Source organism: Solibacillus isronensis, from assembly GCF_900168685.1.
Lineage (GTDB): Bacteria > Bacillota > Bacilli > Bacillales_A > Planococcaceae > Solibacillus > Solibacillus isronensis_A.
Window position 1 is genome coordinate 115,343 of sequence record NZ_FVZN01000010.1, and the last position, 57,671, is coordinate 173,013.

At 38.4% G+C, this 57,671-nt stretch carries 51 protein-coding genes (2 of these 51 running past the window's edge); 21 read left to right on the forward strand and 30 right to left on the reverse strand.

The features are described from left to right. Positions 1 to 1,059, forward strand: partial view of a CotH kinase family protein gene (locus B5473_RS03645; RefSeq protein WP_079523711.1) — the 3' portion only. Its footprint begins 33 nt before the window's first position; the window shows 1,059 of its 1,092 coding nt (coding positions 34-1,092); its start codon lies off the left edge, out of view; it ends in the stop codon at positions 1,057 to 1,059. 243 nt (positions 1,060 to 1,302) lie between these two features. Here B5473_RS03645 and B5473_RS03650 read toward each other — a convergent pair whose 3' ends face one another. The 3 genes from B5473_RS03650 to B5473_RS03660 form a co-directional block, all read right to left on the reverse strand. Beyond that, positions 1,303 to 2,112: a CsxC family protein gene (locus B5473_RS03650; RefSeq protein ID WP_079523783.1), complete on the reverse strand. Its 810-nt coding sequence runs from the start codon at positions 2,110 to 2,112 to the stop codon at positions 1,303 to 1,305. Positions 2,113 to 2,365: 253 nt separating this feature from the next. Beyond that, complete coding sequence (locus B5473_RS03655; protein ID WP_079523712.1) at positions 2,366 to 4,219, reverse strand: hypothetical protein; 1,854 nt, start codon at positions 4,217 to 4,219, stop codon at positions 2,366 to 2,368. 123 nt (positions 4,220 to 4,342) lie between these two features. Then, positions 4,343 to 5,101, reverse strand: a complete 759-nt coding sequence (locus B5473_RS03660) for a CsxC family protein (RefSeq protein ID WP_079523713.1) — start codon at positions 5,099 to 5,101, stop codon at positions 4,343 to 4,345. A 156-nt stretch (positions 5,102 to 5,257) separates the two neighbouring features. On the opposite strand from B5473_RS03660, the gene B5473_RS03665 reads away from it, so the two are divergent. Further along, positions 5,258 to 6,445 carry a ParM/StbA family protein gene (locus B5473_RS03665; protein ID WP_079523714.1) on the forward strand — a complete coding sequence of 396 codons (1,188 nt, stop codon included), beginning with the start codon at positions 5,258 to 5,260 and terminating at the stop codon, positions 6,443 to 6,445. 12 nt (positions 6,446 to 6,457) lie between these two features. Continuing rightward, the gene (locus tag B5473_RS03670) at positions 6,458 to 6,823 is read left to right on the forward strand and encodes a dehydrogenase (RefSeq protein ID WP_079523784.1); all 366 of its coding nucleotides are present in this window, start codon (positions 6,458 to 6,460) and stop codon (positions 6,821 to 6,823) included. Positions 6,824 to 6,878: 55 nt separating this feature from the next. Here B5473_RS03670 and B5473_RS03675 read toward each other — a convergent pair whose 3' ends face one another. Next, on the reverse strand, positions 6,879 to 7,445 hold the full coding sequence (locus B5473_RS03675) for a CotY/CotZ family spore coat protein (RefSeq protein ID WP_079523715.1): 567 nt from the start codon (positions 7,443 to 7,445) through the stop codon (positions 6,879 to 6,881). A 268-nt stretch (positions 7,446 to 7,713) separates the two neighbouring features. On the opposite strand from B5473_RS03675, the gene B5473_RS03680 reads away from it, so the two are divergent. The 3 genes from B5473_RS03680 (at position 7,714) to B5473_RS03690 (ending at position 9,842) form a co-directional block, all read left to right on the forward strand. Continuing rightward, a complete protein-coding gene (locus tag B5473_RS03680) occupies positions 7,714 to 8,343 on the forward strand; it encodes a nitroreductase family protein (RefSeq protein ID WP_079523716.1) in 630 nt (209 codons plus the stop codon). A gap of 144 nt (positions 8,344 to 8,487) precedes the next feature. Then, a complete protein-coding gene (locus B5473_RS03685; RefSeq protein WP_079523717.1) occupies positions 8,488 to 8,916 on the forward strand; it encodes a MarR family winged helix-turn-helix transcriptional regulator in 429 nt (142 codons plus the stop codon). A gap of 209 nt (positions 8,917 to 9,125) precedes the next feature. Next, positions 9,126 to 9,842, forward strand: coding sequence for an FAD-dependent oxidoreductase (locus B5473_RS03690; protein ID WP_079523718.1), 717 nt, complete (start codon positions 9,126 to 9,128; stop codon positions 9,840 to 9,842). Positions 9,843 to 9,913: 71 nt separating this feature from the next. On the opposite strand, the gene rlmD is transcribed toward B5473_RS03690, so the two are convergent. Then, on the reverse strand, positions 9,914 to 11,278 hold the full coding sequence (rlmD, locus tag B5473_RS03695; RefSeq protein ID WP_079523719.1) for a 23S rRNA (uracil(1939)-C(5))-methyltransferase RlmD: 1,365 nt from the start codon (positions 11,276 to 11,278) through the stop codon (positions 9,914 to 9,916). Positions 11,279 to 11,467: 189 nt separating this feature from the next. Between rlmD and B5473_RS03700 the strand changes: the two genes are divergently transcribed. After that, positions 11,468 to 13,153 (forward strand): methyl-accepting chemotaxis protein, encoded by a 1,686-nt coding sequence (locus tag B5473_RS03700; RefSeq protein WP_079523720.1) that lies wholly within the window; start codon positions 11,468 to 11,470, stop codon positions 13,151 to 13,153. A gap of 140 nt (positions 13,154 to 13,293) precedes the next feature. Then, positions 13,294 to 13,437: a hypothetical protein gene (locus tag B5473_RS20585; RefSeq protein ID WP_176142010.1), complete on the forward strand. Its 144-nt coding sequence runs from the start codon at positions 13,294 to 13,296 to the stop codon at positions 13,435 to 13,437. Between the two features lie 126 nt (positions 13,438 to 13,563). On the opposite strand, the gene B5473_RS03705 is transcribed toward B5473_RS20585, so the two are convergent. Both B5473_RS03705 and B5473_RS03710 read right to left on the reverse strand, forming a co-directional pair. After that, positions 13,564 to 14,490, reverse strand: a complete 927-nt coding sequence (locus B5473_RS03705) for a diacylglycerol kinase (protein ID WP_079523721.1) — start codon at positions 14,488 to 14,490, stop codon at positions 13,564 to 13,566. 176 nt (positions 14,491 to 14,666) lie between these two features. Then, a complete protein-coding gene (locus B5473_RS03710; RefSeq protein WP_079523722.1) occupies positions 14,667 to 15,224 on the reverse strand; it encodes a thioredoxin family protein in 558 nt (185 codons plus the stop codon). A 352-nt stretch (positions 15,225 to 15,576) separates the two neighbouring features. On the opposite strand from B5473_RS03710, the gene B5473_RS03715 reads away from it, so the two are divergent. The 5 genes from B5473_RS03715 (at position 15,577) to B5473_RS03735 (ending at position 21,172) form a co-directional block, all read left to right on the forward strand. Further along, complete coding sequence (locus B5473_RS03715) at positions 15,577 to 17,196, forward strand: peptide ABC transporter substrate-binding protein (protein WP_079523723.1); 1,620 nt, start codon at positions 15,577 to 15,579, stop codon at positions 17,194 to 17,196. A gap of 142 nt (positions 17,197 to 17,338) precedes the next feature. Then, complete coding sequence (locus B5473_RS03720) at positions 17,339 to 18,268, forward strand: ABC transporter permease (RefSeq protein WP_008405519.1); 930 nt, start codon at positions 17,339 to 17,341, stop codon at positions 18,266 to 18,268. Then, the gene (locus tag B5473_RS03725) at positions 18,268 to 19,200 is read left to right on the forward strand and encodes an ABC transporter permease (RefSeq protein ID WP_079523724.1); all 933 of its coding nucleotides are present in this window, start codon (positions 18,268 to 18,270) and stop codon (positions 19,198 to 19,200) included. The genes B5473_RS03720 and B5473_RS03725 overlap by 1 nt, the downstream gene beginning before the upstream one ends. Positions 19,201 to 19,214: 14 nt before the next feature. Next, positions 19,215 to 20,261 (forward strand): ABC transporter ATP-binding protein, encoded by a 1,047-nt coding sequence (locus tag B5473_RS03730; protein WP_079523725.1) that lies wholly within the window; start codon positions 19,215 to 19,217, stop codon positions 20,259 to 20,261. A gap of 2 nt (positions 20,262 to 20,263) precedes the next feature. Then, complete coding sequence (locus tag B5473_RS03735) at positions 20,264 to 21,172, forward strand: ABC transporter ATP-binding protein (RefSeq protein WP_079523726.1); 909 nt, start codon at positions 20,264 to 20,266, stop codon at positions 21,170 to 21,172. Positions 21,173 to 21,258: 86 nt separating this feature from the next. On the opposite strand, the gene pruA is transcribed toward B5473_RS03735, so the two are convergent. After that, positions 21,259 to 22,803, reverse strand: coding sequence for an L-glutamate gamma-semialdehyde dehydrogenase (pruA, locus tag B5473_RS03740; protein ID WP_008405509.1), 1,545 nt, complete (start codon positions 22,801 to 22,803; stop codon positions 21,259 to 21,261). A 168-nt stretch (positions 22,804 to 22,971) separates the two neighbouring features. Here pruA and B5473_RS03745 point away from each other — a divergent pair, with 168 nt between their 5' ends. The 5 genes from B5473_RS03745 to B5473_RS03765 all read left to right on the forward strand — a co-directional run bounded on the left by B5473_RS03745 (position 22,972) and on the right by B5473_RS03765 (position 29,208). After that, positions 22,972 to 24,267, forward strand: coding sequence for a sigma 54-interacting transcriptional regulator (locus tag B5473_RS03745; protein WP_079523727.1), 1,296 nt, complete (start codon positions 22,972 to 22,974; stop codon positions 24,265 to 24,267). Between the two features lie 301 nt (positions 24,268 to 24,568). After that, the gene (locus tag B5473_RS03750; RefSeq protein ID WP_079523728.1) at positions 24,569 to 25,543 is read left to right on the forward strand and encodes a proline dehydrogenase family protein; all 975 of its coding nucleotides are present in this window, start codon (positions 24,569 to 24,571) and stop codon (positions 25,541 to 25,543) included. Positions 25,544 to 25,632: 89 nt separating this feature from the next. Beyond that, positions 25,633 to 27,117, forward strand: coding sequence for a sodium/proline symporter PutP (gene putP, locus B5473_RS03755; protein WP_079523729.1), 1,485 nt, complete (start codon positions 25,633 to 25,635; stop codon positions 27,115 to 27,117). Positions 27,118 to 27,198: 81 nt separating this feature from the next. After that, positions 27,199 to 28,050, forward strand: a complete 852-nt coding sequence (locus B5473_RS03760; protein ID WP_079523730.1) for a helix-turn-helix domain-containing protein — start codon at positions 27,199 to 27,201, stop codon at positions 28,048 to 28,050. Between the two features lie 75 nt (positions 28,051 to 28,125). After that, positions 28,126 to 29,208: an ABC transporter ATP-binding protein gene (locus B5473_RS03765; protein ID WP_079523731.1), complete on the forward strand. Its 1,083-nt coding sequence runs from the start codon at positions 28,126 to 28,128 to the stop codon at positions 29,206 to 29,208. Positions 29,209 to 29,264: 56 nt separating this feature from the next. Here the strand turns inward: B5473_RS03765 and B5473_RS03770 are convergent, their stop codons facing one another. The 10 genes from B5473_RS03770 to B5473_RS03815 all read right to left on the reverse strand — a co-directional run bounded on the left by B5473_RS03770 (position 29,265) and on the right by B5473_RS03815 (position 39,981). Continuing rightward, complete coding sequence (locus B5473_RS03770; protein WP_079523732.1) at positions 29,265 to 30,125, reverse strand: ROK family protein; 861 nt, start codon at positions 30,123 to 30,125, stop codon at positions 29,265 to 29,267. Next, on the reverse strand, positions 30,126 to 31,064 hold the full coding sequence (locus B5473_RS03775) for a GNAT family N-acetyltransferase (RefSeq protein WP_079523733.1): 939 nt from the start codon (positions 31,062 to 31,064) through the stop codon (positions 30,126 to 30,128). Further along, a complete protein-coding gene (locus tag B5473_RS03780; protein WP_079523734.1) occupies positions 31,065 to 32,639 on the reverse strand; it encodes an FAD-dependent oxidoreductase in 1,575 nt (524 codons plus the stop codon). It abuts the gene before it with no gap. Beyond that, a complete protein-coding gene (locus B5473_RS03785; RefSeq protein ID WP_079523735.1) occupies positions 32,640 to 34,163 on the reverse strand; it encodes a hypothetical protein in 1,524 nt (507 codons plus the stop codon). Positions 34,164 to 34,237: 74 nt separating this feature from the next. Continuing rightward, positions 34,238 to 35,212: a Gfo/Idh/MocA family protein gene (locus B5473_RS03790; RefSeq protein WP_079523736.1), complete on the reverse strand. Its 975-nt coding sequence runs from the start codon at positions 35,210 to 35,212 to the stop codon at positions 34,238 to 34,240. Next, the gene (locus B5473_RS03795; protein ID WP_079523737.1) at positions 35,209 to 35,838 is read right to left on the reverse strand and encodes a peptide ABC transporter substrate-binding protein; all 630 of its coding nucleotides are present in this window, start codon (positions 35,836 to 35,838) and stop codon (positions 35,209 to 35,211) included. Before B5473_RS03795 ends, B5473_RS03790 begins: the two co-directional genes overlap by 4 nt. A gap of 10 nt (positions 35,839 to 35,848) precedes the next feature. Next, positions 35,849 to 36,901 (reverse strand): Gfo/Idh/MocA family protein, encoded by a 1,053-nt coding sequence (locus B5473_RS03800; RefSeq protein WP_079523738.1) that lies wholly within the window; start codon positions 36,899 to 36,901, stop codon positions 35,849 to 35,851. A 1-nt stretch (position 36,902) separates the two neighbouring features. After that, the gene (locus B5473_RS03805) at positions 36,903 to 37,916 is read right to left on the reverse strand and encodes a zinc-dependent alcohol dehydrogenase (RefSeq protein ID WP_254865235.1); all 1,014 of its coding nucleotides are present in this window, start codon (positions 37,914 to 37,916) and stop codon (positions 36,903 to 36,905) included. Then, a complete protein-coding gene (locus B5473_RS03810; RefSeq protein ID WP_079523740.1) occupies positions 37,885 to 38,964 on the reverse strand; it encodes a dihydrodipicolinate synthase family protein in 1,080 nt (359 codons plus the stop codon). The genes B5473_RS03805 and B5473_RS03810 overlap by 32 nt, the downstream gene beginning before the upstream one ends. After that, a complete protein-coding gene (locus B5473_RS03815) occupies positions 38,965 to 39,981 on the reverse strand; it encodes an NAD-dependent epimerase/dehydratase family protein (RefSeq protein WP_079523741.1) in 1,017 nt (338 codons plus the stop codon). It abuts the gene before it with no gap. A gap of 83 nt (positions 39,982 to 40,064) precedes the next feature. On the opposite strand from B5473_RS03815, the gene B5473_RS03820 reads away from it, so the two are divergent. Next, positions 40,065 to 41,357, forward strand: a complete 1,293-nt coding sequence (locus B5473_RS03820; RefSeq protein ID WP_079523742.1) for a transcriptional regulator — start codon at positions 40,065 to 40,067, stop codon at positions 41,355 to 41,357. Here the strand turns inward: B5473_RS03820 and B5473_RS03825 are convergent. The 4 genes from B5473_RS03825 to B5473_RS03840 form a co-directional block, all read right to left on the reverse strand. Next, positions 41,351 to 42,190 carry a Gfo/Idh/MocA family protein gene (locus tag B5473_RS03825; protein ID WP_079523743.1) on the reverse strand — a complete coding sequence of 280 codons (840 nt, stop codon included), beginning with the start codon at positions 42,188 to 42,190 and terminating at the stop codon, positions 41,351 to 41,353. The two genes, B5473_RS03820 and B5473_RS03825, sit on opposite strands and share 7 nt — an antisense overlap. A gap of 9 nt (positions 42,191 to 42,199) precedes the next feature. Next, positions 42,200 to 43,003, reverse strand: coding sequence for a carbohydrate ABC transporter permease (locus B5473_RS03830; protein ID WP_079523744.1), 804 nt, complete (start codon positions 43,001 to 43,003; stop codon positions 42,200 to 42,202). Positions 43,004 to 43,027: 24 nt separating this feature from the next. Next, positions 43,028 to 43,945: a carbohydrate ABC transporter permease gene (locus tag B5473_RS03835; protein WP_079523745.1), complete on the reverse strand. Its 918-nt coding sequence runs from the start codon at positions 43,943 to 43,945 to the stop codon at positions 43,028 to 43,030. A 69-nt stretch (positions 43,946 to 44,014) separates the two neighbouring features. Then, positions 44,015 to 45,322 carry a sugar ABC transporter substrate-binding protein gene (locus tag B5473_RS03840; RefSeq protein ID WP_079523746.1) on the reverse strand — a complete coding sequence of 436 codons (1,308 nt, stop codon included), beginning with the start codon at positions 45,320 to 45,322 and terminating at the stop codon, positions 44,015 to 44,017. Positions 45,323 to 45,489: 167 nt separating this feature from the next. On the opposite strand from B5473_RS03840, the gene B5473_RS03845 reads away from it, so the two are divergent. Both B5473_RS03845 and B5473_RS03850 read left to right on the forward strand, forming a co-directional pair. Further along, complete coding sequence (locus B5473_RS03845; RefSeq protein WP_079523747.1) at positions 45,490 to 46,107, forward strand: YesL family protein; 618 nt, start codon at positions 45,490 to 45,492, stop codon at positions 46,105 to 46,107. Continuing rightward, positions 46,104 to 47,000, forward strand: a complete 897-nt coding sequence (locus B5473_RS03850) for an alpha/beta hydrolase (RefSeq protein WP_079523748.1) — start codon at positions 46,104 to 46,106, stop codon at positions 46,998 to 47,000. Before B5473_RS03845 ends, B5473_RS03850 begins: the two co-directional genes overlap by 4 nt. 43 nt (positions 47,001 to 47,043) lie before the next feature. Here the strand turns inward: B5473_RS03850 and B5473_RS03855 are convergent, their stop codons facing one another. From B5473_RS03855 to pcrA, 8 genes are all read right to left on the reverse strand, one after another. Next, entirely contained in the window at positions 47,044 to 47,916 is an 873-nt protein-coding gene (locus B5473_RS03855; protein WP_079523749.1) for a GNAT family N-acetyltransferase, read from the reverse strand. Positions 47,917 to 47,931: 15 nt separating this feature from the next. Next, positions 47,932 to 49,104, reverse strand: a complete 1,173-nt coding sequence (gene nagA, locus B5473_RS03860; protein ID WP_079523750.1) for an N-acetylglucosamine-6-phosphate deacetylase — start codon at positions 49,102 to 49,104, stop codon at positions 47,932 to 47,934. 428 nt (positions 49,105 to 49,532) lie between these two features. Continuing rightward, entirely contained in the window at positions 49,533 to 50,978 is a 1,446-nt protein-coding gene (gatB, locus tag B5473_RS03865) for an Asp-tRNA(Asn)/Glu-tRNA(Gln) amidotransferase subunit GatB (RefSeq protein ID WP_079523751.1), read from the reverse strand. Between the two features lies 1 nt (position 50,979). After that, positions 50,980 to 52,443 carry an Asp-tRNA(Asn)/Glu-tRNA(Gln) amidotransferase subunit GatA gene (gene gatA / locus B5473_RS03870; protein ID WP_079523752.1) on the reverse strand — a complete coding sequence of 488 codons (1,464 nt, stop codon included), beginning with the start codon at positions 52,441 to 52,443 and terminating at the stop codon, positions 50,980 to 50,982. 17 nt (positions 52,444 to 52,460) lie between these two features. Beyond that, positions 52,461 to 52,751 (reverse strand): Asp-tRNA(Asn)/Glu-tRNA(Gln) amidotransferase subunit GatC, encoded by a 291-nt coding sequence (gatC, locus tag B5473_RS03875; protein ID WP_079523753.1) that lies wholly within the window; start codon positions 52,749 to 52,751, stop codon positions 52,461 to 52,463. A 292-nt stretch (positions 52,752 to 53,043) separates the two neighbouring features. Further along, a complete protein-coding gene (locus B5473_RS03880; protein ID WP_079523754.1) occupies positions 53,044 to 54,219 on the reverse strand; it encodes a CamS family sex pheromone protein in 1,176 nt (391 codons plus the stop codon). 18 nt (positions 54,220 to 54,237) lie between these two features. Then, positions 54,238 to 56,235: an NAD-dependent DNA ligase LigA gene (gene ligA / locus B5473_RS03885; protein WP_079523755.1), complete on the reverse strand. Its 1,998-nt coding sequence runs from the start codon at positions 56,233 to 56,235 to the stop codon at positions 54,238 to 54,240. Between the two features lie 12 nt (positions 56,236 to 56,247). After that, a protein-coding gene (pcrA, locus tag B5473_RS03890) for a DNA helicase PcrA (RefSeq protein ID WP_079523756.1) crosses the window boundary here: on the reverse strand, positions 56,248 to 57,671 show its 3' portion. It continues 835 nt past the right edge of the window; only the last 1,424 of its 2,259 coding nucleotides appear in the window; the start codon falls outside the window, past its right edge; the stop codon is at positions 56,248 to 56,250.

Genomic DNA, 57,671 nt, shown 5'->3' on the forward strand with positions numbered 1-57,671 from the left:
CTTTTTATTCACCCTCTAGATTTAAGTGAACTTCGGAAAGACATATGGTGTGACGACCCTATCCCTGCAAAGCTAACAGTTAACAAAAGAAAGTATGATATTGATATCGCCTATCGTGGCTCCCATATACGGGACTTCCGGAAAAAGTCATATCACATTTCATTTAAGAAACCAAGTTCATATAGAAATGTCAAAGAAATTCATATCAACGCAGAATATAAAGATCCTTCCCTATTAAGAAATAAACTATCACTTGATTTTTTTAATGAAATTGGTTGTTTATCACCAAAGTCTCAATTTGTAAATATTAAGTTGAATGGGAAAAATGAGGGGCTTTATTTAGAACTAGAATCAGTGGATGAAAATTTTCTTAAAGATCGACAACTACCACAAGGGCCAATATTCTATGCGGTTGATGGCGATGCTAACTTTTCGTTGATGAGTGACCTTGATAAAGATATAAAGAAATCACTTAAAGTTGGCTACGACCTAAAATATGGAGAAACACAAGATGAATTATATTTGCAAAATATGATTATTAAAATTAATACTATTACAAAAGCTGAATTTGAGAATGAAATTATGAAATATATTAATGTTGATCAATATCTCAGGTGGTTAGCTGGCGTTATTTTCACCCAAAATTTTGATGGTTTTGTTCATAATTATGCTTTATACCAGAATAGCGAAACGAGGCTATTCGAAATCATCCCGTGGGATTACGATGCAACATGGGGAAGGGATGTAAACGGGAAAGTGATGGAGGAAGACTATTTACGAATCGAAGGATTTAACACGCTTACAGCAAGAATTCTCGATGTAAAAATATTTCGGCGACAATATAAAAATTTGCTAAAAGAAATTATAAATAATCAATATAATGTAGATTATTTGAAACCGAAAATACAAAATTTGCATGATTTAATAAGACCTTATGTTCAAAAAGATCCTTATAAAAAAGACGATATCGATTTATTTGATATGGAACCAGAATATATATTGGAATTTATTGAAGCGCGGGCAAAATATATAAAAGGAAATTTAGATTCGTTAGATTAAGTTGTTGCATCATCTTGAAAAACCCTCTTTCCAATACAAGTTGTCAGTATCCTTACTTTAAATGAATAAAAACCACGAGTCGAACTGGTGGTTGTTATTTGTTTTCACGTTTACAGCAACTATAAACTAAAAAACAAATAAGGATAATTAAAAACTAATGCTTTTAACTTGAAAAAGGGCATCCAAAATCGAACAAACGATTTTGGATGCCTCTTAGTTTCTATTGAACAGAATAGCTTACTTTTACTCTTCTGTTGTAGTATCTTCTGCAGCTAGAGTAGGAGGAGGAGTTAAAGCAGAAAGTAGTGGAACAGTTGCAGTTGCTCCTGCACCTATTGTAACTTGTTGGACTTGTAATACTTTTACAGTCAGGTCAAGCACAATTTTTTCACGTAAAGTGTGGAAAGATCCATCATGGTATGTGGAGTGCGGTGAAAAATCAAGTTCAAAGAAGTTGGCAGCAACTAACTCACCATATGGCTGCTCATTGTATTTCACAAGATTTTGGAAGAAGTATTTATCCAAACGAGCGTCCGTTTGTGTTTTTTCGTTAAGGAAGTTAGCTTCTGCACTTTCAGAAATACCGATAATCGGTAAGTTGATGAAATCTCCTGTTGCAGCATTTAAATCTGCAAAACCTGAGAACCGAACATTTGCAATTCGGTCTTGAAGCGGTGCATTATAATCAGCAGAAGCGTATTCAATATTTTTACGAATATATCCTCCTACAAATAATTTAGCTCTTGTTGCTCTGAAATAGTCAGTGCCAGGAATTCGTGTAAATGCTACTGGTACTAGTTTTACTTGATCCAGGAATACATGTTTTTTAACTCGTTTAATTTCTGTTGCTGGCGGATAAAGAGAAATATCTGCTTCAACGACAATTTGAAGCGTTCTTTCTGCAAGTATTACTGGAATTTTAAAGAAAGGTGTAATTCCTGTAGTAACAGGAGTAATTGGTGCATCAGGTACAGGAATTTGTTGTTGTGATTTAACCCCAAAATCCTCCCCTTGTTTACAACTTTTAGCTTGCTTTGCATAGCCATCGTTCATTGAATGGCCATCATTCATTGAATAATTTTGATCCATTGTCTAAAACCCTCTTTCTTTTTTGTTAGAGTCAAAGTTTCACTCTACATACCTAACATATGAATGGATGATTTTATGTCATAGGCTAGTAAAATAGTCATATGATTCAATTTTGGAAAACATTTTTATGCAATTAAAGAAGTGGAGTTTTTAAATATTTACAGTATGGCTGAAAAGCATGTCCTTCTTTTCCCCATAAAAAAATGCTACTCTATGATTATTTCGAGTAGCAATCCAGTTCTATAAATTGGTCCTGCATGAAATGAATAGACAATTGTGCGACACCATTAACCTGCAGCTGTTTTTCCGTTGAATTTAATTCTTGGTGCCATACAAAATGGACTTGCTTTAATTGACTTTGAATAGGTTCTGAAAATTTTTGGTAATCTTCGTAATGGTAATTGGAGTCATGTTCATGTTGAGCTTGGAATATAAATTCCTTTTGATTACTATAAGAAAGATCAGGTACTGTTATCCAATTAACATTTACTATTTTTGTCCATGGAATAGAAATTTTTAATGATTGAATATTGTTCTCCAATTCTTTGTTACTAAATTCAATTTCTGCAACACATTCACCTTTTAGAAAAACGGTCTCCGAAGGTAATACAACTTTGCAATCAAGCAATTGGATGGCCCATTCTACTTTTAATATATTATCAAGTAACATTAACAAATCAATTGTTTCATTAATATCAATATCTGTTTCCAATTCAGTCAGCAACACTGGCATTTTAACAGTTATTGTTTTTTTCTTTTCGATAAGATTGGTAAAGTAAGTATTTTTTTGGAAAGGCTGCTCATCGTTTATTTCCTTATAGCACGCTATGTTATATTGGTTATCTTTGTTAAAACTATCATCATCAGATTTTTTGTCTTTAAAGTTTGTAAATAAACTATCCTGCTTTTCTTCCTGCAATTCATCGCTTTCTGAAAGTAGTATCGTGGAAAATTTGTCTTCCAAAATTTCGTGTTTTTCTTCCAACTCATCAATTTCTGCTTCATGCGTGTTACTATCCTGTCCGGCATTTTCATCAAACGCATCATTATCTTCTGCGCCCATGTCACCGTCTCGCTCTTCTGCCTCCAACTCATTGCTTTCTGAAAGCATCGTGTAGAATTTATCCACCATCTTGTCGGTATTTTCATCAACTGCGCCGGTATCTATTGCGTTCATGTTATCGTCTTGCTCTTCTGCCTCCAATTCATCGCTTTCTAAAAGCATCGCGACAAATTTGTCTTCTACACTGTCGGTATTATCTTTTAACGCATCGTTTTCTCTTTCATTCTTGTTACTATCTTGCCTTTCTTCCTTCGACTCATCACTTTCTGAAAATAACTCTAAAAATTTATCTTCAAACGTGTCGGTATACGTTTCAACTTCTTCTTCAATCATGTCTTGCATTAATATTTGCGATTCATCATTCTCTGAAAACAGGCTAAAAAATTTATCTTCCATAGTGCCGTAATTTTCTTTCAAAAATTTATTATTCTCTTCATCATTAAAATTTTCGTGTTTTTTATAAACTTGATTTTCTGTAAGGTTTTTATACTCTGGATCATTGGTATATTCATCTTCTAAGTTATTTTCTGGTGTGGATGTACTTTCACTCGAATTTAATAAGACATCGTTATCAAATTCGCTTTCTGGAAGTGGTGTAAATCCTTCCTGTATAGAAGTCGCATCTTCAAGCATAAGAGAGAATTCCTTAATTAAATTTGAAACTACTTCTTCCCTGCTCTTTTTCTCTATATGAGAGTCTTTGTCTGGAACAATATTAACTTCTGATGTATTTTCATTCAGAGGCTTTTCTATCGACTCAACCTTTGGTGGCGAAAACATAACTGGTTTTGAATCGTTTATTTTTCCAAATTGATTATTTACATAGAAGGAATGCTTTTTTGTATTGTCATAATCATTTTTTTTTCGACCTTGTTGATTTTCCTTCTGTTCGAATCCTCCCTGATTATCTATAGAAAAGTGAATTGAGTTGGTTGGATTTCTATAATAATCATAAACTTTACCTTGAAATGAGTCGGGGTATACATATTGATTACGGAAATTATTCATCGCTTTTGGAAGGAATGCTTATAAGCACTCCCTCCTTTCCCCTCCTTACGAAAAGCTAAAGATTCCTTTTCACTCTAGTAAATATTCACCGGTCATATTTTTAAAATTTCTAGTATTAAATTCTCAACAATAGTCATCACAATCGTCATTTGTTGTTGAAGATACACGAATTTGTTGATTCTGAAGTACTTTTAACGTAATATCAACTACCATTTTTTCTTCAAGTTGGGTAAAAACCCCTTCACCGATAGGGGCATCCTTTGACAAATGAGATCGATCGATTGCTTCATCCCACTCAATAATATGACTTGTAACTAACTCACAAAATGGTAATTCATTATAATACTGAGTGGAATTTTGATGGAATTGAGAAAGATCGCTTGATAGAAATTCATCTTTTTCCGGAAATCCGCTTGGCAATGACTCCGATATCAAGAAGTCAAATTCACTTCGCTTGTTAATTGCAGGTTGAACAGGTTTTCTCAAGTAGTGTTTGATTTCCGTTACACAACTAAATGGAACATCAACTGTTAGGGAATTTATGCTGGAAGAAATGGTTTTTATATCACAATCGGGTTCTGTCATTGGGCTCGCATATTGAATATTTTTTCGCACAAACCCTTTTATAAATAATTTATCCGTTGGCAGAAGCAATCTGCATTGTACTATTTTAATCTGTTTTTTCACATCTTTTATTTCCAAGACAGGCTTAGGAAATTTAATACATGCATCTAAATTTACTTGTACCGTGAGTTCGGCTAACACTACCGGAACTTTTGTATATATTTTCCCAATACTTACATGGGGTTTATGAGGTTTATTATCACACTCATTTAAATTTGACGGGAATTTACATACATCATTTTTTTTATCTTCGTACATCTTGCCCCTCCTAAATATCAATTAGTGCATCATATGCGGGCTAAATGCCCATCCTCTGGGCGAATACCTATTGTTATATTTAGCATGAAATTAATAAGTACAGGCACGTGTGGGCTATTGTTCTGCATACAATTAAAAATGAGAGGTGAGTGAAATATGGAAGGGAAAAACCTTCTTGCAGTAGATTGTGGGAATAGCTGGTATAAAGCTTTATCATCTGATGATGGTTATTATCGGGATTATCAGATTCCAAATGCAATCTCTTTATACGATGAGGAGTTCCATGAAAAGCCTTATGATGAGGGAGATATCAAATTTGAAGAAAATCTGATTGTTGAACTCAAAAGTCATGCCGTCATCGATAAAAGGGAAATATTCTATATTGGCAAGGCAGCCACTAAAAAACGTGATGTAAGCTTAACCGGATTCAATAATCAAAAAGTCGAGGAAGACCGCACTTATATTCTCTTATTTGGTTTAGCTGCATTTCATGCCATTTGCTTAAATCCTGAGGAAACCGAAATAAATTATCACATTGATCAATTAGCGGTATCACTGCCAACTACTCAATATAAGGAAATGAAAGATAAGTTTAGACAACGGTTGTCAGGGGCTCATACAGTGATTTTTCATAAAGTACCAGGTGTTACAGAACCGAAAGAAATAACAGTTAAATTGTATGTAGAAGATGTCATTATCGGAGCGGAAGGTGCCTGTGCATACCTTGGATTAACACGAGATCAAGAGACACTGGGAATCAAAGATGATGAACTAGTTAGGGATTCACAGAAAGGAATTATCATTGGAGATTTAGGAGGGGATTCTGTTGATTTCGTCGGAATCAAGAATAATAAACCAGTTGCTTCTGTAGAAGGAGAAACATTTGGCATTAATCAATTCCTCGATAATATTATTCAAAAGGTTAGTAAAAATGAATTATATAAATTTGATTCTCGTGCAGAATTAGAGGAAAAATTGGCTGCCGGACAATCAGAATGGTATGTAGAGCCTTTTGCAGGTGTTAGAAAAGATATAAGTAAATATATTGTTCCACAATTAAAATCAATGGCCATCAAGTACTTGGAGTATTTTGACAGGGTCAGAAGCAGTTCCAGCGAAATCAAGGGAGCTACGCGGTATATTGCAGTCGGAGGTGCTGCCAAACTAGCGCAGAAGCAAATTCTCGAGGTTGCTGTTCGATGGGCTGATAGAGGTCGTCCAATTCAATTGACATTCCCTGAAAATATGGAGAAATTAAACGTTCATGGTCTGATGATCCTTGCGAAAATGAAGCAGCTTAAAACAGAACAAAAAAATGAAAACCTCATCTCTGTGAGAAGTTAAAGGATGATGGAAATGTCTAAATTATATACAGATTATTCCAATCAAACAGCACTAACAGTCCCCTCACATTTTATCGATGTTAAAAGCGGAGAGTCTCATGAGGTTTCAACAGAAATCTTTGATCAAATCGAATATCATACTGAAAATCAGACCCTCATTCATTTAGTATTATCTGCTCTAACAGAATATTTTCACCCAACTAAAAAGAGGGAGCTAAATGAAGATATCTTAAAGGAACTAATCGAAATTAAACAAATGTTGCATCGACATCCTGTAGATAACGCATATGTAAGTATTCCAAAGAAAAAGGCCCAGCTAAAATCAACTGAGGTAGATTTAAAAGAAGTTGATGATATTCTAGATGATTTTGGAGGATAAAGTGTATAGGTGAACTTTAGGGCAGAGTTCACCTATTATTAGGACAATAATGTTTTTATAGTCGTACAGCCGGCAAGGTAGTAACACCACAGAAACAAGATAAATCAACAGTGATGCAAATCCCTGTTTTCATTAAATCACTAACATATTGATGATTGATTTGCTCACAAGGGCTATGGAACTTATCACATCGATCTCTTTTTGGTTTAAACGTTAAAAGTTCTAATTCAGCACAATCCCCTTTTAAATCTCTGATCTTAAAAATAAAGCTAGTAATACATACGAATTTTTTGTCCTTAAATCCCGCCGGACAAACCGTTACGCCTTCACCTTTAAATGGTTCACACCCACAATACAGAATAACAGGGATTGTATTTTTACTAAATTTCTTAGGCTCTTTTTCTTCTAAACGTTCTTCAAACGATTCGTCGCATGGAGAACATTTCTTATCATGTTCTTTCTCAACTTTTCTCTGTGCTTTTAAAATCGCTTCAAGAATTTCTTCTACACAACCTTCCTCTTTGCCCTTATGGCAATTACAATTACCTTTGAAATGCCCTTCTTCTTTGTAGTTTGGAAAATATTCCTGATTATAACTGCTCTCTTTTTCCTGGTTATACATGCCTTTCACTCCCCATAAATAATAATTATTCTTTTTATCTTATGGGTAGGTAAAGTATTGTGTTTAAACACTTTGCCTATTGAAGGTAAATTTAACATGCAGTGCTTATGCATTCTACTCTTTCTTATATACCGTACAATTTGCTTCGTGCTTTTATGATAGGAGTTTTTTCAATTATCATTAGCTCACAATCATATGACTTGTCAATTGTTGACTTATCAACTAAAATAAAAACCTATTCCAATTTCAACAAAGAAGGGTGAAAAAAATGTTACAACAAAAATCAGCTTTAGAAAAATTAATGGAAGAACGTAAATCAGTTCGTAAATATGAACCCGGTGTTGCGATTCCTCGCGAGACAATTCAACATATACTTCAACAGGCAACAACAGCTCCATCATCAAGTAACCTGCAGCCTTGGCGCTTCCTTGTTATTGACGATGCTGAGCAGAAGAAAGAGTTGCGCATTGCTGGATTTAATCAGGAGCAAATCGAAACATCATCAGCAATTATTGCGGTAATCGGCGATATTGAAATGTATAAAAACGCTAAGCAAATTAACGATTTAAATGTTGAGTTAGGTTATATGCCACGTGAGATTGCTGATATGATGATTTCAAATTCTGAAACGGCATATAGCAGTTTTTCTGATGCTGAACGCAGTAATATTGCCCATTTAGATTCAGGTTTAATTTCTATGCAAATAGTACTTTTAGCGAAGGATATGGGCTATGATACAGTAATTATGGGAGGCTTTGATAAAGCTGCATTTGCTAAAAGATATGAGCTGCCTGCAAATGAAGTGCCGATGATTTTAATCGCTATCGGAAAGGCTGCTATGCCAGCTCGTAATTCATCACGCTTACCATTCGAACAAATTATTCGTTTCTCTAGCTAATGGTATTACAGGTTCCTTTACCTGACAGGTGTAATTTAAATCATAGAGTTTGAAATTTTTTATACTTTATCCGAATGAACGGAAATGCTACCATATAGGGATAGATACCTAGAACGAAGAGTAATCAATGTAAGGAGGGTTAGTATGGAAGTTTGTTTGGATGATAAAAAACAGATGATCATGATGTTAAAAAGATTAGACCGTCATGTAACACAAATTTTTGAAAAAAGAACAGATATCAGTTTGACGAGATATGAAATTTTAGTTTCTTTAATAAAAAAAGGAAGCGTTACACAAAAGGTCCTGCAACAATCCTTAGCTATTGACCAAGCGGCAATTACACGCCATTTAAAGCTGCTTGAAGAACAGCAATATGTCGAGCGTAAACGCAATGAAAAGAACAACCGAGAAGTACTTGTAACGATTTCCGATAAAGGACGAGCATTACTTGAAGGTTGCACAATGTTTAAAGATCAGTTTCTGAATGATCTCTATGAGGATTTTTCGGATAGCGAATTACAGCAGCTTAAGCAATTTCTTACACGCTTAAATGATAATGTAGATAATCTTTAACAGTTGCATAACAGTGAAGAAAGAAGAACGATTTCCTCCAGCCGGGATTTCGTTCTTCTTTTTTATTGCCTTCCACTACTGGGACGTTCTTAAAGCATCTAACGTTTAAACAATTTAATCTATTACGAACATTTTTAAATGAGAATGTTTATCATCTATGATATACTATAACTATAAAGAAAATAATCATTATTTAAGGAGAATGTATTATGCAAATATACTGGACGAAAATAAATAAAATCATTGAAGAAACACCAGAAGTAAAAACGTTTTTACTGGATCTTCCTGAAGGCTTCACATGGGAGGAAGGAGCGCATACACATCTTGCTTTAGAAGGCTTCAATGCCGGTGATCAGCCAAATAAAAGCTTAGTTCGTCATATGTCCATCTCCACATTACCAAATGAGAAGACTGTCGGCATTACAACTCGCATAAGAGAACTGTGCTCTGAGTTTAAATCGATCTTAAGAAATCTGGAAGTCGGCGATAAAGTTGCACTGTTTAAAATCCATTCCAATGTACCGCTGAAAAGAGAAGATAAGAATATTTACTTGTTATCTTCAGGTGTAGGTCTTGCAACGTTCAGACCGCTTGTACTAACTTATTTGGAACGCCCTGATAACATCAACCGCATTCATTCTCTTACTATCGATTCAACAAAAGATTACTTATTTACTGATGTTTTTGAATCTGCACCTGATAAAAATTTCACATCACAATATGTTGATAATCGAAAAGATTACTATGAAGAAGTGAAAAAACTTGCCGCAGATCAAGATGGTCTATTTTATGTTGTCGGCAGTGATGAGTTTATTTTGCAAAACATTGACGTGTTGCGTGAACAAGGTATTAAACAAGAACAAATTGTCCTTGATAAACGCGAACGACAATTACCTAATTTCTTCCCGGTAGAATCTACAATTTAATTGATAATATAAAACGGGGCTATCCGAAAAAGTATTCTACTTTTCGGATAGCCCCGTTTTTAATCTTTATTTTATACTAACTCCAACCATGCCACCGCTTCACAGTGCGTCGTGTGCGGGAACATATCAACCGGTTGTACTTCTTTTGTTTTATATCCACCATCTTCTAAAATGCGGAGGTCGCGCGCAAGTGTTGCCGGGTTGCATGATACGTACACTGCACGCTTCGGTTTTTGCTCGATGATTGTATTCAGTAGCGCTTCATCACAGCCTTTACGCGGTGGATCGACTACTAATACATCTGCTTCTTTACCTTCTTTATACCAGCGGGGAATGACTTCCTCTGCCGGACCTGCTTCGAAATATGTGTTTGTAAAGCCGTTTAGTGCGGCATTGCGTTTTGCGTCCTCGATAGCCTGCTCAACAATTTCAACGCCCATTACATGACCAGCCTTTTGGGCTAAAAATAGTGAAATGGATCCGATGCCGCAGTATGCGTCGATTACGCGTTCATTGCCTGTCAGCTGTGCATAATCGAGTGCTTGTTTATAAAGCACTTCTGTTTGAACAGGGTTGACTTGATAAAACGAGCGTGCCGAAATTTCAAAGCGGACATTGCCGATTGTATCTTCAATTGTATCCTTGCCCCAAAGCGTGAATGTATCATTGCCGAAAATTACATTTGTCTTCTCGCCATTAACATTTTGCACAATGGACGTGACATTAGGAATATGTGCTCGGATTTTTTCGATTGCCGCGCTAGCCTGCGGGAATTTCTTAGACTTTGTTACAAGTACGACCATCACTTCGCCTGTTGCACGCCCTTTACGAACGACAACGTGACGCAGCATGCCTTGATGGTATTTTTCATCATATGGACGCACACCTAAAATCTCTAATTCACGTTTCAAGTCTGCCATGACCACATCGGCTTCCCCTGTTTGAATTAAACAACGTTCCATATCAACGATTGAGTGTGACTTCGTTTTATAGAAGCCTGCCACCATCTGCCCTACTTCGTTTTGCGCGAAAGGTATTTGTGATTTGTTGCGGTAATGCCAAGGCTCTTCCATCCCTTTTACAGGAAGGACAGGTGCATCGATTTTACCAAGACGCTTCATCACATTTGCGACCATATTTTGTTTCCATTTTAATTGTCCCTCATAAGAAAGATGCTGTAATTGGCATCCCCCACATTGCGAGAAATAGACACATGGAGCTTCTACACGATCGGGTGACTTTTCCAGTATATTTACAACTTTTGCAAAGCCATAATTTTTTAATGTTTTCATAACATGAATCTCGGCAGTTTCTCCAGGAAGTGCCCCTTGTATAAATAATGGATAGCCATCAATTTTCGCGACGCCATTGCCATCATGTGTTAAATCTTCTATATAAACTGTTTGACGATCATTTTTTTTAATTGGTGCAGACATGTTCATTTCTTCCTCTCATTTCAATCACTTTATTGTACCACGCTCCATATATTTTGCACTTATTATACTTTCTACTAATGTTCTGACTAATCCCAATTATTACTTTTGTTCTAGTATTCAGTAAGTATTACCTATATAATTTACCTTATAGCTCTAATAATTCTACTAATTTCAAGGAGAAGAAAAAATATGTCAGTTCGCAAAAAACTTAATATAGGCTTTATTTTAATCGGGATGATTCTTCTACTTTCAATTGGATTTGCAACCGTTCAGTTTTTCCGTATCGGTGATGAAGTTTCCAAAGCTGTTGATGTACAGATGGCACAGGTTACCCGTATTAATGATATTCAGCAGCACATATTATCCCAAGGAATTTATGCACGTGCCTATGCAGTAGACCCTTCTCAAAATAATTTGGATTTACTAAACAGCCATACAACAAGCCTCGTCCAATTAATTGAAGAGGTACAAGGTGAAAATATTTTAGCAGAAGCTACACCGGTTATTACTAACTTAAAGGATCAATCAGAAATAATCTCTGAGCAAATGGATAAGATCATCTCATCTGTACAAGCCCGCGATATATCATCCGCTCTTTCAATGGTGAATGGCGATTATACATATACGAGCGTGTTCACGAGCGAACTTGCGGAGAAAGTGGAACAAATCGAAAACAAAGAGCTTGATAAAGTGGTAAACAATACGAAAGATATGATCTCCCTTTCTACGATTTTGTCGATTATTTTCATTATTATTACGCTTATCGTCATCGGCTTTTATATGATTTATACGAAATACGGTATTACACAGCGTCTCCAATCCATTACAAATGATCTGGAACAAATCGCTGATGGAAACATTAAAGTTTTACATAAGCCGGTTCATACAAAAGATGAATTCGGTATGCTGTCGAATGCATTCATTTCATTGCAGCGTAATTTTGAGGATTTGTTAATAAGTATTCAGCAAAATGCAAATCAGCTTAGCAATTCGGCCGATGCACTTATGGCAAACAGCGGGACGATTTCTTCGGAAACTGCCCACATTAAAGAATTGATCGAGCATACTGCACAGACAGCCTCAATGATGACAATTGGGGCAAATGAAAGTGCACTTGCTGTAGATGAGACTGCACAGGGCATTAATTCGATTGCACGTGCAACACAGGACCTGCATAGTGGTGCTGTCACATTAACGCAGTTCGCCAATGATGGGGTAAAAATTATTGATGAAGCGATGCAGCAAATGGAAACAGTACATGCATCGACTCAATCAATTTCCAACCTTTCGAATGTTTTAATCGAACAGTCGGGACAAATCAGCACAATTACGAAAGCTATTACTGATATCGCGGATCAGACAAATCTGCTTGCCTTAAATGCTGCCATTGAAGCGGCTAGAGCTGGTGAACATGGGAAAGGCTTTGCTGTAGTTGCAGATGAAGTGCGCAAACTCGCGGAGCAATCCAAAAAGTCGGCAAATGAAATTGTTCATTTAACCGAAACGATTCAGCACAATTCCCAAAATGTTGGCGAAGCTGTGGAAAGCAGTCTTAAGTGTGCTACTGATGGAGTTGTTGTCATCGATCGTGCCGGTCAGTCATTCCATACGATTACCGACAATATTTACAATATAACGGAGCGTGTAGAACATATTTCTGCTACATCACAGCAAATTTCAGCAAGCTCTGAAGAAGTCGCCGCTTCAGTCATCGAAATTTCGCAAGGTACAGAAAAAACGATGATGGATGTAGAGCAAGTTGCCAATGCGACTCAACTGCAAACTGAAATTGTCGTTGAAATGGAAGAGCTGTCTAAACGTTTAGCTAATCAGGCAAAACAGCTCCAACAAAGCATGGATAAATTTACATTGTAGAATGATTACCTTCACTTTAACGGTTTCTAATTGTTGAAGTGGAGGTTTTTTAGAAGTTTCTCATGGGATATTAGAACGGTTTTTCGTTTATTAAAAAAGAATTCAACAGGGGGTTTAGGTTGCTCTCTTCTTATGAGATTGTGCGGATATTAGAACAATGGGGAGCTTTATTAGAAAATGTTGAAAGGATATTAGAACATTTGGTCAGTTTATTTGAACATCTTGGCCCGATATTAGAAGATCAAGCAAATATATTAGATCTTCCACCTTTTATTAGAACTTAATTTATTTTATTAGAACATTTTAGTGATATATTAGAAATCCGCTTGCTCGCTCGCTCCCCTGCCCCCCAACTCTCCCTCCAAAACAAAAAACTCACAAGGGTATTCCACTACCCTTGCAAGCTTTAGTTAAATTACTTCTTCATCCGTTTCAATTTCACGAATTTTATCGATTGGCACGAATACTTCAATATGCCGCTTTAAATTTTGGAAAACAGCTGGTGCATCGCCGCCGTATTCCCCGTCCAGATTTAAATGAACTTCCTGATCAGATGATACGACAACACGACTAGCTTTTCGGTAAACGACACGTTCATCGGATAAATGCTCGCCACGTAATGCCAGTGAAGCAATACGTATGAAATCGGCTATATTACATTCCTTTAAAATCATAACGGTAAACAGCCCGTCATTGATCGATGCATCGGGCGCAATTTTTTCGAAACCGCCTACTGAATTTGTTAAGCCGCATAAAAACATCATCGCTTTTCCATCAAATTCTTCATCATCCATTTGGATTTTCATATGCGTCGCTTTAATAGAAGGAATCATTTCAATCGCCTTCAAATAATACGCCATTTGCCCAAGTACCGTTTTCATTCTGCTCGGTACTTCGTATGTCAGCTCGGTAATTCGCCCGCCTGCAGCAATGTTGATAAAGTAGCGGTCTTCATTCAAAATGCCGACATCAACAGGTATCGTATCCCCTGCTACAATAATGTTCAGCGCTTCCTCGACATTTCGCGGAATTCGAACAGCCCGTGCAAAGTCATTTGTCGTCCCCATTGGAATCAAACCGAGCTTCGGCCGTTTTTCACATTGACTAACACCTGCGACTACCTCATTTAACGTACCGTCACCGCCAACCGCAATTACGACATCGAATTCGCGTCTTACGGCTTCGATAGCAGCTTTAGTTGCATCACCTTCGCCAGTCGTTGCATGGCATGAAGTTTCGTATCCAGCTATTTCAAGTTTCTCCAATACTTCTGGAAGATGCCTCTTAAATGCTTCACGGCCCGAAGTTGGGTTATATATAATTCTCGCTCTTTTCATATTGATCTCATCCTGATTAATTATATTTTTCATCCTGTCCAAAGTATACTGCTGTATGTTTTAGAAAAGCAACAATAGTACCCGGTATATTCTCTTCAATAATACGCTTAAAATAGAAAAAAGTTCCTACTATATTATATAGTAAGAACTCTTAAAAGTAACAGGTTAAGTAAAAATTATATTGCTGAGCTTACCTTATTTTTAAAATCTTCATATACGTAGCCCCACAGCTTTGAATCGTTTACATATTGTCCGCGCATATTTTCGTATACCGCTTTTTGTGCTTCTTCAAATGACGGATCTTCTTTATCCGGTAATGTCGCACGTAAATCAGTTACAAGCTGCTGTAATTGCGGTGCACGTGGTCCCCATGTAGTAATTACTTCCCCGGCTTCATTTAAAACTAAATACATTGGAATAGCTCGTCCGCCATTTGTTAAATAACGATCGATCAAATCTGTATCCGCATCACGTAATGCCGTACGAATTTCCACATCTGCCGCTTCCGCTACTTTACGGATGATTGGGTTGTTAATCATTGCATCACCGCACCAGTCTTCCGTGATAGCTAAAATATGGACATTAGCATTTTTCAGTTTTTCAATAAAAGCTGCATCTTCCGGAAGTTCAAAGCTCTCATAAATCGCAAAGCTTTGTTCTTTCAGTTGAGACATTGCGTCCATATATTCCTTCATTGATGTGCTCTCTTCAAAATATTGTTGTTCAGTTTTCATATATATACCACCTTTCATTTCTCTCTTCTATTTTGCACGTTTTAAAGAAAAAAAGAAAGTTTTATGTGTCAAAATTGTTACACAATAATACAATTCTAAATTTTCAAAATAACCTGTATAAAACAGCAAATATTTAATATTTTCGAGAATATAAAATCAATTAAAATTTTATCCAAATAATAATACATTATAATAAAATAATTAAAAATTTTCTTAATTATTTTATTTATTAATATCTATAAAATATTTTTAATGCAGTATATATTTCTCATAAATATTCTGATATATTAAAATAACGCACCAAAAAATTATCAGAAAATTTAATTTACATGATTTTCTAGGAGGGTTATTTATGAAACGCAATAAAAAGGTCGCATTGACTGCTACAGCACTTTCATTATCTGCATTACTTGCAGCTTGTGGTGGTGGAGAAGAAACGAAATCTACATCATCTGGAGATGGTGAAAAAGAATTGGATTTACTGATCACTTCGGAGCCGCCTTCATTACATCCTCAATTGGCTTCAGATTCAACTTCCGGTGCTATTTTAGAAAGCACATTTGAAGGTTTAACAACAATGGTTGAAGGTGAGCCGGTTTTAGCTGCTGCTGAAGACTATAAAGTATCTGATGATCTTTTAACTTACACGTTCACTTTACGCGACGCACAATGGTCGAATGGCGAAAAAGTAACGGCTGAAGATTTTGCATACGCTTGGAAATGGGCATTAAACCCGGAAAATGCGTCAGATTATTCTTCAATCCTTTACCCAATTAAAGGAGCAGAAGCTTACAATAATGGTACTGGCTCTGCAGAAGATGTAGGCGTTAAAGCAATCGACGAAAAAACGTTAGAAGTAACATTAAATGCTCCAACTCCATATTTCTTGGAGTTAACAGCATTCAAAACGTTCTACCCAATCCATAAAGCAACAGCTGAAGCGGATCCAAAATGGTACACAGAAGCAGATACTTATGTATCGAATGGTGCATTCAACTTAACCACTTGGAACCACTCAGGCGATATCGTTTTAGAGAAAAGCGATACTTACTGGGATACTGAAAACGTAGATATCGATACAGTAAACATTGCAATGGTTGAGTCAGAAACAACTCAAATGACAATGTTTGACGCTGGAGAAATCGATTTCCTAGGCGCTCCTTACGGGACAATTTCTCTTGATGCAATCGACCGTTTAAAATCAGAAGACAAATTAAACGTTTCTGATATGTCATCTATTTACTGGTACAAGTTCAATACAAAAGATCCAGTAATGCAAAACGAAAACATTCGTAAAGCATTGGCATTGTCAATCGACCGTGAAGGCTTAATTAGTAATGTAATAAAAGGTGAACAACAACCTGCATTAGGTATCGTGCCAAACTCTGTAGAGGGCTTCGGCGATGATGAAGGATACTTCAAAGATGCTGATTTCGAAGAAGCGAAGAAATATTTAGATGCTGGTTTGAAAGAATTAGGCTTAGCCAGCGCTAAAGATTTAGAAGTAAAAGTTTCATACAACACTTCTGAAGCACACTCTGCTATCGCACAATTCATTCAGCAAGGCTGGTCATCGAATTTAGGTATTACTGTTAAACTTGATAACTCGGAATGGCAAGTATACTTGGATAAAATCAGCAATGGCGATTACCAAATTGGTCGTCTTGGCTGGGGCGCTGACTACAATGATGCGTACACATTCCTTGAAATGTACAACTCTGCTGAAAACGGCAATAACCAAACTGGTTGGTCAAACGATGAGTACACTGCATTATTAAATGAGTCAATCACTGAAACAGATCCGGAAAAACGTACGGAAAAATTATTAGCTGCAGAAGCTGTAATTATGGAAGATATGCCAGTTGCACCAATCTACTACAACACTAACTTAAACGTTGTATCTGATGAAGTAGAAAATATGGCTCCGGATGCTTTAGGTAATATTAACCTTAAGTACGTTAAAGTGAAGTAATTTTAACTAGTTAGTATTTACTCCTGCGATGGTCAAAAAATTAAATCATCGTAAATAGGGAGTGCCTCGAAATTATATTTCGGGCACTCCCTTTCATAGTTTTATCGAATTTTCAAAATAGTATAAAAAGGAGGTACGGACATTGCTTAACTTTATTATTAAACGATTACTCTATATCGTACTTGCAATGTACTTAATTATTACAGCGACGTTCTTCTTAATGCAGCTTGCTCCCGGTAGCCCGTTTACGAGCGAACGTGAATTGCCACCTGCTATCGAAGAACAGTTAAACGCGAAATACGGGTTGGATAATCCTTGGTATATCCAATATAAAGACTATTTAGTAGACACGATGACATTTGATTTTGGGGAGTCGATGAAATACAAAGGCCGTTCCACAAATGACATTATCGCAGAAAGCTTCCCTGTATCCCTTGCTTTAGGTCTTCAGGCGATGGTTTTAGCTATTGGGCTTGGTGTTTTACTCGGTGTTGTTTCTGCACTGTATCATAATCGCTTCGGAGATTATGCCGCAACAATTTTTGCAATATTAGGGATTTCAGTTCCTTCATTCATTTTAGCCGGACTATTACAGTATTACTTGGCATTTGAAGCTGGCTGGTTCCCGGTAAGTGGCTGGAAAGGATTCGCCTATACGATTTTACCTTCGTTGGCAATCGCCGTTACCCATGCCGGATTTATCGCTAAACTTACGCGTTCAAGTATGTTGGAGCAAAACAATAGTGAGTATGTAAAGCTTGCTCGTGCAAAAGGTCTAGGAAAATGGACAATTGTGTTCAAGCACTCTTTACGTAATGCATTATTGCCGGTTGTAACGTATTTAGGTCCACTATTTGCCGGTGTTATTACAGGTTCGTTCGTCATTGAACAAATTTTTGCGGTACCAGGACTTGGCCGCCATTTCGTAACTAGTATTACAAACCGTGACTATACGGTAATTATGGGTACGACAGTGTTCTATTCATTAATTTTATTACTGGCTGTATTAATCGTAGACATTTTATACAGTGTCATCGATCCACGTATTAAATTGAAAGGAGCGAAAAAATAATGGCTCAAAACGAACAGCAAATACCAAAAGTATCAGCTGACATGTTTGATGTTGTCGGTCGTTCAGAAAATACAGATGCCCTTTCTAAAAAGCAAGTATCTTATTGGAAAGAAGTATTTTATCGCTTCTCTCATAACAAGTTAGCTGTAGTCGGGTTAATCCTTCTTATTATTATTGCAGGATTTGCAATTTTCGCGCCGATGTTCTCTTCTTATACATATGAACAGAATGTTGGTCTCTACAATACTGCTCCTTCTGCAACACATTGGTTCGGTACGGATGACCTTGCGCGTGATATTTTCGTACGTGCATGGGAAGGCGCTCGAATTTCATTATTCATAGGTATTACTGCCGCTGTAATTGATTTGATTATCGGTGTTTTATGGGGAAGTATTGCTGGTTTGGCAGGTGGTCGTGTCGATAACATTATGATGCGTATCGCAGATGTATTAACTGCAATCCCTTATTTATTAGTAGTAATTATTTTATTGGTAATTATGGAGCCTGGTTTAGTTCCTATGATTATCGCCCTTTCCATTACCGGTTGGGTAAACATGGCGCGAATTGTACGAAGTGAAGTACTGAAAATTAAAAATCAGGAGTACGTACTTGCTGCTCGTACATTAGGCGCAAATCAATGGCACATCATTAAACGTCACTTAATCCCAAATGCAATGGGTGCTATTTTAGTAACAATGACAATGACTATTCCAAGTGCAATTTTCACAGAGAGTTTCTTAAGCTACTTAGGTTTAGGGGTTCAGGCTCCTTTAGCCAGCTGGGGTACGATGGCCTCTGAAGGTTTCAAAGCACTTCAATCTGCACCATGGCGATTATTGTTCCCTGCAGCTTTAATCTCGATTACAATTTTCGCATTTAACGCAGTTGGAGACGGCTTACGTGACGCACTTGATCCGAAATTACGTAAATAAGGAGAGTGTACGCAATGAAGAAAAAAGTATTAGAAGTAAACGACTTACGTATTAATTTCAAAACGTACGCTGGTGTCGTACAAGCCGTACGCGGAGTAAGCTTTGAATTATACGAAGGCGAAACATTAGCAATCGTTGGTGAATCCGGTTCAGGAAAATCAGTAACGAGTAACGCATTGATGAAGTTAATTCCACAGCCACCTGGTATTTATGCCGGTGGTGAAATCAACTTCAATGGTCGCAATATTATCCCTTTGTCGGAAAAAGAAATGATGCAAGTTCGCGGAAATGATATTTCAATGATTTTCCAAGATCCAATGACTGCATTAAACCCAACAATGCGTATCGGGACGCAAATTACCGAAGTCCTTTTAAAGCATAATAAAGTTAAAAATAAGGATGAAGCAAAAAAACGTGCGCTTGAGTTACTTGATCAAGTAGGTATCCCTTTCCCTGAAAAACGTTATAAGTCTTATCCTCATGAACTATCAGGCGGGATGCGTCAACGTGTTGTTATCGCCATCGCACTAGCAGCAGATCCGAAGCTTTTAATTGCCGATGAGCCAACAACAGCGCTTGATGTAACAATTCAGGCCCAAATTTTAGAGCTGATGAAAGAACTTCAAAAGAAATCAAATACATCAATTATTTTTATTACACATGATTTAGGTGTTGTAGCAAATGTTGCGGACCGAGTTGCGGTAATGTACGCCGGTCAAATCGTTGAGTACGGTACTGTGGAAGATATTTTCTACAATCCGCAGCACCCGTATACTTGGGGACTGCTTGGCTCTATGCCGGACTTAAACAACTCTACTGATGAGCTGTTGATGGCTATTCCGGGTTCACCGCCAAACTTAATCGATCCACCTAAAGGCGATGCATTTGCCCCTCGTAACGAGTTTGCAATGAAAATCGATTTTGAGATGGAACCGCCAATGTTTAAAGTATCGGAGACACACTACGCGAAAACTTGGCTACTGCATCCTGATGCACCAAAAATGCCTGTTCCTGATGCGGTAGCACGCCGTATTAAAGGCTATCAACAGGAGGGCATGTAATTATGGCAAATAAAATATTAGAAGTACAAGGCTTAAAACAATATTTTGGCACTGCTAAACAGCCGATTAAAGCGATCGATGGCATCTCCTTTGATGTGTATGAAGGCGAAACATTAGGTTTAGTCGGGGAGTCAGGCTGCGGTAAATCAACGACTGGTCGCTCGATTATCCGCCTTTACGATATTACAGAAGGTCAAATTACCTTTAAAGGCAAAAACATTTCAGAAATGAAATCTCGAAAAGAATTAATGCAATTCAACCGTGAAATGCAAATGATTTTCCAGGACCCTTATGCGAGTTTAAATCCTCGTATGACGGCCGGCGAATTAATTGCAGAAGGCTTTGACATCCATGGTCTGTATAAAAATAAAAAAGAACGCCAAGCTCGTATCGGTGAATTGCTGGAAGCAGTTGGACTGACACGCGAGCATGCTAACCGTTATGCCCATGAGTTTTCTGGTGGTCAGCGTCAACGTATCGGTATTGCCCGTGCACTTAGTTTAGATCCAAGCTTCATCATTGCAGATGAGCCGATTTCTGCGCTTGATGTTTCTATCCAAGCACAGGTAGTAAACTTACTAAAGCAACTTCAAAAAGAACGTGGGTTAACTTATTTATTCATCGCCCATGATTTATCAATGGTAAAATATATATCAGACCGAATCGCGGTTATGTATCGCGGAAAGATTTTAGAACTTGGAAGTGCGGATGAGATTTACAATAATCCAATCCATCCTTATACGAAGTCTCTATTATCTGCTGTTCCTCAGCCAGATCCGGCTTATGAACGCAACCGTACACGTATCCCGTACAAACATGTTGAACATGATCCGGCAGCTAAAGTTATCGAAGCTCGCCCTGGTCATTTCGTCTTTGGCACAGATGCACAAGTAAAAGACTGGGCTAAATAGAAGAACAAATAAAAACTCCTTCACGAGGCAATGTGAAGGAGTTCTTTCTATATATAAGGAAATTTCCAATGACTATTACTTAATAATTAAAATGCTTCTGATGTTGTTTTCGCTTGCATATGCAATGTTAAATAATCTGGTCCGCCTGCTTTAGAGTCAGTACCTGACATGTTGAAGCCACCAAATGGTTGGTAACCAACGATTGCTCCTGTACAGCCACGGTTGAAATAAAGGTTTCCAACATGGAACTCTTCGCGAGCATACTCTAAGTTCATACGGTCGTTTGTAATAACAGCACCTGTTAAGCCGTATTCCGTGTTGTTTGCAATATCAATCGCTTCTTCAAATGAATCTGCTTTTGTAATTGCTACAACTGGACCGAAGATTTCTTCTTTCATAATACGCGCTTCTGGATCTACATCGGCAAATACTGTCGGGTGTACGAAGTAACCAACAGAATCATCTGCAGTACCACCAGCAACTAGACGGCCTTCTGTTTTACCGATTTCAATATATTCGCTGATTTTTTTGAATGCTGCTGAATCGATAACTGTTGCCATAAAGTTGTTATTGTCAGATGGGTCACCGATTGTTAATGATTTCGTTAACTCTTCCACACGGTTTACAACTTGATCATATACATCTTTTACGATTACTACACGTGAACATGCTGAACACTTTTGTCCTGAGAAACCGAAAGCGGATTTTACAATGGACTGTGCAGCTAACTCTAAATCTGCATCTTTATCAACAACGATTGTATCTTTACCACCCATTTCAGCGATAACACGTTTAATCCAAATTTGACCCGGACTTAATTTTGATGCGCGTTCGTTAATACGTAAGCCCACATCACGAGAGCCTGTAAAACTGATGAAGCGTGTTTTCGGGTGGTCTACTAAGTAGTCCCCTACTTCTGCCCCACTACCAGGTACGAAGTTTACTACACCTTTTGGTAAACCTGCTTCTTCAAGCACTTCAATAAACTTATAAGCGACAACAGGTGTTGTTGAAGCTGGTTTTAATAATACTGTGTTACCAGTAACAACAGCTGCTACAGTTGTACCTGCCATAATAGCGAACGGGAAGTTCCAAGGTGAAATAACAATCCCGATACCCAGTGGAATATAATCATAACGGTTATATTCATTTGGACGGCTTTCTACTTTACGTCCATCTTTCATTTCCAGCATTTGACGGCCGTAATATTCTAAAAAGTCGATTGCTTCTGCAGTATCTGCATCCGCTTCATTCCATGGCTTACCTGCTTCTTTCGTTAACCATGCAGAAAACTCATGCTTGCGGCGGCGGATAATTGTCGCTGCTTTAAATAATACGTCTGCACGAATTTCAGGTTTAACTTTTTTCCATGATTTGAATGCTTTATCTGCTTCTTGCATTGCTTTTTCAGCCAAGTCTTTTGAAGCTTTTGAAACAGACCCGATCACTTCTGTTTTCTTCGCCGGGTTATATGATACAATTTTTTCTTCTGTCGTAATACGTTCGCCACCGATAATTAGAGGATAGTCGGCACCAAGCTGTGATTCTACTTTTTTAAGCGCTTCCAAATAAGCTTGCTTGTTTTCTTCTACCGAGAAATCTGTAAATGGTTCATGTTTATAGTTAATCATTTATCATTACCTCCGATATTAAGTGCAATATTATTTTGCATCATATTATGTTACTTAATTTGAATTATGCAATATAATAATGCTTAAATCAATTATTTTTTCTAAATTACGCAAATTATCTCATTTTTACATTCCCATGCTAAAATAAAATGGAGGGGGTTACACCGCATGAATCAACTAGATGGCTCTAGTGTTTTTGAATTTATGATTGAAAAAATAGAAACCGGTCTTTGCGCTATTGATGAAAATGGACGAGTCATCGTTTACAACAAAAAAATGCGCGAACTTACTGGTGAATCACTTGAACAAATTACACAGCGCTTTTTATCACAGTCACTTGACTTTAACTTGGAGCAAAATATGCTGCAAAAAGTTTTAGCTTCGGGTCAAAGTTTCAAGCATATAAAGCAAACATTCTGGAATGCCCGTGGTGAAGAAGTCACAATGATGAATGACTATTATCCATATACCCTTAATGACGGTACGAAAATCGCTATTCAATTTTCCCGCGATATTACACAGCAGGAGTTTTTAATGGATCGTCCTTTAAGTCGTTACGGTGCTCCATTAACTTTTGATATTATTACAGCTGTCTCAAAATCGATGAAGCAAGTAATCCAGCAAGCTAAAATTGCCGCGCTAGGTCGTATTCCGGTCATGCTTGTCGGTGAATCAGGGACAGGGAAAGATATGATTGCAGAAGGTATTCATCATGAGCTGGCAGAAAAAAACGAACGCTTTATTACACTTATTTGCCGCCGCAATGAAGAAACATTGCTCGCTCAAATTGAAAAATATATTGCCGAGGAAAAAAACTATACGTTTTTTGCCGAGCGGATTGAGTTTTTATCAGATGAAGCACAGAACCGCATCGTGGAGCTTCTGGAGAAACATTCCGAACGTAACCATGTATTTATTGCAAGTATTGGTGAAGATCCGATTGACTTAATTCAGAAAGGTCATCTTTCCAAAAATCTGTATTACTTATTTTCTAATTTAACAATTCAAGTTCCGGCATTGCGTGAGCGCCGTGAAGACATTAAGCCTTTCGTGGACGATTATTTCGCTCGCCGACGCATAGCATACAGCAGCCCGGTGAAAGGTCTAGCACCAGAAATCGAGGAAATATTTCTGAACTATGACTGGCCAGGAAATTTGAAAGAACTTGAAGTGTTACTGGATGATATTAGTGCATTACTTACAACAGAAGAATATGTGGAACTTATACATATTCCAGCATATTTCAAGTGGAAGCTCCAGCAAGCCGAGCCAACTACTTCGGAGCAGCAAAAATTATTCGACTTCTCCGGACAAACATTGCAGCCTCTTGATGAATATATGCGTAAAGTTGAAGATTATTATATTTCACATGCCTTACAGCTGAATGATGGAAATATTTCACAAACAGCTAAAGCACTAGGTATCCACCGTCAAGGTTTGCAATATCGTTTAAAACGCAAGTAAAACTGGAAATATAATCTATTAATTACCATTTAACAGACCTGCACTATGTGGGTCTGTTTTTCTTTTTCCAAAGTGCAATATTATTTTGCACATTTTATAAATGATGTTTTTTAGAGCATGTAAACGTTTTAATAAAGTATTTCAGCAAAACTTTTTTACGTTAAAAACCGTTGCTATTTCTCGTTTTTCCTTCTAGCAAACATTAATCCTCTCAAATTTTATTTCCTTTTTTGAATTTTTTGTTTTATACTCACGTCAATAACAATAAAATACTTTTTTAATCGCAGGGGGATTGATTAAAATGTCATTAAAAGATTTTTTTATCGCACTTTCAGAGAATCAAACATTAAATTCTGCAGCCCAAAAATACGGATTTAAGCTGGGGGCGCAAAGTGTCGTTGCAGGTACAAATATCGATGAAGTTATAGAAAGCATCAAGCATTTAAATGCACAGGGTATTTCTTGCACTGTCGATAATTTAGGAGAATTTGTATTTGAGGAGTCTGCCGCGCTTGCTGCAAAAGAGCAAATTTTAGCCGTAATCGAACGCATTCACAGTGAAAATCTTGATGCACATATTTCTTTAAAACCTTCTCAGTTAGGATTGGATATTGATTTTGATTTTAGCTATGAAAATTTAAGAGAGATCGTAGCATTGGCAAATGAATATCAGATTTTTGTTAACTTTGATATGGAAAACTATGCTCGTCTACACCCTTCATTTGAGCTTTTGGAAAAAATCCATGCGGAATACGATAATGTTGGCACTGTAATTCAAGCATACTTTTTCGAGTCAGATGAAAATGTCGAACGCTTTAAAGATTACCGTTTACGTCTCGTAAAAGGTGCTTACAAAGAAGACGAATCTGTCGCTTATCAAAATAAAGCCGATATTGATCGCAAGTTTATCGAGCAAATTGAATACCATTTACTACATGGCAAATTCACTTCGATTGCAACACATGACCACAATGTAATTAATCATGTAAAACAATTTGTCGAAAAGCATAATATTCCAAATGATAAATTTGAGTTCCAGATGCTTTATGGTTTCCGTAAAGAAATGCAGCTGAGTCTTGCAAAAGAAGGATACAACTTCTGTACGTATGTACCGTTTGGTAATGATTGGTACGGCTACTTTATGCGTCGTTTAGCTGAACGCCCGCAAAACCTGACTCTTGTCACAAAACAAGTATTTACGAAAAAAACAAATACAATTTTAGCTGTTGCAGCCGGTGCGTTTTTAGCTGGACGTATGTCTAAAAAGTATAGATAAGTACAGAAGCGCCATATTTTATTGCGTTGACTACCATCTATTGCAACATGTTAAACTAGTCAAAAATTATCAATAAAGGAGTTGTCTTTATGTCAGATTATAGCTATCAGTTGTTAGCCATTATTCTTTACATGATCTTGATGCTCGGTATCGGCTGGTATGCCTTCCGAAAAACTAGCAACCTGACAGACTATATGTTAGGCGGACGCGGTCTCGGTGCAGCGGTAACAGCATTAAGTGCCGGTGCAGCAGATATGTCGGGCTGGCTGTTAATGGGTCTTCCAGGTGCAATCTATTTATCAGGTCTTGTAGAAGCTTGGATTGCAATCGGATTAACAATCGGTGCTTATTTGAACTGGTTACTAGTGGCACCTCGTTTACGCGTTTATACACAAGTAACAAAGGATTCCATTACAATTCCAAGTTATTTGGATAACCGTTTACGTGATAATACAAAACTATTACGTATTGCATCAGGAATTATCATTTTAGTATTCTTTACATTCTATGTATCTTCCGGAATGGTATCAGGCGGTAAGTTTTTTGAAAGCTCATTCGGAATGGATTATCATACAGGTCTTCTATTCGTATCTGCAGTAGTTGTCGCTTACACTTTATTTGGCGGATTCCTGGCTGTTAGTTATACGGACGTAATTCAAGGTCTTATTATGCTTATTACATTAATTGCTGTTCCTGTTTTTGGAATTTTCTTAACTGGCGGTATTGGAGAAACGGTTGATTCTATTAAATCGGTAGATCCGGAAATGTTTAGCCTTCTTCCATCTACTGTGACAGCTGCGGCTATTATTTCTTCTCTTGCATGGGGGCTTGGCTATTTTGGTCAGCCACATATAATCGTACGCTTTATGGCGATTTCATCTGTAAAAGAAACGAAAAGTGCGCGCCGTATCGGTATTGGCTGGATGATTTTCAGTTTAATAGGTGCCCTTGCAACTGCTTTGGTCGGTGTAGCATACTTCCAGCAACAAGGTACGGAATTAAAGGATCCGGAAACGGTATTTATTGTACTGGGGCAAATTTTATTCCATCCGTTCATTGCAGGGATTGTACTTGCAGCAATTTTAGCAGCGGTTATGAGTACAATTTCTTCACAATTAATCGTTACTTCTTCAGCACTTATTGAAGATATTTATAAAGCTTTATTCAATAAAACTGCGACAGATAAACATTACGTATTTTTAGGTCGTGTCGCTGTACTATTCGTATCTATCTTTGCGGCAATTGTTGCGTGGAATCCTGAAAGCACAATTTTAGGCCTGGTAGCATTCGCATGGGCCGGTTTCGGTGCAGCATTCGGTCCAATCATTTTACTTTCTCTATTCTGGCGCAAGCTTACAAACTACGGAGCACTTGCCGGTATGGTTGCAGGTGCCGCGGTTGCATTCGTTTGGGGACGTACGGATAGTTTATCAAGCACGCTTTATGAGATTGTACCTGGTTTTATCGCGTGTTTAGTCGTTGCAGTTGTAGTAAGTATGTTAACGTATAAACCAAATGCGGAAATCGAAGAAGAGTTCAATGAAACTCAGCGTATTTTAAAAGAAGAACAATAGCAACAATAAAAACGGTATGATCTTTTATAAAGATATACCGTTTTTTCAATATCCAGAAAAACTTTTGATGGAGGTTATTTTATGCAACTTGCACAACTATTCCCTTCCCTTAAGCAACATCATACATACCCGACAGCCCACAATTCTGCAACAACGATTTTTTATGATTCACCTAATGCATGCTGGTATGAAATCGCCAAAAGTGAAATAACAGAACGGGATGCGCTATTGTTAAAGCATTTTTATCATGAATGTAGTGAGCAGACGGATCCTTGGTTACTATTATTGACTCAAGGTGTTGTTCCAAAGCCAGCTACTTACTCTTCTATTCGTATTTTACAATATCATATCAGTAATGATGCCGAACAATTAAAGTATGCTATCGAACTTTTCTTTATGCATGATGCTTATCTTCTTGAAGTTTCTCCTACTACTTTCTGGATTATTCTATTTAAAGATTATTCACGGGAAGAACTGGAAGGCTTTATTGCAATACTGGAAAATGACTTTTATTTGCATGGACAACTTTTCATAGGACAAATGCTGCCGGTTTCTGAAATGCTCCCCCAATCTTTCTCATCGGAGCAAAAAATATTTCAGGCCATTTTAGAACGGCAACATCAAACGATTTATACATTTTCTGAATGCTTCCTGTCTTTACTGCCTTTACATTTAAATCTTTCATTACAAAAATACTTGCAGCATTCACTGTTCAATAATTTAAATGATGAAATGATCACTACCATTACAACGCTTTTCTCCCATAATGGAAACATGTCATCAGCCGCAAAAGAATTGCATATACACCGCAACACGTTGTTGTATCGTACACAGCGGTATTTTGAAGAAACTTCGTTGGACTTAAAGCGCAGTGACGACCTGTTATTAGCCTATTTAGCAGCACAATTGAATAAACTTACAAAATATCCCTGAAAAATTTAAGCACAATGCACAAAGGCAGCTCCCTCTTATTCTTTTATAATATGAAAAAAGGAGGACTGGTTTTTTATGTTAGATTTTGATCATCTTGTAAAACGTTATCCCGATGGCTATGTAGCTGTTGAAAATTTTCATTTAAAGGTTGAACCTGGTGAATTCCTTGTACTTGTTGGTCCTTCAGGATGCGGGAAATCTACGACATTGCGTATGGTGGCAGGACTTGAATCGATTTCCGAAGGGGAACTACGCATCGAGGGCAAACGAGTGAATGAAGTAGAACCAAAAGACCGTGATATTGCAATGGTGTTCCAAAACTATGCACTTTACCCGCATATGAATGTATATGATAATATGGCTTTCGGCTTGAAACTACGTAAATTCTCGAAAGATCAAATTGATAAAAAAGTACGCGAAGCTGCTGCAATTTTAGGATTATCGGATTTATTGGACAAGAAGCCAAAATCCCTTTCCGGTGGTCAACGCCAGCGTGTTGCATTAGGACGCGCCATTGTTCGTGATGCGAAACTGTTTTTAATGGACGAACCATTATCGAACTTGGATGCAAAACTTCGTGTACAAATGCGCTCTGAAATTACGAAACTCCATTACCGTTTAAATACGACGACGATATATGTTACACACGATCAGACGGAAGCGATGACAATGGCTTCTCGAATTGTTGTAATGAAAGATGGTGTCATTCAGCAAATCGGAACGCCGCGTGAAGTATACGATACACCTGAAAATGTATTTGTTGGCGGGTTTATTGGTTCGCCAGCTATGAACTTCCTTCGCGGGAATGTCGTAGGAGAATATTTTGAAATCGCCAGCGAAAAAGTTCGCATTCCCGAAGAAAAATTAAAAATATTAAAAGAACAAAACTATACGAACCGTGAAATTATTTTAGGTATCCGTCCTGAAGATATTCATGACGGCAATAAACAAGATTCAAGCAGTATCGTTAAAACTAAAGTGCAAGTAAGCGAATTAACCGGTGCAGAAATGATTGTTTATGCATCAATTGATGATCAGCAATTTGTAGGTAAAATACATGCAGATGCAGATGTAGCTATGGGTCAGGAGCTTTCACTTAACTTTAACTTAGCTAAAGCACACTTCTTTGATCCGGCAACTGAAATGCGTATTCGCTGATTAGTAAATAATTAAAAGAAGCAGTCAGAAAAAACTCTGACTGCTTCTTTTAATTTTTATAGCATCGCTGCACCTATCAGTCCTGCATTGCCTTTATTTAAGCTTGCTTGCACTCTGCCTTTTTTATGTTTAAAGAATGGCAGGCTGAAATACTGATCAACTAAACGGGAAATTTCATCAACAATTTGTGGGTGATGATTCATAACTCCTCCACCTAGCACAACAACATGCGGATCTATTAATAGGATGAAACTTTGAACCTTCTGAGCGATTTCCTGCTGCCATTCTTGAATGAGTGGAACAATACGTTCATCCTTTTCATAGTAGCGCTCAAAAAATTGCTGTAATGTCCCTTCTTCATTTGTATGTTGCTGTAACTTCTTTAATAATCCAGGTCCAGCACATACTTCTTCAAAATAGGCACCTGCGCTTGTTAACGAAAAACCGATTTCTCCGGGAACTCCAGCACCTCTTAAAAACTTTCCTTCATGAATAATACAGCATGCAATTCCTGTACTGATCGTGACATAAATGAATGTCTCTTTTTCAAAATGACGGATTTTATATTCTCCATTTGCCGCTGTCATCATATCTGTTTCCATAAAAACCTGAGCTTTCGGAAATGCCGTTTCAAGTCTTTGGATGAGCGGAAAATTACGCCATGGCAAGTTTTGCTGAAAGACTACAAGCCCTTGTTGTAAATCCAATATCCCCGGTAAACCGACCGCAACTTTTATAACATCCCCCTCTTCATCTTCCAGAAGCTTATGAAAACCCGCAATAATTGCCTCAAATAATTCCTCCGATTGCTGGGGACTCTTTACTTCAATTTGCTTTATTAATTTTTCCGGCTGTTCTTGCTTCGATAAAGCAAGTGCTAATTTTGTCCCTCCGATATCAGCACTTAAAATCCACATTTAGTCCACCTGCTTTACAAAAATTCCGTAGTTTTTCCAAATCGTATAGCCAAGCTTTTCATAAAAGGCGATTAAATCTGTCCAATCGATAAAGAACGTTTCTTTACCACGTTGCTGCAAATAATATTCTGCAGCGTCAATAACCGCACGCCCTAAGCCATAATTTCTATAGTCTTCATTTACCCCTAGTGGACCAATGCCGCCTAATCGGTCAAACTGCTCCGCCCAATTATAGTTCGGCCCTTTCCAGGCACTATGTTCGTCATTTATACGACAGAACCCAACAATCTTACCTTGCCATTTCACAACGACATAATCTCTTCCTGTACCTCCGTGAGAGAAATAGTCATGTGCTTCAAAAGTCCAACGCCCGGGAAAAGACTGGGTCATAAAATCAATGAGTTGCTGTTGTTCCTCTTTTTCTAATAAAACAAATTGAACATTATTTTTTTCAGGCAGTGACAATGGTTCTGCTATCGTTTTTGTAAAATCTACACTTTCGACAACTCTTTTAAAGCCCAACTTTTCGGCGAATGCAACACCTTCCCGCTCACCAAGAGGGACTCCGCATAATAAGTGGCCTAAATCCCCGCCAAGCTGAATTTTCTTTATGCCATTATTGAGAAGGGCCTTTTCTGCATATTGATAAAGCTCTGTCGCAATTTTTTGCTGACGGTAATCCGGGTGCACAAGCAGCATTTGAATCCAGCCATGTTCTTTATTTAAAGAAACGCCGTGAGTATTATGCCAAACTTTTGCAACGACAACTCCGACAATTTTCCCGTCTAGTTCCTTTATCGCACTTCCCTCATCTAAAACATAAGGTGATTGCCAAGTATTTTGTTCAAGCAAGCGATCCGACAACTTAAAGTCAGGCAAACAAATATTCCATAAGTCTACTATGTCCTTGTGAGCTTCTTTTGTTACTGGCTTTAGCATCTATTTCCCCCCAAACGTTTCTTCCATACGACGTAACGGATCATCGATAAAGTTTTCATCCCATTCAACAACTTGCCCTTGTTCTATTAACTGTTGTTTTACTTGTTCATATGAAATGTCCTGAACTGGTTTCCCTTCCTGCAGTGCAATTGACGCTACAGTACCGGCCCCTTGCCCGAGCATCATAAATACCGGTTCCATCCGAATTGAACCATATGCAATATGAGAAGCACTTAGGCATACTGGAACAATTAAGTTTGTACAATGCTCCTTCTTCGGTAACAGCGAACGCAAATCGATCATAAATGGTTTTACCGGTACTTGGATATCGCCTTCATTCATTACTCGCCCATTGACGACGACGCGACGGCAATTATGTGAATCCATATGAAAAGATGCGATTGCAATAGGTTGTTCGCAAATTACTCGCTGTAGTGCATTGTGTTCTGTCATGACATACTCGCCTAACATTCTCCTTGCTTCCCTTATATACAGCTGGCGCGGCCAATTGCCTGTATCGGTAAACTCATCTGCCGCCAATCCCCATTGTCTTACTTCCTCACGAATATCAAGCGGTACTTCTTCATCGTTGGCTAAAAAGTACAGTAACCCTGCAACATACGTCACATGCTGCTGATACATTTTTTCTCTTATTCCATAGTCCGCATCAGGAAATGCATAATTCATTCCGATAAAATCCGTCGAAAATGCCCCATAATTATTTAAATCGGTTTTTCCATTCATCAAAGGGGTATGTAACTTCATCGCGTCCCAATGCCCTGCCTTTATATAGCGTAACAACAGTGCATAATGATTACGCTCATATCCATTTGGTTTTGGGAACGGCACTTTTTGTTCCTTTGTTAAACACATCCGGAAATTATAAGCTTGGATACGATGATCACCCTCACCATTGTGCTCTTTCACAACCTCATCTGAAATTCCATACAATAGTCCGCTTGCCGGATTGCCTTCTTCTATATACGGATCGATAAAACTTTCAAATTTGTGATGCTGTGTACCAAATTGCACCCCATTATAAATTTCCTTATAAACTGTGCTTGCTTCTCTTCCTACAATATATTCAACCCCTGCATGTGCCAGCAAGTCACCTTCATAACTGGCATCAATAAATTGCTTCGCTTCATAGGTTGTACCGTCTGTCATAACGATTTGCTGAATTTGCCGGTCTTCAATAAGAGCTGATTCAATAAATTGCTCCTTCTGGATATCAATCTCATGTTCTTCTAACCATGTTTTAAATATACGTTCTGCTACATGCGGCTCGAAACGTACACATTTTTCGCTACGATAGTGGTGTGCAATCTCATCATAAAATTGCTTTGCTAAACCGCCAATCGCCTGTTCAGCACCTAAGTCTGTTGCCCCTAACCCACTTGTCGTCATCCCGCCGACAAAGCGGCTGCATTCAGCAATACGAACATCATGCCCTTTCAATTTAAGGGTGATTGCTGCTGTAATGCCTGCAGGTGTTGCTCCGTATATTAATACATCCTGCTTGTAATGCTGCTGTCTCTTTTCTTTTTTACGGTAATAATAAACCGATTCCCACATTTATAAAGCCTCCCAACGTGATTTCGTAGCCTGAACGACGCGCTGTAATGACTCCACATATTGTTGAAGCGGTTCCTCTATTTGCCCCTGTTGCAGCAACTGTTCCATTTTATTTAATAACTTCAGTACTTCAAGTTTCGCTTCCGGGTTTTTGGCCTCTACAACTCGGCTTGGGAAAAATATGGCGTTATACTGACTGTTTTGAGCAAAAATGTGTTCAATTTCTTCTGCGAGCTGCTGTATTGCCGGTGACAGTAAATACGAAACAGTTTCTACATCTTCCCAAAGCGACCGTGCAAATACAGCATTATTTAATTGCTGGTACTGCTGATAATCGTATTGCTCCATATGTGGCTGGGCCTTTGCGATTTTATGGAGTGGAACAACTAAATTGACCATTCCATCACACCCGGCTTCTTTATACTTTTCAATATCTGTCGCTATTCGTTTAAATAATAGCGGGAAAAGTTCACTTAGCATAAAGTGGTCACTGTAATATTCAAAAACAGTAATCTGTTTGTCAGTTGACCTGCGCCAATCCATTAGACTTTCCCATGCACGCATATCACGTTCCGATTCATAACTATGTGCATAATTACGTCCCCAATAAGCGTATAAAACATCGGCCGAACTCACCTGCTGTTCTTTGCGCTCTAGCATTTCCCAACTTAACCCGGCATTATAGACGATATGCTCTACTTCCACTTGTAAACCTGCACCTGCTAATGCTTGCTGGAGCTTTTCGGTGAATGCCATATATTGAGTTAAAAAGAGCTTTGCTTCTTCACCTTTTGCTCCTACATCTTCCGGCCAGAGTGAGATCCGTTGAATAACAGGTTCTGCTTCACAGTAAGATACTATTACTTCGATGACTGATTGTTGCGCTTTTTCATCCTGTAAAAAGTCCTGATTTTTTAGCGTATTTGCCGCTGTAAATTCAGTTTCCTCTCCAACTAAATCATTTACCGCTCCATCAGCAGCTGCCTTTCCGGAAACACTAACTCCTTTTGCCTTTGCCAATAAATAACGTAAACTATGCCCGCCTAACGTGACATCAATCCCGCGCTTTTTTATTTCAGGCAAAAGCGCCTCCTTCACTTCATCCCATAGGAAAAATGTAAAGAATACTTCATTTAGTCCATTTTTAGTACCAACATCTAGCATCCTCTTTAAAAAAGGGATGTCATCGATTGTTTCAAATACATTCCCTCGACGATTGAATTTCGGTTTTCCTTCATAAGTACTTGTCAGCCCTTGAATGCCGATTTTTTTCTCCTTCCCCAACTCCAAAAATACAAGCCCTTCTACCTTTTCAATCAGTTTATACACCCCGTACAACAAGGAACGACTTGTATTCCCGCGAATCACATAATTGTTTTCAGTTTGATCAATTACAAATTCATCTCCATTGCCGGAAGTATTCAATCGTTCAAAAACGACTGGTTTATCCCCCGTATAAAAGCGCTCTAGTTCCTCAAATGCAAATTGTTCAATTTCATTTTTATAATTTTGTAGTTTGTTCATCTGCATCGATCCCTTTCAATAATTGCTTTGGTTGAACGAAAAGGATACCCGTTACGAGTATCCTTTGAATTGTCCTATAGTTTTACTGCTTGCTTTCTGTTATTTGATTCATATGCTGCCAACGCAATTTCTAAAGATTTCAATCCATCATAACCGGAAATAAGCGGCTGCTTTTGTTGCTGAATTGAATTTAGAAAATCGACAATTAAATCAAAATCGGTATCATTTCCGCTGTATAAATGGGTGAGCGATTTACGGCCTTTCCCATACAGGTTAAGCTTCTCGTTGAAAACATCGACTTTTCGAGTAGCTTTCGTTCCGATTACTTCAATCATCGCATCACCCCATGTCGGAAATTCCGGGAACCGTGACCAGCTTGCATCGTGTGAAGCAACTACTCCATTATCAAATACAATTGTCATGATTCCAGCATCATCCGTATCAAGTTCGGTGAAATAGTTATTCGCAAATGCTGTAATTTCTTTTGCTTCGCTGTTCATATACCAGCGCATAATATCTACCATATGGACGGTATGATCCAATACCGCACCACCACCTGCCAATCCCTCATCGACAAACCATCCGCCCGGGTTTTGCCCGCGATTAGTAGAGCGGATTGCAACAATTTCTCCAAGTTCCCCTGCATCAATGGCTGCCTTTAAATCTCGGATAGGTGCACTGTAGCGGACCGGATATGCAATTGATAAATGCACATCGTTTTCTTTACATACATCAATCATCTCTTTTGCATCATCAATATTCGTAGCAATCGGTTTTTCACATAAAATATGTTTTTTCGCCTTAGCCGCCGCAATTACCATTTCTTTATGAAACACATTTTCACTGCAAATAAGCACAACATCGATATCCTCTGCTAAAAATACACTCATGTCTGCAAAAAATGGTACATCATATTGCTTACTCGCATGCATACCTCTCGTAGTATCAGTATCATAAATAGCGGTTAGTTTCGTGCCGGGTATTCGCTGAATTGCCGTCGCATAGCTCGTAGCATGAATATGTGCAAAGCTCATAATGCCAATGTTCATCGCAGTTCACCTCGTTGCAGGAGTAGTCGTACAGCAGCCAGTTTTTCATCATAGATATTATTCCATTGAACCGCATACTGATGAACTGCATCTATATTTTTGAACAGATTTTGATTGTTGTCACTGTCACCCGTCATTTGTAAACTATCAAATTCTGCAATATGCAGATGGCTGCTCCATTCAAATTCTATACGATCCTGACCCGTCCAGTATTCTAAATGGGTCATAATCGATTCACCGAATTCACAAAGAACGATCGTATAATGATTCTCTCCGATTTCATTTGAACGTACCGATACGTTACGAACGGTTCCAAACCATTCCGATAATGCGATGATATCTTCCTCTATATATGAGAAATTATTCGTCGTTCTCCGCAGTCGAAGGACGCCTTTTACCGTATCATGTGCTTTCAACACTTCTTGTAATTGAATGGCAAAAGAATATGACCATAAATCGAAATAAATCCAGCCTTGTTTATCAGAAATTGAAAATGGCTTATAGGCATCTGCTGCAGGCTGTTGCAAAATTGTTACGGTATTAGGTTCGTCACTGTTCTCGTTTGTAAATCGGTACAGTGGAGAGTGCATAAGTAGCTGCCGGTCTTTTTCCAATACGATTTTCACTAGTAATCACCTACAATTTTATTTCTTGATTTGTTGCAGCTGATTCATAAATCGCCGCCAACATTTTCGTCACTTCAACCCCGTCTTCTACCGTCGAAATAGGCTGCACATTATTAATACAGCAATCCACAAAATGATTAATCTCGTTGATGAATGAACCTGCGAAATCGAAACTTAACAAATCGATTTGTGGTGTAATATTTAAAATTGTTTCATGCTGCTCTTTTATAATGGTCAGTTCCGGTTCTACTTCGGCACCACCATTTTCACCATAAAGTTTTACGGATACTTCATCCTGTTTTGCATGTAGTGTAAAACTTACATCCACATAGAGGGAAGCACCATTTTCAAAACGAATGAGCGCATTTGCAAGGTCTTCAACATCATTATGCTCGGCGTCATAATCAGCTGCCTTATAGAAAGATAAGTTTTCAATATGGGCGCGATTCCCTAACTTTTTGTACGTATTACCTGAAACTGAAATCGGCTTTGGTTTCCCCATTAAATACCAGCAAAGGTCGATCATATGCGTTCCTAAATCAATTAAAGGTCCGCCGCCGGATTTTTTAATATCACTGAACCAGCCGCCCGGATTGCCTAATCGGCGTATGCATGAAGCCTTCGCATAATAAATTTCGCCCAGTTCCCCTGCATCAATAAATTTTTTAAGAACGCCTACATTTGTTGCAAATCTACGTACATAGCCAACTTGTAAAATCTTATTCGATTCTTTTACCGCAGCTTCAACTGCATAAGCTTCATCAAGCGATAAACTTAATGGTTTTTCAAGTAGAACATGCTTGTTTTTTTGGAGTGCCTGGATTGCAATTTCTGCATGGGAATTATTCCATGTACAAATACTGATTGCATCAATTTCCTCATTCGCAAGGAACTCACTCACTTTTAAATATAAATTCTCTACACCGTATTTTTTACCTAACGCATTCAGTCTTCGTTCATCACTATCACAAATCGCAACAATCTCTACATTGGGATTTTCAAAATAAGGTTTTAAATGGTACTCGGAAATAGATCCTCCTCCAATTACACCAACCTTTAACATGTTAATTCCCTCCCGAATATTCAATGATGGCGGTCAATGCCTCACTGCTTTCTAATATGTCATACACACCGGCTGAATTTTCAAAAGGAATTTCCAGTTGCACAAAGTCAGAAACATCTATCGCCTTTCGTTCCAATAAACGAATATAGGCTGCCAGATTGCGTCCTTCCGTCCAACGAACATAATGATACGGATAGTCAATCGATTCTCTTTCATAGCGAGCATCATAGCGACCTGGTCCGCCTGCTCTTGAAATCGTAATGACCGCTTCCTTTATAAACAATTGTTCTCGATTAAATTGTGGTTCTACATCCCCGACAATAACGATTCTTCCTTGCTTACGAACCCACTCAAGGCTACGGGGAGTTGTTTCAGAATGTTTGCCTCCAGCACATAAGAGAACAGCATCTACACCATGCCCTTTCGTATAATCCAAAATATGCTGTTCCATTTCTTTTAAATCCGAAAAAACTTCAACGCCCGGTGTACCTTTCAGCATTTCAGCTCTTTTTACATTAGGTTCATAGCAGATGACGTCATAACTTGCTGCTGCACAAATCTTTGCAATCATTTGGCCAAGTACACCTAACCCGATCACTACAACTGTTTCACCGAACTGCAGCTGTCCTTGACGTATAGCATGAATGGCAATAGTGCCGTGTGCTGCGAATGCCGCATGTTTGGGCAATACTTCTGCAGAACATTTCGCTACTAATATTTCCGGTACAACAAGCCGCTCCATATGTCCAACATAAGGTGCGCCGTAGCAGGCAACGATATCACCAACTTGAACAGTTGTAACACTTTGTCCAATTTCCTTCACTTTACCAACAGCGCTATATCCAAGCTGTCGTACACCTTGTTTACTACCTTCAATTAATAACCGTTCAGTCCCTGGTGAAACAGCAGTATAATAGGTCTCTACTAATACCCCTGTTTCAAAAAGCTCAGGTTGAGCGATTTCGGCTATTTTCACGACACCCTCATGTGCTTGTAAAGCTTTCACTCTTCTCACCTGATTTCCACTTTGCTAAATTTTGTTTAACAAATGCATCATCATTTAAATGCGGATACATTTTATAAACACGAGTTATTTCATCGGCTTGACCTTCACTTAATACTTCATGGTCTGCCAGACACCAGTTTCCTTTTAACAATCCTTGTCTCGTCAATACTTCGTTGATTCCTGCAATACTTCCTTTAAAGGAATGTGCCGGGTCGAAGAAAGCAGCATTCGTATCTGTCACTTCGATGGCTCTTGATAACCAGCTTGCATCAATTTGTGCTTTATCTCTAGCTGCCTTGATCTCTTCAAAATATTGAACGGCAGTTTTCGCCCATACTGACCAATGCCCTAACAGTCCGCCAACTACTTTCTTTTTTACGGTTTCGCCATTGATTGTAAATGCATATTCGGTTAATAGATCAATGACAATATTATCGTCATTTCCTGTATAAAGAGCGATTTCATCCCGACGGTCGCTATTGCATACCGCCCGAACGACATCTAATGTTTGATAGCGGTTAAATGGCGCCATTTTGATCGCATATACATTTTCTATATTGGCAAGTTCATGCCAAAACTGATAAGTGAATACACGACCGCCTACTGATGGCTGTAAATAGAAACCAACTACAGGAATGAGTTTGGCTACTTCTCTCGTACGCTCCAATAACTGGGCTTCTGATAAATGCTGGAGTCCTCCCATACTTAGTAAAGCTAAATCATATCCGAGCGTTTTTAAAATTGTCGCTTCATTTTTCGCCTGCTCTACCGGACCGCAAACACCACCTATTTTAATGAAGGATTCCGGTACATTCGCTTTCTTCATCTCATCTATTGCAATTGAAAGAACACGCTCATACAGGTTGAATCGGGAATCACGAATTTCAAATTGTGTCGTATGAACACCAACTGCCAAGCCCCCGACACCCGCGTCAATATAATACTTCGTCAAGGCACGCTGACTTACTTCATCCAATGATTTGTCTTCGTTTAACGCTAATGGATGTGCCGGAATAAATGCACCGTCAAACAATGCTTTTTTTACCGCTTCATTCATTTAAAACGCCCCTTTTCGCTCTTGGAAATGCGTTGGTTTATTTAATGTGGCACCATCTAATTCCACCCAATTTGCAACCATATCGAGCATTTGCTCAATGGATACACGGGGATAGCCAAATAATTTATGGGCATGGGCCGCTGTATTTAATAATGCTGTTTCCTGTTCGACCCCTATAATTATAGCTTCCTTATTAAAGCGTCTTGCAAACTCCTTCGCCAGCCAGCGAACAGACAAAGTTTCCGGCCCTGTTACGTTCAGAATTTTCACAGGTGAATCGCAATGTAATAGCGAGCGAATCGCGTATTCATTTGCATCCCCTTGCCAGATGACATTGACACTGCCCATCGTGACATCAACAGGCTCATTATTGTAGACTGATTTTGCAACTTCCAATAAAACCCCATATCGTAAATCAATCGCATAATTTAACCGGAACATAAGCATTTTTGTTTGAAAGCGATTGGAGAAATTCGTAAAAATACGTTCTCTTCCTAATGTGGACATTGCATATTCACCAACGGGAACCGGTGTAACGTCTTCTCCGCAATTGCCCGCTGTTACAGGTGTAAATGGATAAATATTGCCTGAAGAAAATACGACGATATTTGAGTTTTTAAATTTGTCTGCCACACGACCTGGTACGTATGTATTCATCGCCCATGTGAAGTGTTCGTTATTAACTGTACCGAATTTATTTCCCGCCATGAAAATGATATTCGGAATATCCGGCAACTGAGCGAGTTGCTCTTCATCCATTAAATCACAGGTAATTGTTTCGATCCCTGCTGCTTCCAGCTCTTCTTTCATTTCTTTATTTGAAAATCTGGCCACACCGATAATCCGTTTCTCGATCCCCGCTTCTTCAGCAGCACGCTTCGCCACTTTTGCTAAAGTAGGACCCATCTTTCCTGCAATTCCTAAAATTAAAATATCACCATCAATTTTTTTTATATCCTCTACTAATGCTGCGGAAGGTTTTGTCATAAATTCTTCTAATTGTTGTACCGTTTGCATTGCGGTCACCCCTTTATAAATTGAATATTCTTACATCTTTCTGTAAAATTATATTAATATGGATTTTTGGAGGCACAGACATAATGAATAAGGCACTTCCGTATACCTCACAAAGTTTAGTAGGGATTATTGTTCCTGAAATTTTGCAGGATACAATTAAAGAAGCTTTACGTGGATTCCCTAATATCCAACCACATTATTTTTTAACACAAGACTTTATAATGACGGACGAGTTACAGCGATTTATATATGAATATGAAATGCTTGTCGCTGCAGATCCATATATTTTCCAGCAATTAAAATTCTATGATTCATCTTTGCAGCTTTATCAGATTAATAGTAGAGCGCTTCAGCTATACGAATTGCTATTAACCCATAAAATACAAAATGAACAGAAGTATTATTGTTTTGACTTGTTGCAACAAAGCACCATTTTGTCGATTACACATCAGTTACATCATAAAATCGACTATGTGTTTTCTGAAGGCGAATCGGTTGATGTCATATTGGAAAATCATATAAAACATTCTGAACAAGGCTATTTCCCGGTTACTACAATTGCCTCTGTGTATGAATCATTAAGTGAACATAATATCGAATGTCGCTACTTAATTCCGACAAAGCAGGAATTGATTGTTGCTTTTGAACGGATATTATTGGCTTCTAAAGGGCGACAAAACAAAGAAAGCCAAATTGTGTACGGTTTGATTCAATTTGAATCGATCGCTAAACAAGAACAATCGAAAGTGGAACAAATACTTCAGCAGTTCACACAACAAATGGATGGTCATTTAATCATGTTGAATCCATTACAATACAGTTTTATTACGACCCGTGGACAATTTGAGCGCGAAACATTAGGGTACAAACATTTGCCGCTTCTTTCCCGCTTTAAAGAAGAGCTGAAAATTAATTGCACAATCGGTGTCGGCTTTGGAATCAATGCAAATGATTCAGGGCGTCATGCCAAACAAGCACTCTACCAGGCAAATGAAAACGGACCAAACCTTTGTTATATCGTGCGTGAAGATAATAGTGTAATCGGTCCAATCGATACGACCGTTTTTATTAACTATGAACAGTACCCGTTAGTCATAACAGATCTAAAGTTATTGGAACGGGCGGAAAAAGCCGGTATGTCTGCTTCCTATATTTCCAAATTAATGGGTCGTATTATGAAGCATCAAAAGTTTATTTATACGGCCGAAGAACTTGCTCAAACATTGAACATTACGTTACGAAGCGCAAATCGGATACTGCTAAAATGGCTGGATGCGGGACTTGTTGATATTATCGGCGAGGAAAAGGTAGCTCACCGCGGACGTCCTAAACGCATCTATTATATTCAGTTTTTAGAAGATATAAAGAATCAGTAAGTTGTGCTGGTAATATACTTTACTTGATCTAATAGTTTAATTATTTGCAGTGTGTCTGTTTGATTAATGGGACTTTTTTTCTCTATAAAAAACTGCTCCATTGCATCAATCAGGCGGTCATAAAATCGGACATCTCCTTCAGCAATTTCAAACCATTCACTTTGCTGCTGAGTATGTGTTACAAATTGAAAACTTTGACGATGCTGTAAGTACCCTCTAATTGAAGAGACAGTCCCATCTTGAAATGTTAATGTGATAAAGTGTTGCTGATCATTAAAGGTAACAGCTACGTCTTTGACAGAGGTACCTTTTAACGCACTGATCATCTCTACTGCATGTATACCATAATAGTAATAGTCAAATTCCTGCAGCATCGGCAATGGAGTTATGATATCCACTGCCTCGATGCTTTTTTTAGATTTTGCCTGTTGAATTTCTTCAGCAAAGCGTAAAGCCGAGCAGCTCATCAAAGGAATTCCCTTTTCATTGGCAAGTTCTATAATAGAACTCGCCTGCTCATAATTTTGTGCCAATGGTTTATCGATAAAAATAGGTTTTTCAGAAGCAGCCAACACTGCAAATTGCTCGAAATGTTGTGAGGCATCAACCGATGTAATGATAAACGCATCACAAATATCTGCCATTTCCTGTAGTGTTGTAATAAAAGGAATTCCTCTTCTACTCAACTCTGCTGAAACTCGTTCAATTCGTTTTCTGCTTAACTCAATTGTAGATCCACCCCGATATGCGAATAGCTCATGACCTTTTTTCTGTAGCCTTTCACTGAATGCGATTGCATGGGTTGAATCAGTTCCGATCATACCTACTTTCATAGAAGCCCCCTACTTAATACCTGACATTGTAATTCCTTCTGTAAAATAACGTTGGAAGAAAATAAATATTAAAAATGTCGGTATGAATGAAATTGTTGCACCTGCCATTTCGACACCGAAGTTCCCTTCTTTACCGAGCATCGAGGCAAGACCAACTGTTACAGGGAACATCTTTTCATTTGTTAAATAAATTAACGGCTGAAATAAGTCATTCCAGTTTGAAATAAAAGCAAAAGTCCCTACTGTCGCAATTACCGGGAATGATAGCGGCAAAATAATCTTGAAGAAAATTTGCCAGTCGTTCGCCCCGTCAATATAGGCAGCCTCTTCCAAATCTTTCGGTATCCCCTGTAAAAATTGTCGTACTAAAAATACACCCATGATTGCCCATAATTCAGGTACTATCAATGCCCAATATGTATTAATCCATCCAAAATCGGCGAACATAATATATTTGGGAATAATAAATAACTGTTGAGGAATCATGATGACTGCCATGAAAATCCAGAAGATTGCCTCTTTACCCCAAAATTGCTTTTTCGCAAATATATACCCGAGCAATGCCGCAAAAAGCATTTGAGTAATAACAGGAATGACAGTTATAACGATAGAGTTCCAGATCCATCGTATAAAAATCCCATTCGTAAAAATTGTTATATAGTTTTGGATTGATGGATTGGTCGGCAGCCAAAACAGCGGATCAATTTGTGCCTGTTTCACTTCTTTTAATGAGCCGAACACCATGATGATGAATGGCATTATAAAAATGATTGCTAATATTGCTAATGCTGCATAAGAGATTACTTTTTTCATTTATCTGCTCCTTCCCGCACCAGCTTAATAATAATTTGGATCTTTCCCGATATATTTACGTTGTATTAACGAGATAATTAGAATGATAAAGAATAACACATACGATAAGACTGCTGCATAGCTTAAATTCAGACTTGTAAACCCTTGATGATATAAGTAATACACGATTGTCGTTGTTGAGTAGTTTGGCCCCCCATTCGTTAACAAGAACGCCGAGTCGAAAATTTGGAATGAACCAATCGTTGTTGTAATCGCCACGTAAAAGTGAATAGGCTTTAACATCGGGAATGTAACTTTCCAGAAAATCTTCCACGGACTTGCACCATCAATACGAGCCGCTTCATACAATTGACGGTCGATCGATTGTAATCCCGCATAATAGTAGATCATCGTCGTACCCGCTACTTTAAAAATACTTAATCCTGCCAAGACAAGAAGCGCCTGTGATGAACTGGATAAAAACAGCTGCGGGTTAATTCCGACAAAACCGATTAAATAGTTTATAAAACCATCTTCTGTACCGCGGAACAACCATCCCCAAATACCTGCGATAATTACGAATGATGTAACAACAGGTAAGAAAAACAATCCTTTAAAAAACCCTGAAAATTTAACTCCCGAATTAATAATCACTGCTAAAATTAGGCCAAGCGCCATTGTCGGAACTATATAATAGATGGAAAACTTAACTGTATTCCATATTGCTTTCCAAGCGATTTCATCATCAAATAAACTTTTCCAATGTTTTAACCCAACAAACTCAGGGTCCCCAATAATTTTCCAGTCATGAAACGTTAAATAAAAACTTAAAGCAAATGGATATATTTGAAAAATAAGAAAATGAATTATTACTGGAACGAGTACGACATAGACTAATAAATTTTTGTTTAACTCCCTCTTAATCCGTGCACTAAATGATCGTTTAGAAGTTGTAGAGGTCACATGCCTCACCCTTTCTGTACTTGAAGTAATGAGAGAGTTTGATCTTCACGACCAAACTCTCCTTTTAAATTATTTGTTAATTAACTTATCAATTGCGTCTGCCGCCTTATCTGCAGCTTCCTGAGGAGATTGTTTGCCTTCTAACATTGCTTGAATTTCTGCTTGAACTAAAGGCATAATATTACGCCCTTCTGGGTGAATCACACCTGGCTTCGCAAATTCTGTGTAGCCTGCTAATTGAGCCATGTATTGTTGTGAATCGAAAATATCCTTCGCTTCATCACGTGTCGGGATATATTGTGTAATATTATTGAATGTACGTTGGTTATCTGTGTTTGTAACATACTTCATGAACTCTGCTGCAGCTTCAGGATTTTTAGAAATCGCAGAACCTACAAACATCCCAACAGTACCATAAGTTAATTGCTCTGCATCTTTTAATGGTGGAGCAATAACAAACTCAAATGGCTTCTCAGCTAATAAGCGGTTTACCGAAATACCAGAACCATTTACAGCTAATAATTTCCCGCCGAAGTATAGTGAGTCATGATCAAGCGCTGTAATTGAATCTTGTGGAATCCAGCCCTTTGTATACATTTCGTTAATTAATTCAAATGACTTAACCGCTTCTGGCTTGTTAATTAAGATGTTGTTATCTTCATCAATTACATTACCGCCAGCTTGCCATAAAAATGGATAAAGCGTGTTATTTAAAGAACCGCCACCTGCATATGAGAATGCATAGTAACCAGCTGCTTTTGCTTTTTCAGCTAAAGCTTTAAACTCATCCCATGTTGTCGGAAGGCTGTTTTCATCAACGCCTAATTCCGTTAAAATATCTTTGTTATAAATTAAAGACTCCGCTGTTTGTAAAATTGGCATCCCGTACTGTTTGCCTTTCCAACTTGTTGCTTCAATAGCAGTTGGTACAAAACCGCTTAATTCTTCATCTGTAACATATTGCGATATATCTAAAATTAATTGTTGTTCAGCGTATTGTGGCATTTGGTCAGGAATTACATAGAATACGTCCGGACCTTGACCTGCCGCTAAAGCCGTTAAGATTTTTTGGTCACGATTTGCCCATGGAATTTGCTCGAAGTTTACTTTAACCCCTGTTTCAGCTTCAAAATCCGATGCAAATGTTTTCCACATATCCCCTTCACCTGTTGAGCCATCTGTATAAGGGTGTGCCCAAACTGTGATTTCACCTGATAATCCTGAAGACTCTTCTGTATCTGTGTTAGCGCTTCCATTATCCGTATCTGTATTTGCATCTGTTGAAGCCGTTTCATCTTCGCTGCATGCAGCCATTACAACAGAAAGCACTAATACTAAAAATAACAGTCCCAACTTTTTAAAAATTGTATTACTCATAACCCATCCCCCTTTTTATTTTTGCTTTGTATAAAATAGCAAAATAGCTATTTTTTCCAGACTACAAAAAAATTAGGAGGAACTCAAGTCCATTAAAAGTCCTTAATTTAAATTGCACAATTTTTCAGATTTTTTATTTTATAATAAAGATAAGGGGGGTTAACTTTATGACATTTTGGGACGGGTTTTACAGTTTTGGTGTAAAGCTATTAAAAATTATTTACTTGAATTTTCTATGGTTGTTTTTTTCTGCGATTGGACTTTTTGTTTTCGGTATATTTCCGGCGACAATTGCTTTGTTTACAATAATAAGACAATTTCATCTTGATATTGAGAAGCCGATTACGAGGACATTTTGGGAAGTCTATAAAACCGAGTGGCTTAGAGGAAATGGGTATGCCGCAATTAGTTATATTATTGTATTGATTTTAGCTATCGACTTTTATGCGATATATATGGTGGATTCTTTATCCTTCCTTCTCATACCAACTATTATCATTGCCTTTTTAATTTTCGGAACTTTGTTTTTCTTCTTTCCAGTGTATGTCCATTTTGATTTAGCCTTTTTGGCAATGATCAAACAAGCATTTTTATTTACGGTTACTTCACCTTTCACGGTCATTTTAAATGCGTTAAGTATCGTATTGATCTATGGCATTTTCAATATTATGCCGGGTGCAATTCCTTTATTTGCCGGGAGTGTGCTTAGTTGGTTCGTTATGAAATTCTCTCTGCGTTCCTTTAAGAAAATTGAACAGCAAAAAGTAACGGAGGCTGTAACATGATAAACGGACTGCACCCTGAACTCGTTGAAAGTATTGACCGTAAATTAAAAAATTCTCGTACATTCGAGCAACTGATCATGAACAACACATTTGTCCATTATTCCGAGAAAAACTACCAACTTGATAATTGTTTAATCGAAGAAATGATGATAGGAAATATACGAGTCATCCGTATACAGCCGGAGAAAGCTAAACAAAATATGCCGTGCTTTATTTGGTTTCATGGTGGGGGGATGGTGTTTGGCAGTCCGGATGACAGCGTGCCTTATGTAACAGATTTTGTACATAAATTCCAAGCGGTAGTATTCATTCCGCAATATCGTCTTGCTCCGGAAAATCCTTATCCTGCTGCTTTAGACGACGGGTATGACCTCTTAAAGTGGATAAGTGAACATACAGATGAACTAAATATAGATCCAACGAAAATTATCGTAAGTGGTGCCAGTGCCGGGGGAAACTTGGCATTGGCCGTTGCTTTAAAAGCTCGAGATGAAAAAGGACCAAAAATCGCGGCGGTTTTACCGCTGTATCCAATGCTTGATGCAAAAGAAAGGCCATTTCATAAGAAATTTACTTCATCTGCTATTTGGAATGCTGAAAAAAACAAAAAAAGTTGGCTTGCTTATTTACCGGATAGTGAAAATATTCCTACTTATGCATCGCCTTTTTATGCAAATGTTGAAGGGCTTCCGCCTGTTTATACATTTATCGGAACGCACGATTTATTTTATGAGGAAGTATGTGAATTTGTGGATAAACTACAGCAATCTCGTGTACAAGTCCAATTTGATATTTACGAAGGATGTACGCACGGATTCGACTTGGAAGACATACCAATCGCCCTTGATGCTAAAAAGAGGCTATTGGACATTACTTCGAAATTATTGAAGTAACCGTAAAATGGAGACCCGCACGAGTGTAGCGGGTCTCCATTTTTTATGCCAGACCACTGTATGGATAAAGCACATTATTCGGATACATAATATCTTTTTGATTTTTAACAAACATTGCTCCCTCATCGATGAGCACATCTTGCATTACAGGAATTTTTAAATTATCCGGGGTAAAGCACAGTCTGATTTTTTCGGATTGAATAGGCAAGCAACCGAGTATTTCCTGTACATCAACCTGCTCTTTAGAAATGACGTCAATTAACTCAGCATACTCGGCTGTTTCATTCAAAATGGCGAATGCCTGAAACTTAGGAACATAGTAAATACAGTCCCGGTATTGCGTCAATGCATGGAACATTACGATATTTTCATTTTGAATCATACTCATTTTCTGACTGACAGGTTTTCTAAACACCGTTGTTTCATAAAATACATTTCTTGTAGGCTTATCATCAAGATTCACTTTCTTTACCTCAGTATGAATCGCCTCAATATCTTTTTTATCCACAGTAAATGTAGATTGTATACGCGTTTCAAAGCCAAACTTCGGATAAAAATCCAATACTGTATTATTCGCAAACAGGTATATGATATGTGCACTCACATGATCTTCCATCACCTTTTCCATAAGCTGACGGGACAACCCTTTCCCTTGGAATTTTGGATTTGTCATAACCGTCCCGATTTGAACAGCATTATACTGCCTGCCATCCAAAATCATCGTCCCGCTACTTGTAGATACATTGGCTACTATTTCGCCACCCACTTCAAACACATAGGGACAATATGTATCATTCCAATACCCTTGCTCATCCCATTGTTCAAAATCCAGACCGAAAGTATCGTTTGCCAGTTTAAAGAAACTTCTTTTTAGCTGGGGGTTAAGGCGTACAGCATCTCCTTTTATGAAATTCATTTCCATCCCTCCTTTTTAGAGCTCACTATTTTCATAAATAATCTGTCCTTCTGAAACAGTTAATACAACATCCTCGTTTTCATTTACGATATAAAAATCAGCATCTTTACCAATTTCGATTGACCCTTTTTTTTCAAATAACCCTAACAATTTTGCACTGTTTGTAGAAGTCAGCTTAGCCAGTGTCACATCTGATAATCCAAGCCACTCTTTCATATTTTTTCTGGACCTGTTTAAATTGAGCGTACTTCCCGCAAGCGCATCACTTCCGACTAATTTACACAAACCCTCTTCTACACGAACTTGTTGTCCACCTAAATCATAAATCCCGTCTGCTAATTCGGTTGCCCGCATACTGTCTGATATTAATATCATCCGGTCTTCACCAATCGTGTCGTAAATGAAGCGAATCATGTCCGGGTGAATATGAAAACCGTCAGCAATAATTTCCAGCATACACTCACTTTGCAGTAAAGCGACCTGCAAGCCTGGCTCCCGGTGATGGATCGGCCTCATCCCATTACAGAAATGAGTGGCATTCTGAATAAGCTGTTGTTCCAACATTGCCTTTGTCTCAGAATATTTGGCATCAGAGTGACCGATTGATGCTACAATTCCCTTATTTTTTAAGTACGTTGTAAGCTTGTGGTCTTCATCTAACTCTGCCGCTAATGTAATAAGCTTTATTTCATTTTGTGAAGACTCGTTTAAATGGTCAAATATTTCTACAGAAGGCTTTATTATAAACTGGTCGGACTGTGCCCCTTTTTGAACCGGGTTAATGAAAGGACCTTCTAAATGTATGCCGGCAATTTTGGCACCTCTTACATTGTTCTTCGTATTGGCAATCGATTGTACAACATGCTCGATCTGAGTTTCTGCCGCAGTCATCGTTGTTGCTAAAAAGGTGGTCACCCCGTATTTTGCAAGTGCTGTACTGATCGTATTTAGACTGTTTTCCGTTCCGTCCATAACGTCAGAACCTGACATTCCGTGAATATGCTGGTCAATCATTCCCGGCATCATTTTATATACTGACTTTGTTTCCACAAGTTCAATTTGTTCAGGCACTTCATCTTTTTTACAAAACCGGACTATTTTTTTGCCTTCAATAACGGCATAACAATCTTCCTCTATCCGCTGTTCCCGGACAATTTGGAGTGGTCCAATACACCATGTTTTTTCCATGAACATTTCCCTCCTCTACTTCGCCTTTTATATTCCCCATTATTAGCCTATACTTGCCATTTTTCAAGAAAATTCCTTTTAAAATAAAACAAAGAGATGGGGATAGAAGTAGAATTATATTTGGATAAATACAAAACTCTTTATTAAGAAACGGATATTTTGGAAAATTGATTGGAATGAAGGGCGAGTGTAGCTGACGGCTACGCCTTTCGCTACAAGCAAAGCTTCCTGCGGGAACAACAAAATTTATTTTGCGACGAAAGCGTAGCGACAGGAGCACCGATGCCTGAGACGTTCGTGTAAGGCCGTGCCCGCGGAAAGCGTCCCGGAATGGAAATCAATTTTTAACGCTCAGCAAAAAATGCTATTTTTCTCTATGAGAAAAATAGCATTTTTGGGTTATGTCCTACCCTCTTCTAAGAAAAAAATTAACGTTTATTAATTTCTTCCATTAAGATTTGGTTTGTTAATTGTGGGTTTGCCTGACCTTTAGAAGCTTTCATAATTTGGCCAAGAAGTGCTTTAATCGCACGGTCTTTACCAGCTTTGAAGTCTTCTACTGATTTTGCATCATTATCAAGAACAGTTGTTACGAAACCACGGATGACTTCCGGATCAGAAATTTGTACTAAGCCCTTTTCCTTCACGATTTTCGCTGCGTCTCCACCGTTTGTTACTAACTCAGTGAATACTTTTTTCGCGATTTTAGAAGAAATTGTACCGTCCGTAATTAATTTCACCATACCTGCCAAGTTTTCCGGTGTTAGAGCTGTATTTTTCAACTCTTTTTGCTCAGCGTTTAAGTATGCAGAAATATCACCCATTAACCAGTTAGCTGTTAATTTCGCGTCAGCCCCTGCATTTACAGTTGCATCAAAGAAATCGGAAATCTCTTTGTTTACTACAAGTACGTTTGCATCATAATCATTTAAACCTAATTCAGATACATAACGTGCTTTACGAGCATCCGGTAATTCTGGAATCTCGTTACGTACGCGCTCTACCCATTCATCAGAAATTGAAAGACGCACTAAGTCCGGCTCTGGGAAGTAACGGTAATCATCTGTACCTTCTTTAACACGCATCAGGATTGTTTTACCTGTTTTCTCATCAAAACGGCGTGTTTCCTGCTCAATAACGCCACCAGCCATTAATACTTCTGCTTGGCGGATTTCTTCGTGCTCTAAACCACGACGTACAAAGTTGAATGAATTTAAGTTTTTAAGCTCAGTTTTTGTACCGAACTCTTCTTGACCGTATGGACGGATTGAAATGTTAGCATCACAACGAAGAGAACCTTCCTCCATACGTACGTCAGAAACGCCTGTATATTGGATGATTGATTTTACTTTTTCAAGATAAGCATACGCTTCGTCTGGCGTGCGGATATCCGGCTCAGAAACGATTTCTACTAATGGCGTACCTTGACGGTTTAAGTCCACTAAAGAATAGCCGTCAGCATGCGTTAATTTACCAGCATCTTCTTCCATGTGAAGACGTGTAATGCCGATTTTCTTTTTGTAGCCTGGTGTATCACCTTTAGCTGGAATTTCGATTTCTACCCAGCCGTTTTTACCGATTGGCTTATCGAATTGTGAAATTTGGTAAGCTTTCGGATTGTCCGGATAGAAGTAGTTTTTACGGTCGAACTTAGTTTCTTGTTCGATTTCCATGTTCAATGCTAAAGAAGCACGCATAGCGTAATCTACTACTTGTTTATTTAATACTGGTAAAACACCTGGATAACCTAGGTCGATTACTGTTGTATTTGTGTTTGGTTCAGCACCGAAGTGGTTTGGACTGCTAGAGAAGATTTTTGAGTTTGTTTTTAGCTCAACGTGAATCTCTAAGCCAATGACTGTTTCAAAGTTCATTTTATTTTACCTCCCATAATGCTGGAGTTTGTTTAGCGAAATCTGTTTGTTGCTCATAAGCATATGCCACACGGTAAAGTGTTTCTTCATCGAAATGCTTACCGATAATTTGTAAACCTAATGGTAATCCATTTTCAAAACCGCATGGAACTGAAATTGCCGGTACACCTGCTAAGTTGATTGGAATTGTTAAAATATCGTTTGCGTACATTGTCAGTGGGTCATCAATGTTTGCGCCAATAGCGAATGCTGGTGTTGGTGCAGTTGGCCCGATGATTACATCGTAGTTTTCGAACACTTTGTCGTAATCAGCTTTAATTAAAGTACGTGCTTGTTGTGCTTTTTTGTAGTAAGCATCATACGTACCAGCTGATAATGAATATGTTCCAAGCATAATACGACGTTTTACTTCATCGCCGAAACCTTCAGCACGAGATTGTTTGTATAGCTCCAATAAGTTTTTCGCGTTTTCTGAACGGTAACCGTAACGAATACCATCGAAACGAGAAAGGTTTGAAGATGCTTCTGATGAAGAAAGAATGTAATATGCTGCTAATGCATATTTAGAGTGTGGTAAAGATACCTCATCTACTGTAGCACCTAAGCCTTTTAATACTTCCAATGCATCAAGCACTGACTGTTTTGCTGCTTCGCCAACGCCTTCACCTAGGAATTCTTTTGGTACAGCAATTTTTAAGCCTTTAATATTACCGTCTAATGCGGCTGCATAGTTTGGTACCGGCACATCTGCAGAAGTAGAATCCATTTCGTCTACACCTGAGATTGCTTCAAGTAATAATGCATTGTCTTTTACATTGCGTGTAATTGGTCCAATTTGGTCTAAAGAAGATGCGAATGCAACTAAACCGAAACGAGATACACGACCGTATGTAGGTTTCATTCCTACAACACCACAGTAAGCTGCTGGTTGACGGATTGATCCACCCGTATCAGAACCTAATGAAAATGGTACTTCACCCGCTGCAACTGCTGCTGCAGATGCACCTGAAGAACCACCTGGTACATGCGAAAGGTTCCATGGGTTTTTAGTTGTTTTATAAGCAGAGTTTTCGTTTGAAGAACCCATTGCAAATTCATCCATGTTCAATTTACCGACTGTGATCATGCCTGCATCACGCAATTTTTTTACGATTGTTGCATCGTAAATTGGCATAAAGCCTTCCAGAATTTTAGAAGCACAAGTTGTTTCCAATCCTTCTGTTACGATGTTATCCTTTACGCCAATCGGCATACCGAATAATGGACCGCGCTCCTCATAAGGAACTTGATCTAATTCAGCTGCTTTTGCAGTTGCTTGTTCTTTATTTAATGCTAAGAAAGCTTGTACATCGCCGTCCAACTTTTCAATGCGGTCAAACGCTTCTTTTGTTAAATCCGCAATTGTTAGTTCACCCGACTTTAAGCTCTCTTGCAATTGTGCTGATGTGCGCTCAAATACTGTCATGCGAGTGGTTCCTCCTATTACTCCATAATTGATGGTACTTTAATTTGACCTGCTTCTTGTTCTTTTACGTTCAGCATTACTTTTTCAAGAGGTAAGCCTTCTTTTGCTACGTCCTCGCGAAGTACGTTCACTAAAGGTAAAACATGTGAAGTCGGTTCTACATTTGTTGTATCTAATTCATTTAATTGCTCTGCGAAATCAGTAATTTTACCTAATTGTTCAGCAAATTTCTCTGCTTCCTCTTCTGTAATAGCAAGGCGAGCTAAGTGTGCTACGTGTTTTACTTCTTCTTTCGAAATGTTTGCCATTTGTTACACCTCCAAGTTATCGAATCAAATATACCTCGGCAAAATCGGATTATCCGCCGGGTCTATATGTGGAGTCAGTGATTGTTTTGGATACCCGCTGATTCTACATAAACCATGCCCATAATGATAACATTTTTCCTTGTAAAAATCTCCGCTTTAGGAAAAAATCCAGCAAACAATCCCCCACTTATGGCGATTTTTCGCCAAATTAACGCGTTAACGTAGTGAAGTAGATATCCTATGCAAAAAGAAAATACCACACTCGTAAAAGTATGGTATTTTTCGGAAGATTTTACTCATAAATATGAACAAAAGGCTTATCTTCATTCGGTTCTTTAATAATTAGTACTTCAGGTCCGTTAACAGAAGTAATACTCACCGAAATATACAGGTCAAGAGGTAAATGATTAAGCATTAAGCCGGTCAAATATTGTGTAAACCCTGTAATTTCAGCTGTTCCGTAAAACTGGATCGGGATTTCGATATCAAGCTTCTGGACTTTTTTGTTTTGGTAAAATCCAGTCGCAAATACACTCGTGAAGTTCGAGAAATATTTGTCGACATCTTGCTTGAAGTTTTGGAAATTCGTATTCAATTCTCGGTATACATCATCCGGCGAACTCATCGGGAAAGTAACGTATTTTTCATCGATTGCTTTCCACTCACCCAATTCTGTTTTTCCTGTCTCCGCGAAGTTATAGTCAGTATATGTCCCTGGAACAATCGCATTTCTTTCAGCTTGTTTAAATAAACCAATGACAATTGGAACATCTGCCAGTTCCGGACGGGCACGCAATCGATTGATAACTTCCTGCGCTATTTTTTTACCTTCTGCTTCTATTTTCGCATCGGGAATTTTTTGTTCAAAGAATTCTCCATACTGCTCTTTTTGATAATAGTAAACTGAATTTAAAGCTAAACCAATTGAAACACCAGCCAGCTTTACTTTGTTCTCATCGGTTTTTGTTAAATAATTTTGTTCCACAATATGGGCCAAATAAACCGGAGCTTCTGTAGCTTTTACAGTAGGTTCCATTTCCTTGCCTGTCTTCTCATCCACACTTGACGGGTTTAGACCTTGGAATTCCGGTCCTTTGTCTTCTGTTTGGTTTGGACGGGCTAACCAGTATTTCAATGTTTCTTCATCTAAATACTGACCTTCCTGGAAATAGTAGTTTTCCGTATCGAAATGATTTTGTGAAATACGCATCAAGCCTGTTTCGACTTCTTTCATATCGTACTTCGTATAAATATTGGAAACAACTAAACCACGGCTTGCACTTTCCTTATAAGGAATCAATGTACGATAAAATTTATCGTTTATTTGCATGTTCGGAATAATTGTTGTTTCCACAGCTTGTTCTGTATCTGATTCTTGCGTCAGTTCTGTATCAGGTGTGAGGTTTGGCGCACACGCTGACAACATCGCCGCTACAATTATCGCAGGTATCCAGCGATAACGTTTCATGAGAGCAAGTCCCCTTTACTATATTAATTGTTCGATTAGGCGCACTTCATCCCAAATTTCAATGCCTAAGCTTTGGGCCTTTTCAAGCTTCGAGCCTGCATCTTCTCCGACAATTACAAGGTCTGTTTTTTTACTGACACTCCCTGCAACCGTACCACCTAACTGTTCTATTTTCGCCTTTGCTTCGTTACGTGTCAATTGCTGCAATTTACCTGTCAGTACAATTGTTTTTCCTGCAAATGGATTTGCCCCTGCTTCCATGACAACTTTCTTGCCTTTATAGGACATATTCAAGCCAAATCCTTTTAGGCGTTCGATTAATTGTTGTACCTGCTCGTTTGCAAAATACGCTACAATCGATTCAGCCATTTTATCGCCAATTTCATGAATATCTTTCAATTCCTCTTCAGTAGCGACCATTAGTGCATCGATTGTTTCAAAATGAGCTGCCAAAATCTTGGCTGCTTTTTCCCCAACATGGCGGATGCCAAGACCGAATAGTAATCGTTCCAGCGAATTTTCCTTTGACTGAATAAGCGCTTCAACTAAATTCGTCGCCGATTTTTGTCCCATTCGCTCCAGGTTAATCAGCTGCTCTACTGTAAGTTCATAAAGTCCTGCTACATCTTGAATATAGCCTTCGCGCAGCAGCTGTTCGACTACCTTCTCGCCAAGACCATCGATATTCATCGCATTACGTGATACGAAATGCTTCACACCTTCCGCAATTTGCGCAGGACACTGAGGATTCACGCAGCGCAACGCTACATCAGTATCTATACGTACAACTTCTTCATCGCACGCAGGACAATGTGTCGGCATTTTATACGGTACGGCGTCATCCGGGCGTTGCTCCAGAACGACCCCCACAATTTGCGGAATAATATCCCCTGCTTTTCGTACGATGACCGTATCATCGATTCGAATGTCCTTTTCACGGATCAGGTCTTCATTGTGCAATGATGCACGGCTCACAGTAGTCCCCGCAACAAGTACCGGTGTTAAAATCGCTGTTGGAGTAATAACACCCGTGCGGCCTACTGTCAGTTCAATATCCAATAATTTTGTTATAACTTCTTCAGCCGGGAATTTGTAAGCAATTGCCCAGCGCGGCGATTTTGCTGTAAAGCCAAGCTCATCCTGATGAGCATAGCGGTTTACTTTAATGACGATACCATCAATTTCATACGATAAATTTGGGCGCGCTTCTGTCCACTTTTCTATAAACGCCAAAACGTCCTCAATAGTTTCGCAATACTCACGCTCTTTATTTGATGGGAAACCTAGCTCCTCCAAATACTTGAGCATTTCCCAATGTCCGTCGATGCCATAGCTTTCTCCATCTCCGCCAACTGCATATATAAACGTCGATAAATTTCGGCTTGCTGCAATTTTCGGATCTAATTGACGCAACGATCCTGCTGCTGCGTTTCGGGGATTTGCAAATAACTCTTCTCCATTTTCAGCACGACGTTCATTCAGTTTATCAAAAGATTTTTTCGGCATATAGGCTTCGCCGCGCACTTCTAATGTTACTGGTTCTTTTAAACGTAATGGAATGGCACGGATTGTTTTCAGGTTGGCTGTAATGTCTTCCCCTACTGTTCCGTCACCGCGTGTAGCACCTTGTACAAATACCCCGTTTTCATAGCGCAGAGATATGGCCAAGCCATCAATTTTCAGTTCACATACATACGAATAATTTTTACCGATTGCCTGCTCGATTTTCCGGTCGAAATCACGCAAATCTTCTTCATTGAAAGCATTCGACAAACTAAGCATCGATGTTTCATGCGTTACCTTTTTAAAGCCTTCCAATACCATGCCACCGACACGCTGAGTAGGAGAATCAGGATAAATAAATTCCGGATTAGCTTCTTCTAATGCGATAAGTTCATGTAAAAGCTGATCATATACGCTATCTTCTACTATCGGTTTATCCAGTACATAATACGCATAGCCATACTCATGAAGAAGCTTGTTCAATTCCGCAATTCTTTGTTCTATTTCATTCATCAAATGTTCCTCCTAAGCTTTCGTAATCGGCGCAAATTTCGCTAGTAAACGTTTTATTCCAGTTGGCGATGGGAAAGCGATGTCCAGTTCCATACCATCACCTTCACCTTTTACGCTTACGACCATACCGACACCCCATTTACCATGGGCAGCTTTGTCGCCTACTTTCCAGTCAAACTTATCCCCGCCAGTAGAATTCAGGCGTGACGTTTGGGAAGCAGGTGCCTGCACACTTCCTAATGAACGCTTCGGCATACGGTCATAACGGTTCGATTTAAACGGTAATGAATCATCACGATATGATGTAGTATTTGCTTTTGAAACTTGCTCTAACACATTTTCATCAATTTCGCGTAAAAAACGTGATGGGGCATTATAGCCTGTACGACCAAAAATTGTACGAGAGCCCGCACAAGACAAGTAAAGACGCTGTTCTGCCCGAGTCGCACCAACATACATTAAGCGTCGTTCTTCGGCCATTTCATCTTCACTTTCCAATGAACGTGAATGCGGGAATATATTTTCCTCCATGCCGATAATGAACACAACAGGGAATTCCAGTCCTTTTGCGGCATGCATCGTCATTAAAATGATTGTACCTTTCGCTTTTTCTTCTTCATCTAATGAATCAATATCAGCAATTAGTGCAAGATCCGTTAAAAATGCTACTAATGATTGGTCTTCACTGCGCGCTTCAAAAGCCTGTGTTACCGTTAAAAACTCTTCAATATTTTCCAGGCGACTCTCTGCTTCAATCGATTTTTCCGCTTTCAGCATTTGACGGTATCCTGATTTTTCAAGCACTTCTTCCACAATCTCTGTTACCGATAATTCTTGCTGACGTTCACTTAATGAACGAATCATATTATAGAAATTTTCAGCGGAATTAGCTGCCTTCCCTGAAAGACCCATAAATACAAGCTCACCCATCGCATCGAAAATAGAACGATCGCGTTCCATCGCATAGACAAGCATTTTATCAAATGATGTAGCACCAATCGCACGTTTAGGTTCATTGATAATTCTTGCCAGCGACAAGTCATCATCATTATTTGCAATTAAACGCAAGTAAGCAAGCAAATCTTTAATCTCTTTTCGATCATAGAACTTTGTACCGCCAACGATCTGGTAGTTCATATTCGATTTCACGAGCACATCCTCTATTACACGTGACTGTGCGTTTGTACGATATAAAATCGCGAAATCATCCAGCTTGTAATCTTCATCCTTCATAAGCTTTTGAATTGTACGTACGACATACTGCGCTTCATCCTGCTCATTGCCTGCTTTGTAAAGCTGAATCTTTTCGCCTTCCGGATTTTCTGTTCGCAGTACTTTTTTATAGCGGTCTTTATTCTTTTCAATGACGCTGTTTGCCGCTTGTAAAATACGCTTTGTCGAACGGTAGTTTTGCTCAAGCATAATAACCTTTGCTT

Coding starts and splice junctions, on each gene's coding strand:
- B5473_RS03650 (WP_079523783.1), bottom strand. CDS start 2,112: ATGAACGATGGCTATGCAAAGCAAGCTAAAAGTTGTAAACAAGGGGAG.
- B5473_RS03655 (WP_079523712.1), bottom strand. CDS start 4,219: ATGAATAATTTCCGTAATCAATATGTATACCCCGACTCATTTCAAGGT.
- B5473_RS03660 (WP_079523713.1), bottom strand. CDS start 5,101: ATGTACGAAGATAAAAAAAATGATGTATGTAAATTCCCGTCAAATTTA.
- B5473_RS03665 (WP_079523714.1), top strand. CDS start 5,258: ATGGAAGGGAAAAACCTTCTTGCAGTAGATTGTGGGAATAGCTGGTAT.
- B5473_RS03670 (WP_079523784.1), top strand. CDS start 6,458: ATGTCTAAATTATATACAGATTATTCCAATCAAACAGCACTAACAGTC.
- B5473_RS03675 (WP_079523715.1), bottom strand. CDS start 7,445: ATGTATAACCAGGAAAAAGAGAGCAGTTATAATCAGGAATATTTTCCA.
- B5473_RS03680 (WP_079523716.1), top strand. CDS start 7,714: ATGTTACAACAAAAATCAGCTTTAGAAAAATTAATGGAAGAACGTAAA.
- B5473_RS03685 (WP_079523717.1), top strand. CDS start 8,488: ATGGAAGTTTGTTTGGATGATAAAAAACAGATGATCATGATGTTAAAA.
- B5473_RS03690 (WP_079523718.1), top strand. CDS start 9,126: ATGCAAATATACTGGACGAAAATAAATAAAATCATTGAAGAAACACCA.
- rlmD (WP_079523719.1), bottom strand. CDS start 11,278: ATGTCTGCACCAATTAAAAAAAATGATCGTCAAACAGTTTATATAGAA.
- B5473_RS03700 (WP_079523720.1), top strand. CDS start 11,468: ATGTCAGTTCGCAAAAAACTTAATATAGGCTTTATTTTAATCGGGATG.
- B5473_RS03705 (WP_079523721.1), bottom strand. CDS start 14,490: ATGAAAAGAGCGAGAATTATATATAACCCAACTTCGGGCCGTGAAGCA.
- B5473_RS03710 (WP_079523722.1), bottom strand. CDS start 15,224: ATGAAAACTGAACAACAATATTTTGAAGAGAGCACATCAATGAAGGAA.
- B5473_RS03715 (WP_079523723.1), top strand. CDS start 15,577: ATGAAACGCAATAAAAAGGTCGCATTGACTGCTACAGCACTTTCATTA.
- B5473_RS03725 (WP_079523724.1), top strand. CDS start 18,268: ATGGCTCAAAACGAACAGCAAATACCAAAAGTATCAGCTGACATGTTT.
- B5473_RS03730 (WP_079523725.1), top strand. CDS start 19,215: ATGAAGAAAAAAGTATTAGAAGTAAACGACTTACGTATTAATTTCAAA.
- B5473_RS03735 (WP_079523726.1), top strand. CDS start 20,264: ATGGCAAATAAAATATTAGAAGTACAAGGCTTAAAACAATATTTTGGC.
- pruA (WP_008405509.1), bottom strand. CDS start 22,803: ATGATTAACTATAAACATGAACCATTTACAGATTTCTCGGTAGAAGAA.
- B5473_RS03745 (WP_079523727.1), top strand. CDS start 22,972: ATGAATCAACTAGATGGCTCTAGTGTTTTTGAATTTATGATTGAAAAA.
- B5473_RS03750 (WP_079523728.1), top strand. CDS start 24,569: ATGTCATTAAAAGATTTTTTTATCGCACTTTCAGAGAATCAAACATTA.
- putP (WP_079523729.1), top strand. CDS start 25,633: ATGTCAGATTATAGCTATCAGTTGTTAGCCATTATTCTTTACATGATC.
- B5473_RS03760 (WP_079523730.1), top strand. CDS start 27,199: ATGCAACTTGCACAACTATTCCCTTCCCTTAAGCAACATCATACATAC.
- B5473_RS03765 (WP_079523731.1), top strand. CDS start 28,126: ATGTTAGATTTTGATCATCTTGTAAAACGTTATCCCGATGGCTATGTA.
- B5473_RS03770 (WP_079523732.1), bottom strand. CDS start 30,125: ATGTGGATTTTAAGTGCTGATATCGGAGGGACAAAATTAGCACTTGCT.
- B5473_RS03775 (WP_079523733.1), bottom strand. CDS start 31,064: ATGCTAAAGCCAGTAACAAAAGAAGCTCACAAGGACATAGTAGACTTA.
- B5473_RS03780 (WP_079523734.1), bottom strand. CDS start 32,639: ATGTGGGAATCGGTTTATTATTACCGTAAAAAAGAAAAGAGACAGCAG.
- B5473_RS03785 (WP_079523735.1), bottom strand. CDS start 34,163: ATGAACAAACTACAAAATTATAAAAATGAAATTGAACAATTTGCATTT.
- B5473_RS03790 (WP_079523736.1), bottom strand. CDS start 35,212: ATGAACATTGGCATTATGAGCTTTGCACATATTCATGCTACGAGCTAT.
- B5473_RS03800 (WP_079523738.1), bottom strand. CDS start 36,901: ATGTTAAAGGTTGGTGTAATTGGAGGAGGATCTATTTCCGAGTACCAT.
- B5473_RS03810 (WP_079523740.1), bottom strand. CDS start 38,964: ATGAATGAAGCGGTAAAAAAAGCATTGTTTGACGGTGCATTTATTCCG.
- B5473_RS03815 (WP_079523741.1), bottom strand. CDS start 39,981: ATGCAAACGGTACAACAATTAGAAGAATTTATGACAAAACCTTCCGCA.
- B5473_RS03820 (WP_079523742.1), top strand. CDS start 40,065: ATGAATAAGGCACTTCCGTATACCTCACAAAGTTTAGTAGGGATTATT.
- B5473_RS03825 (WP_079523743.1), bottom strand. CDS start 42,190: ATGAAAGTAGGTATGATCGGAACTGATTCAACCCATGCAATCGCATTC.
- B5473_RS03830 (WP_079523744.1), bottom strand. CDS start 43,003: ATGAAAAAAGTAATCTCTTATGCAGCATTAGCAATATTAGCAATCATT.
- B5473_RS03840 (WP_079523746.1), bottom strand. CDS start 45,322: ATGAGTAATACAATTTTTAAAAAGTTGGGACTGTTATTTTTAGTATTA.
- B5473_RS03845 (WP_079523747.1), top strand. CDS start 45,490: ATGACATTTTGGGACGGGTTTTACAGTTTTGGTGTAAAGCTATTAAAA.
- B5473_RS03850 (WP_079523748.1), top strand. CDS start 46,104: ATGATAAACGGACTGCACCCTGAACTCGTTGAAAGTATTGACCGTAAA.
- B5473_RS03855 (WP_079523749.1), bottom strand. CDS start 47,916: ATGAATTTCATAAAAGGAGATGCTGTACGCCTTAACCCCCAGCTAAAA.
- nagA (WP_079523750.1), bottom strand. CDS start 49,104: ATGGAAAAAACATGGTGTATTGGACCACTCCAAATTGTCCGGGAACAG.
- gatB (WP_079523751.1), bottom strand. CDS start 50,978: ATGAACTTTGAAACAGTCATTGGCTTAGAGATTCACGTTGAGCTAAAA.
- gatA (WP_079523752.1), bottom strand. CDS start 52,443: ATGACAGTATTTGAGCGCACATCAGCACAATTGCAAGAGAGCTTAAAG.
- gatC (WP_079523753.1), bottom strand. CDS start 52,751: ATGGCAAACATTTCGAAAGAAGAAGTAAAACACGTAGCACACTTAGCT.
- B5473_RS03880 (WP_079523754.1), bottom strand. CDS start 54,219: ATGAAACGTTATCGCTGGATACCTGCGATAATTGTAGCGGCGATGTTG.
- ligA (WP_079523755.1), bottom strand. CDS start 56,235: ATGAATGAAATAGAACAAAGAATTGCGGAATTGAACAAGCTTCTTCAT.